Source organism: Sinorhizobium sp. 22678 (assembly GCF_052044265.1).
Lineage (GTDB): Bacteria > Pseudomonadota > Alphaproteobacteria > Rhizobiales > Rhizobiaceae > Sinorhizobium > Sinorhizobium meliloti_A.
Map to the genome: position 1 here is coordinate 1 of NZ_JBQEMS010000018.1, position 54,554 is coordinate 54,554.

Here is a 54,554-nt window from a genome sequence, read left to right on the forward strand (position 1 = left end):
TGGCTGGCGCGGTGGCAGGCAGGTGACCGGGAGCTGGCTGATCGCTCGCGCCGCCCGCATGTGAGCCCGTTGCAGTCGAGCGCGGCGGTGGAGACAGAGGTGCTTGCGGTGCGCGATGCGCATCCGGCGTGGGGCGCACGCAAGATCGCGCGCGTTCTGGAAGACCGGGGGCAGCATGCGCCGGCGCCTTCGACGGTTCATGCTATCCTGAAGCGCCATGAGCGGATCATGCCGCCGGTCGGTGGCGCGCCGGCGACCCAGCGCTTCGAGAAGGAGGCGCCGAACCAGCTCTGGCAGATGGATTTCAAGGGCTGGGTTCGGCTCGGCGATGGCACGCCCTGCCATCCGCTGACGATGGTGGACGACCATTCCCGCTTCGTGCCTTGCCTGGCGGCCTGCGCCAACCAGCAGGGAGTGACCGTGCGCGGCCATCTGGAGCGGACATTCCGGCGCTACGGCCTGCCGGACGCCCTTTTCGTCGATAATGGCGCGCCCTGGGGCGAGGCCTCGGGCAAGCGTTGGACAAGACTTGGCGTGTGGCTGTTGAAGCTCGGCGTCGGCCTCCTGCATAGCCGGCCCTATCATCCGCAGAGCCGCGGCAAGAATGAGCGCTTCCATCGCACGCTCAAGGCCGAAATATTCGATTTCGCCCGATTTTCCGATCTGGCTGCCGTCCAGCGCGCCTTCGATGCCTGGCGCGAACTCTATAATTTCGAGCGGCCCCATGCCGCGCTCGATCTCGACGTGCCGGCCCGTCGCTATCGTCCCAGTTCGCGCCCCATGCCCGAGCACCTTCCAGAGGTGATCTACGATGAAGGCGAGGTCGTCCGCACCGTCCCCAGCACCAAGGCCTATGTCAGCTTCAAAGGCCGCAAGTGGAAAATCCCAAAGGCCTTCTGCGGCGAACGCATCGCCATTCGCCCGCTCGACACGGACGGGCGATACGGCATCTTCTTCGCTGCCCTCCGCATCGCAGCCATCGACTTGACAACCAAGCAATCCGTCAGTGATCTATCCGAACAGGTGTCAGCTATCTCCCCGGGCTAAACACTTGTCACAGGGATGAGAGCAGCGCCGCGTCTGCGGCGCGGGAAGAGTTGTTTCAGCCCAAGGACTTGGTCTGGCTGGATTCCTGTGACAAGCACAGGAATGAGGAAATCAAACAAGTGCGTTGGACCGAAGGGGTGGAGCATTCCAGTGTTTCCATGAAACATCGAAATGCTCTAGGTCAACCCTACGCTCGATGACACAGTTTTCCTGAGGCGTGCTCTAACCCGCATCATCCAGTGCCGGCGGGGCTTCACCCGTCGTCAACATCTGCATCAGCGCGAGTTCGCTCCTCACGCCTTGCCGGTAAAGGTGGAACAGCATCTTTCCCAACTCCGCACCGTGTTCGCTTTCCGGCGCCAGCTCCCTGGAGGAGCAGGCATAAACATGAACACGTCGCAACATCAAGATTTCGTCGTCGTCAATGGCGAGATCCGAGAAGCGCACCGACATTTCCTTTGACCCTCTAATCAAAGTGGCTTTGTTGATGATGACTTAATATCGGTGCGGAGACGGCGCGAATCCAGACCCCCCATCATTCTTCAGTGAAGAGAGTTACGCGAACGCCAAGGCCCTCCACTTGCCTTTTGCTCTGCGTCCCATAGTTGAAATAGAAGACAGCATTTTTCAACGAACGGGGCAGACAACATGTCGGTACTGATCAGCATCCTGATCACCTTTCTCGTCGTCATTCTGGTTCTTTATCTCGTCAACCGCCTCCCCCTCGACGGGCGCACCAAGCAAATCGTCCAGGCCATCGTCATCATCATAGGCATCCTGTCGCTGCTGCGGTATCTTGCCGTGTTCTGAACTCCACAGAGGCCGCGGTCCTCTGTCCTTTCCCGGTGGCGCAAACATGTGAACGCGGCCTGCGTATCCGTGGGGAACCTTGGCCCGGCTTCCCCATTAGGAGCCGAGTGAACAGTCCGGTTCGTGAAACGAACGGAGGCGGCTATGTTGCGAGCAGCTGTTTTCCTGGCATTTGCGGCAATGGCCGGTGCGCGGCACGATCCGGCGATCGCGCAGGATTCGCCGCGTATGCTCGACACCAAAAGCGGGCCTGTCAGCGTCGAAGTCTTCGCCGGCGGCCTCGAGCATCCCTGGGGCGCTGTCCTTCTGCCGGATGGCGACATGCTGGTGACGGAGCGTCCCGGCAGGCTGCGCCTCGTGTCGGCCGAGGGAGCCGTCGGCGAACCCATCGAAGGGGTCCCGGATGTCTTCGCCCAAGGTCAGGGTGGACTCCTCGATGTTGCGCTCGATCCGGATTTCGCCACGAACAGGACTGTCTATCTATCCTTTGCCGAGGAACGCGAAGGCGGCGCGGCTACCTCGGTCGGCCGTGGCCGTCTGAACGACGACGCCACCGCACTTTCGGATTTCAAGGTAATCTTCCGGCAGGAGCCGGCGGCTTCAGGCGAGAATCATTTCGGCTCGAGGTTGGCCTTCGCGCCGGACGGCAAACTTTTCATCACGCTCGGCGAACGCTTCGACATGCAAGAGGCCCAGGATCCGGCCAACCATCTCGGCGCGATCGTCCGCCTCAATCCCGACGGCTCGATACCGGACGACAACCCCTTTGTCGACCGCGAGGGCGCCGACGAGATTTGGTCCTACGGCCACCGCAACGTTCAGAGCGCCGCCATCCATCCGGAAACCGACGTGCTTTGGACGGCAGAGATGGGGCCGATGGGGGGAGACGAGTTGAACATACCCGAGGCGGGCAAAAACTACGGCTGGCCCGTGGTGAGCTGGGGCAGACATTATTCGGGCGAACGAATTCCCGATCCGCCGAGCCGCCCCGAATTCGCTGGCTCCATCCATAGCTGGACGCCCGTGATCTCACCCTCGGGCATGATGTTCTATACAGGCGACCTGTTTGCCGACTGACGGGGCGACCTCCTGATCGGCGGCCTGTCGGCGGGCGGTATCGTCAGAGTGCAGACGAACGGCCGGAAGGTGACCGGGGAGGAAGTTCTTTCGCTCGAGACACGGGTTCGCGATCTCCTCCAGGCCTCCGATGGCTCGGTACTCGCGCTGATCGACGCCGCATCCGGCAGGATTCTGCGGCTGAGGCCCGCCAACTAGAGCATTCCCAGGAAAAGTGTGTACCGGTTTTCCGTCAGGAAGTACGTTGGACCAAAGGGTTAGAGCATTTCGGTGTTTTCATGAAACATTGAAATGCGCTAGGTCCGGGATCGCGTGTGCGGGTGAAGGAAACCGCTCGTAACATCCGGGGCATTGGCCTCGGCGAGCCGGGAGAGGAATTGCTCCATGAGCGCGGATTCGCCGAAGCGGCGCATGGAGCGCTCGCTTGCGAGCGAAAATTCCGGGTCCACTTCGGTCAGGCGCGCCATTGTGCGCTGCGCTCCCTCAACGTCTCCCCGCTGGCTCAAAACCGCCGTCCGTATCAGCAGGCAATCCGCCTGCTGCGGCGCCCGGATGAGGCATTCCCGCAAGACCTCGTCGGCCTCATCGAGACGACCGGCAGCATAGAGGGCCTGCCCATAGACATAGGTATAATATTCCGGCGCCATGGGATGCAGCCGGCGCGCCCGCTCGGCGTTTTGCACCGCCTCGTCATAGCTGCCGAACCGGACCTGCGCCTTTGCCAGCGCCATCAGGCTGTCCGGGTCGTTCGGATTGAGTTCGACGGCCCTTTGTGCCGCCTGCATGGCGCCGGGGTAATCGCCGGTTGCGGAGAGGCCGAAGCTGAGGACCTGATAGCCGGCAGCGAGGTTCGGATCGAGACGGACTGCCTGGCGTGCTTCGCTGAGGCCGGTTTCCACATCGGTCGTGGTCGCCCTGCCGCTGAGGTTCTGCACGAAGTCGACGATATAGGTCATCCCCAGATTCGCGCGCGCCGCGGCGTAACCGGGGTCGAGCTCGAGGGCGCGATGAAGCAGCGCACGGGCGGCGATCAGCGCCTCCGCATCCTTCGAGCCGTGTTTGTAGCGGTCACGCGCCTGGAGGACGAGGTCGTAGGCCTGGAGGTTCTCGGTCGGCCGTTCCGCCGCATTCGAGACCTCCGACTCGCGCACATAGGAAACCAGATGCGAGACGATTTCGGCCGTCAGGTCGGTCTGAACCGCAAATATGTCCTCGACCCGGCGGTCGTAACTGCGCGACCAGAGATGCGCACCGCTGCGCGCATCGATCAACTGCGCCACCACGCGAAGCTGGTCCCCGGCGCGCCGGGCACTGCCTTCGACCACATAGCCGGCACCAAGCCTTTCGCCGATCAGGCGGATGTCTTCTGCCTGACCGCGCAGGGCGAAGGTCGAATTGCGGGCAATCACCTGAAGCTCGGGGTTTCGCGCCAGATTTGCGATTATGTCCTCGGTAAGCCCATCGGCGAAATAGGTCTGCTCGGCGTCGCCGCTCATATTGTCGAAGGGCAGCACCGCGACTGTCGGCCTTGCATCGGCGAGTTCGCCGCCCGCCAGGCGCGCGAGGCTGCCGGCCAGGTCGGCGCCCACGGCTCTTACCTCCGGCGCCTGCGTTGCGGCAGCGGCGAGGACGAGTGCCGCGGCCCCGATGGCGTAGGGCAATGCCGCGCGCCGGCCACGGGCGATCCGCCCGATCCAGCCGCGACCGTTCTTTTCGTGCGCATCGAGACGCACCGCATAGACGGCGAGCGGCTCGGGAATGTTCTTCGCCTGCCTCCGGCCGATGCTGTAGAAGAGCTTGCTGCGGTTCCGGTCGGCACTGCGGACCACTGCCTCGCTCACGAAAATGCCGCCCGGCTCGGCCATGGCTTCGAGCCGCGACGCGACGTTCACGCCGTCGCCGAACATGTCGCCGTCGGCTTCTATGACGTCGCCGAGGTTTATGCCGAGGCGCATGTCGAAGGGCTGCTCGGAAAATCCGTTCTGGATTTCGATCGCGGCATCGAGCGCCTCGTTGACGCTCGGAAACGTCGCGAGAAAACCGTCCCCCGTCGTCTTGAAGGTGCGGCCGCCGTGCTTCTCGACCGAAGGTATGATCAGTCCGCTGAACGTCGCCCGCAGGGCGGCATAGGTCGAGGATTCATCCTCGGACATCAGGCGGGTATAGCCGACGATGTCGCCAGCTACGATTGCTGCGAGTTTACGTTCCATCACGAGCCTCGACAGTCTTCACGCGCATCTTTATGGGACCGACCCCACCCGTCCACTCACAACTCCGTGTCCGCCGCATCGCCTGAGGAGCCTATCCTGCGGACAACGCGTACGCATTCCAGCTCGCCGCTGACAAGAAACCGGGATGATTGGCCGTAAGGAGGAATGGCTACGCAGAAGGACGCGAACGGTCGCTCATACACTGCACAGGATTGCGGCCTTTGGGTGGCGACATTCCATTGCAGTCGGTCGGGCGCAGTCGGACGTTTCAGTGCTTCATAAAAACACTGAAACGCCCCAACCTTGAAACTGCGCAGTTTCTGAAACCGTTACACGCTTTTCCTGGATGCGCTCTCGCGCCACGCGAGGACCGGCCCCACGGCCTCGCGAAGCGCTGCGAGATCCGCCTCTTCGACCTTCCGGAAGGGGCGTCTGGAGGCCCCCCCGGGAAGACCCATAATGCCGAGCAGCGCCTTGGACCCCGGCATGACGCCGACCTTGATCAGCACCTGGATCACCCGGTTCGCCATGGCCTGCAACAGCCGGGCCTCCTCGATCCGCCCAGCCGCTACGCAGGCCCTGAGCGCGACGAACAGATCGCCCATGAAGTTATAGGTGGTTCCTATTGCACCCTGTGCACCCATCGCGAAACCGGCCAGGCACATTTCATCATAGCCGTTGTAGACGATGGCGTCCGGTGCCGCATCCCGGATGCGTTCGAGCTGGAACATGTCGCTCGACGTATGCTTGATGCCGATGATGTTGGGATGGGAGAGAAGCTCGACCAGTTCGGGCAAGGTGAAACCGCTGGTGCGGGCGGGGAAGTTATAGACGATGAGAGGCAGGGCCGAAGTATCGGCCAGCTCCCGGTAATGCGCCATGACTTCGGGCCGGGAGAAGTCGTAGTAAAAGGGGGGAATGGCCGAGATCGCCTGGTAGCCCGATTTGGCCGCGTGCTGCGAAAGCCTGAGCGCATCCCTCGTCGCGATCGTGCCGACATGAGCGATCAGCTTCAGGCGGCCGGACGCGGCGGCGGCAACGTCGGAGAGGTAGACCGCGCGCTCGTCGAGCGACTGCAGCATCGCTTCGCCCGAGCTGCCGCCGACATAGACTCCATCGATGCCGAGCCGGACCTGAAAATCGAGGAGCGCGCCGATGGCCTGCCGGTCGATGCTTTCGTCTTCGCAAAACGGGGTAAGGAGGGCCGAATAGATCCCTTCGAGTTTCATCTTATGATCGCTTTCACTGGCTCGTGGAAAAAAGCTCGGGCAATTGGCGGCGGGCAGCGGTGCCAAGCTCGATCACCGCTTCACCGGGGGCGGAACTATAGGGCCAGAGCAGCTCCGGCCCGATCGGGCACCAGCGGCCGGCGGCAGCCATCGCCTTGTCGAGTGCGGCGTTGGACAGGCCGTATTGCACGGCAAGCGGCAGGACGTGCTCGTTCATGAAGCCGACGACGCGGGCCTCGAAGTCAAGAGCGGCTGCCGGATCCTCCCGAAGCTGATGCCACCACCTGACGGCGCCGGCGGGACTCAGGCAGGCGACATTGGAATAGGAGCCGCGACCGCCTGCGAGGCAGCCGCTCGCCATGAAATGTCCGGGAATGAAGACGGCGAGATCCGGCAGCTTGCGACGAAGCTCCTCGTACCAGACTTCGTCGCCGCCCGGCAGTTTCGCGCCGATAAGCATCGGGAGACCGGCCTTTAGCCTTGCGATCTCGTCGAGGCTCAGCCGGCGCTTGGCATGAGGCGGGTTATAGACGATCAGCGGAGTGTCCGGCGCAGTTGCCGCCATGCCGGCAAAGAAGACCTCCGCCTCTTCATAGCTCGGCGCCCACCAGTCCGGCAGGGTGATCTGAACGGCATCGGGTCGCAGAGAGGCGACGCGGGCCAGGCGTTCGCGCGCGACACGACCATTCGAATGGGAAACGCCGATCTGGAACGGCAGGGCGACGGAATGGCAAAACTCGGCGACCCGCTGGCTCAGCCGGTCGAATTCGTCCTCCGTCTGGCTATGGAATTCGCCCGCGGTGCCGTTGGTGTAGACGCCCTGAATTCCGCTTTCGAGAAGCGCGGAAAGCTGCTCGTCCAAAGCGGACCATTCGATTTCCCCTCGCCGGCCGACCGGCAGGAGCACTGCTCCCCAGATCCCTTCGGGCGGCTTGGCTTCAAGGCTCATCGGGCGGCTCCGAGCATCTGGTCGGGGATGAAGGTGACGAGCGCCGGAAAGACGGTGATCAGCACCAGGACGACGATGAGCGGAACGAGAAGAGGCAGGATGCCGCGTGCGAGCACGCCGAAGGGAATGTCGGCAACCTTGGAGACGACGAAGAGCGCAACGCCCATGGGCGGCGTCAATATGCCGATCATCAGGTTGAACACGACCATGACACCGAAATGGACGGGATCCACCCCGAATTGGAGCGCGGTCGGGACCAGCACCGGTACGATGAGCAGCAGGATTGCCAGGGCCTCGATAAAGGTCCCGAGCGCAAGCAGCATGAGATTGACGAGGATCAGGAATGTCAGCGGGTCGTGCGCATAAGTGAGGAAGAACGTGGCGACGTGCTGGGGTACCTGCTCGCGCGCGATCACATAGCCGAATAGTGACACGCCCATGATGAGAAGGCCGACGGCGGCCGTATGGCTGACTGTCTCGCGCAGTACGGTCACGAGTTTGGCGAAGGTGATTTCACGGTAGACCACGACACCGAGGAAGAGAGCATAGCTGGCCGCGACCACCGCAGCCTCGGTCGGCGAGAACACTCCTGCAAAGATGCCGCCGATGATGATGAACGGCGTGATGAGCGGGAGCAGCGCATGCCAGAACGTGGACCACACACGGCGAAAGCCGGCGCGCTGGGCGGTCGCATAGTTCCGGCGCCAGGCGATCGCATAGACCATGATCATGAGCGAGACCGCGCAAAGAAGCCCCGGTACGATCCCGCCGAGGAAAAGGCCTCCGATCGACGTATTGGCGATCACGCCATAAACGACGAGGGGAATGGAGGGCGGGATGAGCGGCCCTATGATTGCCGATGCGGCCGTGATCGAACCGGAAAACTGCTCGTCATAGCCGGCGTCGCGCATGGCCTTGATCTCAAGCTGACCAAGGCCGGCGGCATCGGCGACGGCGGAGCCGGACATGCCGGAAAACAGCACGCTCGCCATAATGTTCACATGGCCGAGCCCGCCCCTGATATGGCCGACGAGCGCCTTGGCGAAGTCGAAGATGCGCTCGGTCACGCCCGAAAGATTCATCAATTGTGCGGTGAGGATGAAAAAGGGGACCGCCAGCAGCGGGAAGCTGTTGAGGCCGGCGATCATGCGCTGGCCGGCAAAGTTCAGGCCCGTTCCCTGCCAGAGCATGTAGGCAAGCGCAGCCACGATCAGCGTGAATCCGACCGGCATGCCGGCAATCAGAAGGGCAAACCATCCCCCGAAAAGCGTCGCCATCTATAGATACCTTTCGAAGGGGGCTTCGGCCGAAGGGCGGCGGCTGCCGAAGAGCAGCCGGACATCCCGCGCCATGACAAGCATGATCCGGACAGCCGCCAGCAGGCCGAATACGGGCAGGGCGCCGTAAAGCCACGATTCCGGAACGCCGATCGCGATCGACATGACCTTGTGGGCGCGCAAGGCCCCGAAGAAACCGTAGTAAACGAGAACGAGCAGCGCGGTGAGCACCAGGACATCCAAAACGATCCGCAGGAAGAGCTGCGCCCGCTCCGGGAGCATCCGCGGCACGATATCCATGGTGATGTGTGTCCGTGAGGTGACGCCCTCCGCGGCGCCAAGCGCCACCAGCCAGACGAAGGCATAACGCGCAGCCTCCTCCGTCCAGAACATCGGATCCTGGAAGACGAAACGGGTGACGATCTGCAGTGCGATCACGACGAAGGCGAAGACCAGCAGGATCGCGGCCAGCGTCTCTTCGATATGGGCAAAGCTTCGCCAGCGGCTTGGATTGGCCATTTGTTGAACTCCCCGGATTGGAGGGCGCCGGCCAGCTCTGGCCACGCCTGCGGGTGGTTAACGGAGATCGAGCAGCGTCTTCACCGTGCCGGCACCGAATTTAGCGTCGAGATCGGCATAGACTGGCTTCATCGCCTCCTGGAACGCTGCCTTGTCGGGTTCGATCACGGTGATGCCGCGCTCGCGAAAATCGCTGACGAGGTTCGCTTCCTTCTCGCTTACCAGCTTGTCGTTAAGGGCGCCGCCCGCCTCGAATGCCTCCATCACGACCTTCTGGTCGGCGGGCTCGAGCGCATTCCACGTGTCTTCCGACATGAGGATGAGTTGGTCCTGCACCAGATGCCCGGTTAGGGAAACATGGGACTGCACCTCGGTGAACTTCATCGAGTCGATGATGGGTAGCGGGTTTTCCTGGCCGTCCACCTGATTGGTCTGGAGTGCAAGATAGACCTCGGCGAATGCGACCGGCGTGGGGCTCGCGCCCATCGCCTTCGCCCAGGTAAGAAGCGGCGCGGAATTCGGGACGCGCAGCTTCATGCCCGCGAAATCGGCAGGCTTTTCGATGGGCTTCTTTGCCGTCGTGTGCCGCGTTCCAAAGTACCAGGAGTCGACCATGCGCCACTTGTGCTCGGTCCGCATCTCGTCGACGATCCCCTTGCCCCAGTCAGAGGCGATGATCTTCTGAAGGTGATCGAAGTCGCCGACGACGTAGGCGGTGCTCGCCAACACGGCCCGCGGAACCCAGGCGTCCATGCCGCCGAACGGATTCAGCGTGAAGTCGAGTTCGCCGAGCGTCACCTGCTCCATCATCTCGGTGAATGTCCCGAGCTGAGAATTCGGGAAGATTTCCAGCGTCAGCCGGCCGCCCGATTTTTCCTTGATGATGCGCGCGGCCTCCGTGACGCCCTCGAATTGCGGGTCGCCCGCCGTACCCTGCATCCCCAGGCGCAAGGTGCGCGCCTCTTGAGCCATGGCTTGCGACCCCATCAGCAGCCCCGCAAGCACGATCGTAATCAGTCCCGTTTTCATTGTTGCTCCTCCCACTATCGGCCCGATGCTATGGGCTCGTTTGCCTGTATTTGCGCGCCGCACTCTCCAGGTGCTCGCGCATGACCCGTCCGGCACGCTCCGGATCGCGGGCGCGGATGGCCTCCACGATCACCACGTGCTCCTCGAAACTCTCCCGGTTGGAAATCTCCGGCCTGGTCGGCAGAGGCCTTTGGCCGATCAGCCAATCCACGAACGCATCGTGGACCGCGACGAAAATGGGGTTCGAGACCATCTGGGTCAGCGTGCGATGAAAGGCGACATCGGTGGCGGCAAAGGCGCGGGCCTTGCCGATCGCAGCCTCGTTGCGCGCCAGCGCGGCGTCGATCGCCTCGATCTGCTCCGCTGTCGCATGGGCCGCAAGATGGCGCGCGCATCCCTCCTCCAGAAACAGGCGGGCCTGCTCGAAATTGGCCACACCCTCGGGTTGGCCGAGCAGCATGCGCGCAGCGCCCGCAAGCGAAGACAGGAAATGGTCCGGCGTCGGCCGCGTGACTTTGGCACGCTCGCCCGTGCTGACCTTCACGAGCCCCATCCGCTCCAGGGCATAAAGCGCTTCCCGGATCGAGGGCCGCCCGACCCCGAACAATTCCATCAGGTCTCGCTCGGAAGGGAGCGTCGCACCCAAAGGATAGATCTCGTCGCGGATCATCTCCTCCAGTTTCAACCGGACTTCGTCGGAAAGCTTCTTGCGGACGGCGAGTGTGCTCATGGTGTGATTGTTAAGGTGTTATACCACTAGAGTCAAGAGAACCTCGCAAGCTCCGTAGACAGCCGCGCTCACGCTGCTCGCAGCAGCGCGGCGCCACCATCTGCCGCCTCTGCGGACCGCAGCGTTCACCTGGTTCAATGTCTGCGAAGAAGATATCCGATCGCCAGGCCGAGACCGGCAAGGACCAGGATCGTTTGCAGAGGACGGCGAGGCTCGGCGGCGGGGCGTTCGTCCGCGCGCCAGGCACCCGGCGTATCGACGACCCTGGTATGCGGGCGATCGAAGCCGGAGGCGACCTGCTCATGCCAACGTCCGGCGGGATCCTGGAATTCGATGGCTTCGGTAGAGCCGGGAAGCTCATGATGGCGCGCCGCGATCTCGGCCGCGGCCAGTGCATCGTCATGGGTAAGGAAGGTTTCGGAGAAGACGTCGTCTACCTTGTAGGCCCAGCCCCCGTCGTGTTCCACAATCTCATATCGTATCGTCACCATGGCGATGCTCCCGTTTGAAGGAGGAAAACATCCGGGCGCCTTGCTTGGTTCCGCAATTGTCGGCATCCGCGAAGGTCGCCATGGCGATGAGACATTGGCTGCCCCGATCCCCGGTTGTCCCGACCGACCGATTTGCAAGTATTCCCCTTGCTTGACAAAGCGCAACGATCGTAACATGCGCTGACGTGCCCTTCTGCGTGTAATACAAACTGCCGCTGCGACCTTTGCGCGTCCGACTGGACGCGTGGCGCTGCAGGCATAAATCTCGGAACGGCTCAGTGGCACGGGAAGCATTATGGGAGAAATTGATGAAACATGAACGGATTACCGTGCGCGGAGCGCAGATCGCCGCGCTCTCGGCAGCATTGTTTTTCTCGGGCAGCGCCGCGGCGCAGCAGAAATTCGTGACGATCGGCACCGGCGGCGTCACCGGCGTCTATTATGCCGCGGGCGGCGCCATCTGCCGGCTTTTGAACAAGGACCGCAAGACGCACGGCATCCGCTGTTCGGTCGAATCCACCGGCGGATCGGCGTTCAACGTGAACACGATCAAGGAGGGCGAGCTCGATTTCGGCATGGCGCAGTCCGATGTGCAGTACAACGCTTTCAAGGGCGATGAGGCGTTCAAGGAAGGCGGCGCGCATGCCGACCTCAGGGCGGTCTTCTCGATTCATCCGGAGCCGTTCACTGTGCTGGCGCATCCGAATGCCGGCGTGACGAAGTTCGAGGACTTCAAGGGCAAGCGCTTCAATGTCGGCAATCCCGGTTCCGGAACGCGCGCCTCCATGGAGCGCCTGCTCGGCGCCATGGGCTGGACGCTCGCAGACTTCTCGCTCGCATCCGAACTCAAGGCGGACGAGCATGGCCCGGCGCTTTGCGACGGCAAGATCGACGGCTTCTTCTACGGCGTGGGGCATCCCTCTGCCAATATTCAGGATCCGACGACGACCTGCGCGGCGAAGCTGGTGCCGCTGACCGGCGAAGTCGTCGACAAGCTGGTCGCCGACAATCCCTATTACGCCAAGGCGACCATTCCGGGCGGCCTCTACAACAACAATCCGGAAGACACGGAAACCTTCGGCGTTCTGGCGACACTGGTCACCTCCGCCGATGTTCCGGAAGAGAGCGTCTACGCGCTGACGAAAGCGGTTTTCGAGAATTTCGACGAGTTCAAGTCGCTGCACCCGGCTTTCGCCAATCTCGAGCCCGCCAAGATGATCAAGGACGGCCTCTCTGCACCACTGCATCCGGGTGCGGAAAAATATTACAAGGAAAAGGGCTGGCTGAAGTAAGCTTCGCGTTCTGACGTCTACCGGCGGGCCAAAGGCGGCTCGCCGGCAATATCGGCATGGGAGGGTGTCACGAGCGAACTTCAAGAACGGCAGGTCGATGTCGACCTCGAGCAACTGGTCGCCGAAGCGGATACCGGCGGACGCAACGCCAAAGGATTGACCGGGCAGATCTTGCTCTGCACCGCTGTGGCATGGTCGCTGTTCCAGCTCTGGTACGCGTCTCCCCTGCCCTTCGTCTTCGGCTTCGGCATTCTCAACGATACCGAAGCCCGCGCCATCCATCTCGGTTTCGCGCTGTTCCTGACCTTCCTTGCCTATCCCGCACTGAAAAGTTCGCCGCGCGACCGGGTGCCGCTCGCCGATTGGGTGCTTGCGGCGCTCGGCGCCTTCGCGGGCGCCTATCTGTTCCTTTTTTATGGCGAGCTTGCCGGACGGCCCGGCCAGCCCTCGACGCTCGATCTCGTCACCGGTACGGTCGGGATCCTGCTGCTGCTCGAGGCCACGCGCCGCGCGCTCGGCCTGCCGATGGTGTGCGTCGCCGGCGTGTTCATCTTCTACACCTTCGCCGGCCAGTACATGCCCGACGTCATCCAGCATCGCGGCGCTTCGCTGGTGAAGTTCATCAACCATCAATGGCTGACGACGGAGGGCGTTTTCGGCATTGCGCTCGGTGTATCGACGAGTTTCGTTTTCCTCTTCGTCCTGTTCGGAACGCTGCTCGAAAAGGCCGGCGCCGGCAACTGGATGATGCAGATCTCCATCGCCTTGCTCGGGCATCTGCGGGGCGGCCCCGCCAAGGTGGCCGTCGTCTCCTCGGCGCTGAACGGCGTCGTCTCCGGCTCCTCGGTTTCCAACGTCGTGTCGGGTGGCATATTCACCATTCCCCTAATGAAACGTACGGGACTTTCCGGTGTGAAGGCCGGCGCGATCGAGGCAACCGCATCGATCAACGGCCAGATCATGCCGCCGGTCATGGGCGCCGCCGCGTTTCTGATGGTCGAATATGTCGGCATCCCCTATTCGGAGATCGTGAAGCACGCGCTGCTTCCAGCAGTCTTTTCCTACATCGCGCTTCTCTACATCGTGCATCTGGAGGCGGTGAAGCTGAACATGCAGCCGATCCCCCAGCGTCCCACGCCGGCACGCGAAAAGTGGCTGCGCATGGGCCTGGGGCTTGCGGGCAGCGTGCTTGCAATCTGCCTGCTCTATTACGGCATCATCGCCATCCGGGCCGCATTCGGAGCAGGCGCGCCCTTGCTGCTCGCGATTGCGGGCGTGGCGCTCTATCTCGCGACGATCTGGTATTCGTCCCGTTATCCCGACCTGGAACTCGACGATCCGGATGCTCCTATCCTCGAACTGCCGCGCGCATGGGACGTTACACGGACCGGGCTCGATTTCCTCATTCCCATCGTCGTTCTGCTCTGGTGCCTCATGGTCGAGCAGCTTTCGCCGGGGCTCTCCGCCTTCTGGGCCACGCTGACGATCCTCGCAATCGTCGCCACCCGCAAACCGCTGATGGCGATCTTTCGCAAAGAGAATTTCGCAAGCGCGGCCCGTGCCGCCGCCTGGGACCTCGTCGACGGCCTGGCGCTCGGCGCGCGCAACATGATCGGCATCGCGGTCGCAACGGCGACGGCCGGCATCGTCGTCGGAACGATCACGCTTACGGGTCTGGGCCTGATGATGACGGAACTCGTCGAATTCATCTCGGGCGGCAACGTCATCATGATGCTCGTTCTGATCGCGGCGATCAGCCTTGTGCTCGGCATGGGGATCCCGACTACCGCCAATTACATCCTGGTCGCCACACTGATGGCGCCGGTCGTCGTCGAGCTCGGTTCGCAGGCGGGCCTCGCCATCCCCTTGATTGCCGTTCATCTCTTCGTCTTCTATTTCGGCATCATGGCCGACATCACGCCGCCCGTCGGACTGGCCTCCTTCGCCGCGGCGGCGATTTCCAAGGAAGACCCGATCGCCACGGGCTTTCAGGGTGCACTCTATTCGCTGCGCACCGCGATCCTGCCTTTCGTTTTCATATTCAATCCGGCGATACTGCTGATCGGCGTCGACACCTGGGCGCATACACTTTGGGTCGCCTTCGTCTCGCTTGCCGCCATCCTCATCTTCTCGGCCGCGACGATGAACTGGTTCGTGACGAAAAGCCGGCTGTGGGAGAGCGCGGTCCTGCTGCTCGTCTGCTTCACGCTGTTCCGTCCCGATTGGTGGCTCAACCAGATTTCGCCACCCTATGAGGAACTGCGCGCCTCAGAATTCCTGCGGTCCGTCGAGGAGGCTCCGGCAAAAGGCCGGATCAACTTCGTGGTCCAAGGCTTCGACCTGATGGGCGACGAGGTTCGCAAAACCGTCAACGTGCCGCTCGGCGAGCCCGGCGAGCCGCTTCAACGGCTGCAATCGATCGGGCTCACGGTCACACCGGCGGGCGACAGTCTGATGATCAGCAATGTCGACTTCGGCTCCTATGCCAAGCGCATCGGCCTCGATGTCGGCTTTGACATCGTCGCAGTGCTGAGAAAAGCCGAGCAACCGTCAGCCGCCATCCCGGTGGGTATCGCGCTCGCTGTGACCGCGGGAATTGCCGGCTTGCAGTTCGGGCGCAAAAAGGCCGATCGCAGCGGAGCCGGTCTGAGGGGCGCCGCGCGCAAATAAGCGACAGTCATGCCGCCGAGGATTCCCGCACGATCAGCAGTGGCGGGGCGATCGCGTGCCGTTGGGGCTCCTTGCCCTCCATCGCTGCGATCAGCACGTCGATCGCCGCTTCCGCGACCTGATCCAGATGCAGGTTGACAGCCGTCAATTGCGGCGTGGCGAGTTTTGCCCGCATTCCATCGTATCGCGTCGCCAGTCGTAGACCATGCGGAATGGGGCGATCGAGCAACCGGGCGGCATCGAGCACCCCCCTGGCGAAAGCGTCGACAGGCACGCATAGCGCGTCGATATCCGGGTTGCTTCGCAGGAGCCTCTCGGCAGCCGCGGCAGCCTCCGATTCCCCGCCACTTTCGTCGATGCGCAAGGCAACCGGTGAAAATCCCCTCTCCGCGGCGTAAACCGCATAGACGGCCTCGGTCTCGATGTAGGAATTGCGCCGCTGCTCGCCGGTAATCAGGCCGACCCGGCGGCTGTTCGCGCCAAGGTGCTCCAGCATCAGCCGGGCTGTCGCAGTGCTCTGAATATCCACCGACGGAATGTCGTCTCTCCCCGGCGCCCGCCCGATCGAGACAACCGGTACGCCGCGGGCAGAGAAGAAATCCAGTAACCGGTCTTCGACCATGGGTTCGACGATTATCGCGCCGTCGACTTCCAGCGCGTCGAGGTTGGAGTCGGGCTCCAAAGGCGGCACCAGGCAGAGGGCGAGATGCCGCGAAAGAGCCGTAACGGCAGCGGCGGCAGCGATCTCCATCAGGAAGCCCAGCCTCGCAGGGCCTGCAGCCACCGCAAAGGGCATTGACGATGCCAGGGCGATGATCCCCGCCCCGCCCGTTCTGAGCCTGCGGGCCCGGGGATTGGCCCGGTAACCCATCTTGTCCGCCAGCGCCACAATCCTGGCTTTCGTCTCGGGGTCGACATAGCGCCGTCCGCTGAAGGCGTGGGAAACCGTCGTCGGCGATACGCCCGCCGCCTTCGCCAATTCCACGATCGTCGATCTTGCCATCCGAACACCCCGTCCATGAACCGGCCCGGATGATGGCATTGCGGCGCGGCTTTTACAAATCGATTTGCCAGAGAGAAAGAATGTGCTATTACACACCATGCAAAACGATTTGCATAGCCAGCGGGAGAGAGGCTGGCGTGGAGGAGATCAAATGACCGGGAACAAAATCGATTCTATCGACCCGACGGACGAAGTGCTGCCGCCGCGCAGCCTGGCGCTGTTCGGTCTTCAGCATGTGCTGGTGATGGCTGCTTCGCCGATCACCGCGGTGTTTCTTGTAAGCAAGGCGCTCGGCTTTTCCGATGCGCTGACCGTCTCGCTGATCAGCGCGACGTTTCTGATCTGCGGCCTGGGCACAATCCTGCAGAGCTTCGGGCCGGCGGGCTTCGGCGCGCGGCTGCCGTTCATCATGGTGCCGGGTGGCGCGCCGATCGCGATCTTTCTGGCCATCGCCCAGCAGACGGACGTGCAGACGGCCGTCGGCGCGGTGATCCTCACTGCAGTCTTCTATTTCCTTGCGCTGCCGGTATTCCGCCGGCTGCTTCGCTATTTTCCGCCCATAGTGGTCGGGACCATGCTCCTTCTCGTATCGGTGAACCTCGTGCGCATCTACGGCGGCACGATCACTGGCAAGCAGGGGAGCGAAGGCTTCGCCGATCCGATGAATGTCGGGCTTGCCCTTGCGACGATCGTGCTGACGATAATCTTCGCAAGAGTCTTCACGGGCACGCTTCAGCGGATATCGGTAATGCTCGGCCTCATCGCGGGTTCGGCCATCGCCATGGGAGCCGGGTATATGGACCTTTCCGGCATCTTCGACGGACCGATGATTGCAGTGCCCCAGCTTCTTCCGTTCGGAATGCCGAAGTTCGACTTTTTCGCCGCCCTTCCGCTGATCGTGTTTTCGATCATATCGATGGCCGAAGCGACCGGGCAGACCATTGCCACCGCCGAGATCGTCGGGCGTCGGGGCGACACTCACGCGATCGTGCCCGCGACCATCCGCGGCGACGCCGTCGCCTCGCTCGTCGGCGGTCTGTTCGGAACCTCGCTTATCATTACCAGCGGTGAAAACGTGGGTATCGTCCGGGCAACCAACGTCAAATCCCGCTACGTCACCGCAACGGCCGGCGTGATCCTCGTCCTCATCGCCCTGTTTGCGCCGATCGGTCGTCTGGCGAATGCCCTGCCCGGCCCCGTCGTCGGTGGAACGGCGGTGATCGTGTTCTCGATCATCGGCGTGATCGGGATCGATCTTCTGCGTCGCGTCGATCTGCGCGAGCACGGGCCGATGTTCACGCTCGCGGCGGCGCTTTCCATGGGGCTTCTGCCGATCCTGGTCCCCGGCGTCTACAGCCAGTTTCCGCAATGGAGCCAGATGATCCTGGCCAACGGCCTTGCCGCCGGAACAATCACGGCGGTGATTGTGAACGCATTTTTTCAACACCTGCCTCTGGAGCAATTCCAGGCAAAGTGCGCAGCGGTTTTCCGTCCGCAATAGCGGCAAAACAAGGATCAGAGCATTTCCGCGGTTCAAAGCGGGAATGCTCTGGGCGCCGCCGAAAAGGCAGCAGCCAGCGTCGAAGCTGAAAGGAATACAAAAGTGACGGAATTGCGCGACAAGTTACAGGGCAGCAGTGAATTCCTGCTTCACCCCGGCAAGGTTCTCCTGCCGGACGGGCCTCGATCCGGAATGGGGGTAGTGGTCCGCGACGGGCACTTCACGGACATCGGCGCCGCAGGGCTTGTCGGCAGCCGGAACCCGGATCTGACACCGATCGAGCTGCCGCATCATCTGGTGATGCCCGGCTTCATCGATACACACACCCATCTGACCCAGTCGCTCGGCAAATCGCTCGTCTTCGGCGAGCCTTCCGAGATCTTTCGCCGGATATGGGTGCCGCTCGAAGGCAGTCTCGACGAACGGATGGTCTATCTTTCCGCAAAGCTTGCGGCGCTCGAGTGTCTGCGCGGCGGCTTTACCGCCGCCGTCGATGCGGGCACGCGTTCAGCCGGCCATGTCGATGCGCTGATACGGGCGGCGCGGCAAACCGGCCTGCGCAGCGTCATAGGCCTGATCTGCAACGACCTCGGCGGAGCCGCCGTCGTCCCCGAACGCACGACGATCCTCAAGAACGCAGCCAGGCACCTGGCCGCATTCGAGGGCGACCCTCTCGTTCATGCCTCGCTCGCCATTTCCCTTCCGGAGGCGGCCAGCGACCACATGCTGGCCGACGTTTCCCGGATGACACGTGAATCGGGAGCGATTTTCCAGACCCATGTCAACGAACACCTCGTCGCCGTCGAGCGCTCGCTGGTCGCAAACGGCCGCCGTCCGCTTGAGCACCTCGCCCATCTGGGCGCCCTCGGCCCGCATGTGCTGATCGCCCATTCCACGCTGGTGACACCTCACGAGCTGAACCTGTTGCGCGACAGCGGCACGGCCGTCGCCTACAATCCGGTCGCCAGCCTCTGGAAGGGCAATGCGATCGCGCCCGCGCTGCAGATGGCCGCACTCGGCATCCGCTTCGGGCTGGGAACAGACGGAACGCGCGCCGACGGCTTCCGTCTGATGGATGCCGCCGAAGGCCTGCAACGCGCCGGCTTCGGCCTTGCGACAGGCGACTCCTCCTGCGGCGGCGGCTGGCTCTGGGTCGAGCGGGCAACCGCTCGGGCTGCGGACGCCGCAGGTCTCGCCGGAGTGACCGGTGCGATCCGCGAGGGGCTTGCCGCCGATTTCCTTCTGGTCGACCTGGATCGTCCTGAATTCACCCCCTCCCACGATCTCATGTGGGAGCTCGTGCGCTACGGCAATCGCGACCAGATCGACGCAGTCTTCACCGCCGGGCAACTCCGTCTCTGGCAGGGCTGGCCGGTCGGATGGGATGCACGCGCTCTTCTTGCCGAGGTGCGCGAGGTCACGGCCGAGGCCATCGCAAGGGCGCCGATCCAACGCGTCCACAAACCGTCGTCCGAGCATCGGGCGCTGGGGCATTTCGCATGACCCTCGGCCTCTTTGCGGTCCTGAGCGCCGTTACGCTCGTCTCGTCCTTCATCCAGGGTGCGCTCGGCATCGGCTTCGCACTGATCGTGGCGCCCGTCGTCGGCATCCTTAAGCCCGATCTCCTGCCGGTGACGCTGCTTCTTCTGATGCTGCCGCTCAATTTCCACGTCGCCTGGCGGGAACGGTCGGCGGTCGATTGGTCTGGCGCGAAGTGGATCACGCTCGGCAGGTTCGCCGGCACCTTTGCCGGCGTGTGGCTGCTCGCCGCGCTCTCGACGCAGCAGCTGGATCTGGCCGTCGGCTGGTTCACGGTCATCGCCGCCGCCGCCGCGCTCTTCGCGCCGCCCTTCGAACCGGGCCGCCCGAGCGCGCTCGGCGTCGGATTGTTCACCGGTGTGACCGAAACGGCGACCGGTATTGGCGGCCCGCCGCTCGCTCTCCTTTACCAGCACGCCCAGGGGCCGATACTCAGAGCAACCGTGGCGGTGTGCTTCTTCGTCGGCGAAATCATGTCGCTCGTCATACTCGCCTTTGCAGGCCGTCTCGGAGCGGACCAGCTACTGGCTGCGCTCTACCTCGCACCGGCAGTTCTCCTCGGAAGCGCTCTGTCGCGGCTGACGCACGACCATATTCGCGGCCGCGGCCTGCGCTTGGGCGTGCTTACCTTCGCGCTGGCCAGCGGGGCTTTTCTGATCCTGAGATAGGCGCACGCCCTGCTCGGCGTCAGGCCGTGAAACCCTGGTCGCAAAGCTCTCTGAGAGCGGCGGGCGAGAAACTGTCGAGCGCAAGCTCCGGCAACAGGTCGTTATCGGCCGCGAGGTTGCGGTTCATTGCAGCGGAAAACAGGCTCGTTCCCGCTTCGTGCAGAACAGCGGGCCGGCCGGCGATCCTTCCAAGCAGACTGGTGGGGACGAGCCCGAAGGGCACGTCCTCGTAGATGTACCGGCTGTCGGCTGTCGCCGGGCCGAAACCGCCCCGTCCTTCGGTGTGCATCTGCTGGTTCATGTCCGAGACCGTGCCCATCGGCACATGGAAAGACAGGGAGAAATGTTCGCGTACGGTTCTGACCGACAGACCGAAGGTTTCGGCGATCTTCAGCCGCTCCGCGTCGAGCGCTTCGATCAATTGTCCGACAGCCGGCGTCACATGCTCGCCCTGTCCCCATTTCTCGCCCTTCTCCATGCGGGTCAGGTTGAGAAGCGCGATGCCCAGGTGGTTCTGCGGGTTGAGGTTGGAAAGCGAGATGGCCAGAAGCCCGTCGCGCTCGACGAAGCGGTCGCCGAAGAGTTCCGTGCACAGCGCCTTCCCCTCGGCTGCGGCAGCCTTCGGCAAGGTGGCGACGTCGATTTTCTGGCGGACGGTATTGACGGAAACGCTCGCGCCGTCCGGCTGCTGGCGGCCGGTCAGAAGGGTCGTGCCCCAGACGATGATGGGCAGGGAAACGCCCCGTTCGGCCAGCCGCTTCGAAAGATAGAGCGCGCCGAAGGAGCTGTGCGAGCTGACGATCACGGGCTGGCCGGACTTCAGGTGCGGCAGCGCCGCATCGAACGCCACACGATGACCATTGGCGGGCAGCGCAACGATGACCGCATCGACCTCGGCGACCGCCTCGCTTGCGTCACGGGCAACCGCCACCGGGCCGGAAAACTCGACGGCGCCTGTCGCCGTCAGCGGCTCCCCTTCCGACAGTTTGCGCGTGCGCGCCCCCGAAGGAGACCACAAAACGGGGTGATGACCGGCTTTTGCCAGGAAAGCTGCCATGCCGAAGGCGATCGCCCCGGCGCCGAGAATACCAATACGCATCGTGGTTCTGTCTTCCTTTCTCAAATGGCGACGTGCTTTGCCGCCTTGCAATCGAGGTCGCCCAACACCGCTCTTCGCGAAGCATCCAGCGGGAAACCGGAGATTTTTCACTGGATAGCACCGAAAAGAAAAATTGTCCTTTGTCACTGGCGCTTAAGATACGTTTTATGCAGTATGAGACAGCTATAATGCACTGGGCGCATGATCGAGATGGAGATACGGGAACTCGAGGCCTTTCTTGCGGTGATGTCCACCGGCAGCATCACCGCCGCCGCCCGGCTGCTCGATCGCTCCCAGTCCCAGGTCACGCGCCTCATCCAGGACCTCGAAACCTCCGTCGGCTTCGCGCTCTTCGATCGCAACGGTCCGAAGATCGCACCGAGCGAAAAGGGGATCGCCTTCCACGCGGAAGCCGAGCGCTTCCTGAGCGGCATCGGCCATTTGCGGGAGCGGGCAAGGACGATCGCGGAAAAGGAGCCGCAGCCGATCGAGATTGTGGCGATCCCGGCCTTCGCCAGCGGCATCATCCCCTTGGCGCTTGCGGCGTTGCCGGAAAAGCTGCTGCCGCGAAAAATCCATCTGCGCAGCCTGCCGGCGGAGGCGGCGGTGCAATCGGTATTGGCCCGCACGGCAGATTTCTGCGTCACGTCTCTGCCGGCCGACCAGCCGGGACTGGAAGTGCACGGGGTGTTTCAGGGACCTTGCGTTGCCGCCGTGGCGGAAGGTGATCCTCTTGCCGCCTGCGAGGTGATTTCGATCGCAGATCTTGCCGGACGCAACATTATCACGATGGCCAATCCGTTCCGCCTGCGCCACCGCGTGGACATAGCGTTGGAGGCAGCGAATATCCGCCCGGCCAGGATCATCGCGACCAGCGTTTCGGTCAATGCGGTACAGATCGCATCGACGGGGCTCGGCGTGGCGATCATCGAGCCTGCGACAGCCTACGGTTTGAAGCTGGCCAATGTCGCGGTCCGTCCGCTCGACGTCGACATTCCTTTCCCGTGGGCGATCTTTTCGGCCGCCGCGCGTCCGTTATCCGACAGCTCGCGCGAACTGATTCAGGCGATCATACAGATTGCTTCCGCTCACATCCCGGGATTTACCGCTCACGACCCGCGCAACGTCAATCGCGTCGCCGATATGATCTTGGGAGGAGACCAGACCGACGCACGCTAGCCCGCGAAACCGCCCTGCCAAATGCCGGGAAGTATCCAATTCATAACAACGAAACTGAGAACCAAAAGAGGAGAATGACATGAAAGACTTCACCGCAACCCGCCGCTCCACGCTGAAGCTTCTGGCCGCCGGCACGGGCGTCCTGGCAGCGCCGGCAATCATTCGCCCGGCATTTGCCCAGTCCAAGGTCGTGAACATCACCACCTATGACAAGTTCGTTCCGCAATCCTTTATCGACCAGTTTCAGAAGGATACGGGCATTGAAGTGCGCATTCGCCTGACAGACGACCAGGGCAAGCAGTACAACGTGCTGTCGGCCGAAGGCGAGACGCCTTCGACGGATATCGTCACGGTCACCGGCCATCGTCTGTCGCAATTCATCGGGTCCAAGCTGCTCACGCCGCTCGACACCGGCCGGCTGAAGAACTGGGACAAGCTCGCCTCCGCCTACAAGGGCGCACCGCAGCTTACCGTCGACGGTTCGGTCTACGGGGTGCCGCTTTTGGCCGGCTTCGAGGGCCTCGCCCGCAACACGGATTATACCAAGGCCTCCGACAGCTGGGCCATCATGTTCGATCAGGAATACAAGGGCCTGACGTCCTACATCATTTCCGACTTCCTCCAGATTACCATGCGCTATCAGGGCAATGACGGCGACTTCGTCACCTATGAAGGCAAGCCGGAGGAGGCGCAGGCCGCAACCAACAAGGCGCGCGACTACCTGATCCAGAACAAGGACATGGTTCGCAAATACTACGACGCCGGCTCCGAAGTTCAGCAGATGTTCGTCAACGAGGACATCTATGTCGCCCATAGCTGGTCCGGCCCCGCGGCGAAGCTGATCATGGACGGACATCCGATCGAAATATCGGTTCCGAAGGAGGGGACCTATGGTTTCCTCTACTCCTTCAACGTGGTGAAGAACGGCCCGAATACGGATGCGGCCTATACCTTCCTCGACGCCATCCTCTCGTCTCCGGAGATCGGCGCGGCGATGAGCCGGCAGTCGGGCTTCGCCTCCGCATTCGACGGCGTGGACAAGGTGCTGAACGACAAGGAGCGTGCTGCAATGACCCTGCCGCAGGAGCAGACCGAGCGCATCCAGTTCTTCAGCTCCGTCAACCGCGACATGAAAAACGAGATGGTCGACAAGGCGGTCGCCGAGATCAAGGCCGCCTGATCGATCGCCGAGGCCCATCCGACGCGGCCGGTCCCCTTGGGATCGGCCGCGAGAAAGAGCATTTCCTGAGCCTGGAACGACGACAATGGTAGATACGACCACAATGCAAGCCCGATCCGCCGGTTCTTTACGGGTGCCCCGTTATGCCGGATGGATCGGCAAGGCCGTCGGTTCGGGTCTTTATCGCCACACCATCGGACGCCTTGCGGACAGCCGCCGTGCCCGCCTGGCGCTGCTTGCCGGCGTCCCTCTCTTCTGGATCGCGGCGCTGCACATCGGCCCGATCTTCCAGATGGCGCGGATCAGCTTCATGACGGACTACCCGCAGGCACCGGACGGAGGCCCCGCCTATACGCTGGCCAATTACGAGCTGTTCTTCTCCGACCAGCTCTATTTCATGCCCTTCATCCGCAGCCTCATCTTCGCGGCCGTCGTCACGATCTCGACCCTGGTGATCGTTTATCCGGTCGCTTACTACGTCGCGAAAATCGTTCAGCCGAAGAACCGCATGCGCGCGTTGCTGCTCCTGCTCATCCCCTTTTGGGCTGGAGAACTGATCCGCACCTTTTCGGTCATCATGCTTCTCGCCAATCGCGGCGCGGTCAACGTAGCGCTACGCGAACTCGGCTTCATCGACCGGCCGATCCCGATGCTCTACACGTCGTTCTCGCTGAGCTTCGGCGTCATCTATCTGCTGGCGCTCTACATGTTGCTGCCGCTCTATTCGGCCATCGAGAAGATACCGACACCGCTCATTCATGCGGCGGCCGACCTCGGTGCCGGCCCGTTCCAGCGCTTCCGCCGCGTGATCCTGCCCTTGTCGAAGGACGGCATCGTCTCCGGCTGCAGCCTCGTCTATCTCACCTCCGTCGGGGTCTTCGCGGCACCGCTCCTGCTCGGCGGCCCGAATACGGTCATCTTCCCCGAGGTGATCGCGACGCTCTTCCACTCCTCGAACGACAAATGGCCCGAAGGCGCCGCCTTCGCCATGCTGCTGCTCGCGGTTTCGCTGTCGACGGTCGGCCTGTTCATGCGGGTGATCGGCGGCCGGTCCGTCCGGCTGATGTAAGGAGGCCACGATGCGACCATACTTCGCCGATCTCCCGAAAACCGCCCTCGGTGCCGCCTACTGGCTGTTTGCGGTCTATCTCCTGCTGCCGCTGGCGCTGATGACGGCCATGAGCTTCAAGGATGCGAGCTTCGTCGCCTTTCCGATCACGGACTGGACGCTCAACTGGTATGCCCAGGTGTTGCAGGACAAGCAATTCATCGAAGCCTCGCTCTATTCGGTCGGGATTGCGCTGGCGACCACTGCCGCGGCGACCGTCATCGGCGTCTGGATCGCTCTTCTGGTCTCGACCGAAGGTATCTGGGGCAAGGCCATCATCTTCGCACTCGCCTGCCTGCCGGCGGTCGTTCCGGGCCTGATCAACGCAATCTCAATGCGGATATTCATCCGCACCGTCGACATCCCGACCGGCACGGCGGCGATCATCCTGTCACATGCAGTCCATGCCGTGCCCTTCGTGGTGATCATGGTGCTCACGCGGCTGCGTTCCATGCCGGCCAATCTGGTCGACGCAGCCCGCGATCTCGGCGCCGATCGGTTCGTGGCCTTCCTCAGGGTCACGATCCCGTACCTGATGCCGGCACTTCTCGGCGGCATGATCTTCTGCGTGCTCACCAGTATCGACGACTTCGTCCGCACCTTCTTCCTCGGCGGCTACAAGCCCACGCTCCCGATGCTCATCTTCGCGAAGGTACAGGGCGGCATGTCGCCGGAGATCAACGCCATGGCGACGATCGTGCTGGTCGTGACAGCCGCTGTCGGCGTTTACGCCGAGCACCTCACCCGCCGTTCAAGGAACTGACGATGCAGCCTGTGGTCCACTTCAAAAACGTCAACAAATATTACGGCGGATTGCCTGCGGTCGATGGCCTGGACCTCGCCGTAGAGCCGGGACAATTCGTGACGCTGCTCGGCCCCTCCGGTTGCGGCAAGTCGACGACGCTCAGGATGCTCGGCGGTTTCGAGCAACCCTCGTCGGGGGAGATCTATCTCGAAGGCGAGCCGATCTCGCATCTGCCGCCGAACAGACGCAACGTCAACATCGTCTTTCAGGACTATGCGCTCTTTCCGCACCTCAACGTCGGACGCAACATCGCCTTCGGACTGGAATTGAAAGGACTGGCTTCGGACGCGATCCACAAACGGACCATGGAGCTGCTGGCCCTCGTCAAGCTCCAGGATTTCGCCGACCGCATGCCCGACCAGCTTTCGGGCGGCCAGCGCCAGCGCGTCGCGCTGATGCGCGCGCTCGCCCCAGACCCGAACGTGCTCCTGCTCGACGAGCCCCTTTCGGCGCTCGATGCGAAGCTGCGCCAGCAGATGCAGATCGAGCTGAAAACCATCCAGCGGACCACCGGCAAGACCTTCATCTTCGTCACCCACGATCAGGAGGAGGCGCTGACCATGTCCGACGTGATCGTGGTGATGAACAAAGGCAGGATCGAGCAGATGGGCGGCCCGAACGAGCTCTATTCCCGGCCGCGCAGCCGCTTCGTCGCCAACTTCATCGGCCAGAGCAATTTCCTCGAAGGCAAGCTGCTTTCCGACGACGGCACGACCGCGGCCATCGACTGGAACGGAAGCATCATCCACGCCGACCTCAACGGGACGAAGCTGGCGGCCGGCACCGGCGCGACCGTCGCGCTTCGACCCGAGGCCCTCTACTGCGTGGCGGAACAGCCGAAGGACCGGTTCGCCCTGAAGGGGCGCATCGTTCAGCGCGTCTTCAAGGGCGCCCATACGTCCCTAACCGTGCAACTCGAAAATGGCGCGGAGCTGGCCTTGCAGCTCGACCCGGTAGCGCTTTCGCACATCGGGACGGACGAGGTGTGGCTCGGCTGGCGCGAGCGCGACGCGGTCGTTCTTGCCGACTGACGCGCCTGTTTGGCGCAGACTTTTCAGGGGGCCGCCGGCAGCGACGGTCCCGAAAGCGGATTTCAGGAGCAAAGGCTATTATGACGGATGAACAGCATGGGCGGCTCGCGGAACTGAATGCGAGGGTCAAACAGGACCTGGACTATCTCAATTACCCGCCTGCCAATTGGTCGAAGCCGGTCACGACGGCTGACGGACAGCCGGTGAGCGATGTCGTCATCATCGGCGGCGGCATGTGCGGCATGGTCGCCTGGCTTGCCCTGACCCGGGCGGGCATCGCCAATCTGCGCATCCTCGACCGTGCCCCCGAGGGGCAGGAGGGTCCCTGGGTCACCTTTGCCCGCATGGAAACCCTGCGCTCGCCGAAGAACCTGCTGGGCCCGGCGCTCGGCATGGCCTCGCTCACCTTCCGCGCCTGGTACACCGCCTGCTTCGGTGAAGCGGCGTGGGAAACGCTGTTCCGCATTCCCCGCCCGATGTGGATGGACTATCTGAAATGGTACCGCGGGGTTCTGTCCATTCCCGTCGAGAACGACACGCATGTCACCCGCGTCCGCCCTCGCGAGGACGGTCTCCTGGAGCTGGAGATCGCCGGCGGCGGAAAGCCTTCCATCGTCACGCGCAAGCTGGTTCTGGCCACGGGACGCGAAGGCCTTGGCGAGCCGGTCGTTCCGGCTTTCGTCAAAGGCATGAAGCGTCACGCGTCCTGGGCCCATTCCGCCGACGACATCGATTTCGAGGCACTCAAGGGAAAGCGCGTCGTCGTCATCGGTGTCGGCGCATCCGCTGTCGACAATGCGGCCGAGGCGCTGGAGGCCGGCGCGGGCGAGGTCCGCCTGCTCGCGCGCCGCAAGGAGATGCCGACCGTCAACAAGCTGATGGGCATCGGCTCCTACGGGGTAACGGCGGGGTTTGCCAAAATCGATCCGGAGTGGCGCTGGCGGATCATGGACTATTCGGTCAAGCAGCAGACGCCGGCGCCGCACAACTCGACGCTGCGCGTCAGCCGCCATCCCAACGCCTTCTTCCACTTCGATTGCGCCATCGGCTCGATGCGGGAGGAAGGCGGCGAAGTGCTGATCACCACCACGAGGGGCCGCGTCTTCCGGACCGATTTCGTCATCCTCGGAACCGGCTTCACGGTCGATCCGCTCAGCCGCGACGAGCTCGCGCCCTATCAGGACCGGATCGCCTGCTGGGAGGACCGCTACACGCCGCCGGCCGGAGAAGAGAATTCAGACCTTGGCCGTTTCCCCTGGCTCGATGACGATTTCGCCTTCACCGAGAAGGAGCCCGGCACCGCGTCATGGCTCAAGGACATCCACTGCTTCAACTATGGTGCCTCGATCAGCATCGGCAAGGTGAGCGGCGACATTCCGGCAATCAGCGAGGGCGCGCTCTGGCTGGCACGCGGGGTCGCCGCCTCGCTCTTCATCCGCGATATCGACTACCACTGGAAAGCCCTGCTCGCCTATGAGAAGCCCGAACTCGACGGCTCCGAATGGACCGACGCGGACGCGCCGCAGCCGGCACACAAAACTGCTTGAATTTCTCGATGACGATTGCCCAAGCTGAAGGATTACGATGACCGTTTCCCCGAAAACAGATGTGATCGACGCCGTGCTCGGCCTGGATCCCTCCTCGCCCGTTCAGGCGCTGCGCGAGCGGCGCGAAAAGCTCAAGCATTTCACGCAAACCAGTCATGACGCGGCGCTTCTCCCCGCCGAACCAGGTAATTTCTCCTACGCCATGAGGGCGGCTCTTGCGGCGCGCATCGCCGGCCTCTGGAAAGCGGCAGAGCTCCAGGCCCATTACAAGGCGCAGCTCGAGGAGAAGGGATCGACACCCGACCTTCGATCAATCGCCGATCCGTCCTTCAGGCCCGAGGGCGACAAGCGGCTCGCAACGATGCTTGCGCATGTCGACCTGGTGACGCTCAAGCCGAAGGAAGCGACGCGCGCGAATATCGAAGCGCTCTACGCCGTCGGTCTCGACGACCGCGACATCGTAACCCTCGCGGGTCTTATCGCCTTCGTGAACTATCAGGTGCTGGTCGTGGCCGGCCTCAAGATGCTGAGGGACAACTGACATGTCGGAAGCCGTACACGAATTCACCCTGGAGCCGCTCGACTGGCAGCCCTACGTCAAACCCGTGAAGCTCGACGAGGCGACGCCGGAGCAGCTCGACGCTCTGAAAGTGACGCCCTCCAACACCAAGGTTTCGAACTATGTCCTGGTTCTGGCCAACGACGCCGAGATGCTCGCCGAACGTACGCCGCTCTTCAACGACATCATGTATAGCGAAGGCGGGCTCTCGCGCGGCGGGCGCGAAATCGGCGCGCTGGCAGCTTCCTTCGTCAACCGCTGCATCTACTGCGCCTCGGTGCATGCCAACCGCTACATCCAGCTGGAAAAGCGGCCGGAGGTGGTGGACGAAATCTACAGAAGCGGCCTCGACGCCGACCTGCCGGATTTCGAGCAGGCGCTCTTCAATTTCGGCGTGGATCTGACGGCGCACCCGGACAATGTCGGCGTCTACCAGTTCTACCACCTGCGCGAGATCGGGCTCGACGAACTGGAGATCCTCGACCTGATCCATTCGATCGCAATCTTCGGCTGGGCGAACCGCCTGATGCATACGCTCGGCGAACCGCATCTGAAGGAGTGAGACGTTGGGCGGTTGCCACCTGCGTGTGGCGTAGAAGCCTTCAGCGCCGGCGCCTTCGTTCCGAATCAACCGGTTTCGATGCCCATTTCTCCGATCAGCCTCTCCCGCGCGGCAAGGGCAGCGATGGCGCGTTCGCCCAGTTCGCGAGCCACGAGATTGAGTAGCCCTTCGCAAAAGACGATATAGGCTCCCATGCTGTTGCTGAAGAAACTGCTGGCGTGCGGGATGAAGAAGGCGTGCCGGGCGGGGGGAACGAGCGGCGAAGAACGGCTGTCCGTTACTGCGATCACCTCCAGTCCGGCTTTTTCTGCCACCGCGGCCACTTCCGCCACGCTGCGGGTATAGGGCGCGCAGCTCGCGACCAGAACCAGGTCTCCGGGAGAAAGCTGCGACAGCGCCTCCGCCTCGCCGAGACGCGGTGCGTCCAGCAGGGCGACGTCGCTGCGCAGCATTCCGAGGCCGTAGACCATAAAGCTCGCGAAAGCATGGAACTGGCGTACCCCGTGCACGCGCACACGCGGCGCGGTCGCGAGCAACGCCGCCGCCCGCTTCAGCGTTTCGGCATCCGTCTGGCCGAGAAAGCCGTCGATATTCGCCTTCGTCTCCTGGCCGATGCGTTCGAGGACATGGACCTCTTCCCGCTCGCCGCGCGTGACCGACATCAGACGGCCAGCCTGGCGGCTGTAGAAGTAGCGCTCGTCATCGGCGATCGCCTGGCGGAAGACGCTCTGGAAATCGCTGAAGCCGGCATAACCGAGCCGCTTGGCAAGCCTGGTAAGGGTCGAGGCGTTAACGCCCTGGCCGTCGGCGAGCTCGGATATGCTGCGCACCGCCGTCTGTTCGGGCGTATCGACCAGCCGTGCCAGCACGTCGAGCGCCTTGCTGCCGAGAGCGAGGTCGATTTCCTTGCGCCTGATCCTGAGCGTCAGGTCGCGCAGTTCCTCGATCGTGCCTGGCCGGGACGACGCCGGGGGATCGGTGGGCGGTGCCATCGTGAACCTCAATCGAGCAGCGACCGCCTTTCCTCGAAGCGAAAGAGCGGTGCGGCATGCGCCCTGTCGTAGATCTCGCAGGCGATTCTGTCCATGTCGACGCGAAAGACCGCCGTCGCCAGCGTGTTCTCGCCGTCCGGATCGTCCGGCTGTTCGCGATAGATCGGCAGGGCCGTCCGCTGCCGGTCCCAAAGGACCGCAAGAGGTTCGACGCCGGTCACGCCGCCGGCCAGAATTTCCTCTCCACGTTCCTGTCTGGAGCGGGAGGAGGCGGTGACGCGCTGGCGCTCTTCGCGCGTGCCGTCGTGAATCAGATGGTTGGCGTGCACTTCGGGCGCATCGACCTGCCGGACCGAACAGGCCGAATGGGTAAACTCGACGCTGGCTATGCCCCGATTTCCGGGCTGCGCCAGGGAAATATGGAAGGCGGCGGCGCGCTGCGAACTGCGCAGCATGTCGAGTGCCTCGCGGACCGTGCCGCAATCGAGCACGGCGCGGCAGAGGACCATGCGCGGCATTCCTGGTCCTGTCTGGCGCGAGCGGATATTGTTGACGGCCATGGCGAGCCCGGCATCGTTGAGCGCGAATGTATGCCCCGGAAGCGAACCGGGATAGACGAAGCCGAAGAAGGCGCGGCCCCCTGCGGAAGCGATACGGACAATGGCGCAGCCCGGACGAAGGCCCGGATCTCCGTCTTCGTTATGAGCCAGCGTGAGCCTCTGGCCGGGCAGCATGACTGTGGTGCATCCGTCGGGGGCGATCGCCCGGATATCGCCGCGGCAGTTCCAAGCAAAGACCTCGTCAAAGGGCAGTTCGAGGCCTTTTGCGAGACCGTGCAGTTCCTCGAAATAGCGGGGAAAGTGTGCTTCGACCAGTGCCCTCGCCGCGACGATGCGTTCATGGCCGGCGAAGGCGATGACACTTGCCCAGCCGTGTGTCCTGATCAGATGGTGGTGGACGATGTCGCGGCCATGGCGGCCAAGCGCAACGCCGACCTCGAAGGGCGACCCGTCGATCTCGACCAGGGGCAGGCTGCTTGAAACCTCAATGGACATGCTGGAGAAACTCACGAAGACGCGGATTTTCGGGATTATCGAGAAGTTCGGTCGGATCGCCGTCGACGGAAATCTTGCCGCCCTCCATGAAGATCAGCCGGGAGCCTACCTGGCGTGCAAAGGCGATCTCATGCGTGACGACGATCATCGTCATGCCCTCCTCCGCAAGCGATTGCATCACCCGCAGAACCTCATGGCGCAGTTCGGGGTCGAGCGCCGAGGTCGGCTCGTCGAAGAGCATGAGTTTCGGCTTGACGGCCAGCGCTCGGGCGATGGCGACGCGCTGCTGCTGGCCCCCGGAGAGCTCGGAGGGATAGTGATGGCCGCGGTCGGCCAAACCTACTTTGGCAAGCAGCTCGCGGGCTTGCCCGATCGCCTCGGCCTTGCCGACGCCACGCACGCGCCGCGGCCCGAAAGCGACGTTCGCGAGCGCCGTCATCTGTGGGAAAAGGTTGAATTGCTGAAACACCATGCCGGCTTCCTGCCGGATGAGTCTCACCTTGGAGCGCCCTTCGCGCACGCTGATGCCGTCGACCACGAGGTCGCCCCCATCGATCTCCTCGAGTGCATTGATGCAGCGCAGGAGGGTCGACTTGCCTGAGCCCGAAGGGCCGATGAGCACCACGACCTCACCGGCCTCGATGTTGAGGTCGACTTCCTTGAGCACGGTTACGTTGCCGAATGCTTTGGTGACGTTCCTGAATTCCACAATGCTCATAGGATGCGCATCCTCTTTTCCGTCACGCGCAGGATCAGGGTCAGCGTGCTCGTCATGATGAGGTAGAGAACGGCGACGGCGGACCAGATCTCGACTGCGCGGAAATTCGCCGCCATGATTTCCTGGCCCTGGCGGGTCAGCTCGCCGACACCGATGACGATGAATAGCGATGTGTCCTTGAGGCTGACGATGAACTGGTTGCCAAGCGGCGGGATCATTCGCCGGAAGGCGATCGGGCCGACAATGTAGGCGAGCACCTTCCAGACCGGTAAGCCGAGCGCCAGCCCCGCTTCCTTCAGTCCCTTGTTCACCGAGAGCAGCGAGCCGCGAACGATCTCGGCAATATAGGCGCCCGCATTGACAACGATCGCCGTCACCGCCGCGGTCATCGGATTGACGCGAAAATCCGCGAGCAGCGGCAGGGCGAAGTAGATGAACATCACCTGCACGACGATCGGCGTGCCCCTGATCACCTCGACATAGGTAAAGGCGACGGCGTTCAGGATAGCGTTGCCATAGGCACGCATGAAGCCGGCGACGACACCGACGACCAGGCCGCCGACGAGGCCCGCCAGTGCTATCAGAATGGTCAGCCGTGCACCACCCAGGAGAGCGGGCATGGCCTCCACGACCACAGACCAATCGAATTCCATTGAATTGCTCCGCTGCGTCGCGATCTGCCTCTGCGGCGATGGCGACGCTACCGATAGAGGTTATGGACGGCTGCAGTGGCAGCCGCCGCGGCTTCGTGGAAATGCTCTCGCCATTCCTGCGGGCGGGCTGGATCGATCCGGCCCGCCTCGATGCAGGAAACTCAGCTCTTCGGCTCGACGCCGAACCATTTCTTGTAGATTTCGGCGTAACGGCCATCGGCCTTCAACTTGGCGAGCGCCTCATTGACCTTGGCGACGAGTTCGCTGCCTTTTGGGAAGCCGATGCCGTATTGGTGCGCCATCATCTGTTCGCCCACCGCCTTGACCTTGCCGCCGCCGGCAGTCGCCACGTAATAGAGGACGTTCGGCGTGTCGTGCATCGCGGCGTCGACGCGGCCGGTCTGCAGTTCGAGATAGGCGTTGTCGATGTTCGGGAACTGGCGAAGCTCGGTCTCCGTGAAGTTCTCCTTCGCATAGTCGGTGGCCGACGTGCCGGTCTTTACGGCCAGCGTCTTACCCTTGAGGTCCGACGAACCGGCAATGGCGCTGTCGGCGGCCACCATCAGCATGAAGCCGCTGTCATAATAGCCATCAGAGAAGTCGATCACCTTCTTGCGTTCGTCCTTGATGGTGATGCCGGCGAGGGCGGCATCGACCTGCTTCGTCTGCAGCGCCGGGATGATGCCGTTGAAGTCCATCGGCTGCAGCGTGTAGGTAACCCCGATCTCGCTCGCGATAGCGTCCCAGAGATCGATGTCGAAACCGACATATTTGTCGCCCTGCTTGAACTCGAAAGGCACGAAGGCCGTGTCGGTGGCGACGACCAGGTCCTCGGCAGCTGCCGGGCCGGAGAGCGAGAGTGCCGCGGCGAAAAAGCCCGCGAAGAAATGGCGAAGTCTGTTTCTCATGGTGGCGTTCCCCTGTTTTGCATTCGGGCATCAGCGTTTTGCCGCCGGCGCCAGTGTGCAAATATAGAATGCTTTTTATGTTTTGTCGCCATGAAAATTTGCACCTCTCGGATCTGTTTAGCGTCACGGCTGAAAAAATGCAGCGAACAGTGGCCTGTTGCGAGGTCTGCGAAAGCAGTGCCCCTCTGGCCTGCCGACCAGAGGGCGCATTGATCTATAGCTCTGGTCCGCTTGCCCTAACCGGCAGCTTCAGTGAGCGAGGCAATGGCCGCATCCACAGCATCGCCCAGGCGCTCCACGATCTGATCGACGTCTTCCAGTCCAAGGATGAAGGGGGGCGCCAGGAGGACATGATCGCCGCGTTGCCCGTCGATCGTGCCGCCCATCGGATAGACCATCAGGCCCCGTGCCATGGCTTCCTTCTTGATCCGGGCATTGAGCTTCAGGCCGGGATCGAAAGGGGACTTCGTCGTCCTGTCTGCGACAAGCTCGACGGCACGGAAGAGGCCGCGGCCGCGAATGTCGCCGACGTGATGGTGATTGCCGAGCCGCTCGACCAGGCATCTTTCGAGATAGTCGCCCATCGATACGACGTTCTCGAGCAGCCCGTCGCGGCGGATGACGTCCTGCACGGCAAGGCCGGCCGCCGCGGCCATCGGATGGCCCATATAGGTATGGCCGTGCTGGAAGAAGCCCGCCCCCTCGGCAAATGCCCGGAAGATTGCGGAGGACAGCAGAACCGCGCCGACGGGCTGATAGCCGCCGCCGAGCCCCTTGGCGATGGTCATCAGATCCGGGATGACGCCGTCCTGTTCGCAGGCATGCAGAGTCCCGGTCCGGCCCATGCCGCACATCACTTCGTCGAGGATCAGCAGCACTCCGTATTTGTCGCAGATCGCCCGAACGCGCTTCAAATAGTCCGCGACGGGGGGCACCGCACCGGCCGTGGCGCCCACCACCGTCTCGGCGACGAAGGCGATCACCTGATCGGAGCCCAGGTCGAGGATCTTGGCCTCGAGTTGGGCCGCGGCACGCGCGGCATAGTCCGCATCGCTCTCGCCGGCTTGCTGCAGCCGATAGGCGAAGCATGGATCGATGTGGTGGGTTTCGACGAGCAACGGCCGGAATTGAGCGCGCCGCCACTCGTTGCCCCCGGCCGCCAATGCGCCAAGCGTATTGCCGTGATAGCTTTGGCGCCGGGCGATGATGTGGCGGCGTTGCGGCTCGCCCTTCTCCACGAAGTACTGCCGAGCCATCTTCAGCGCCGCCTCGACGGCTTCCGATCCACCGCTCACCAGGTAGACGTGATCGAGCCCGTCAGGTGCATCGGCAACAAGCCGGTCGGCAAGCCGTTCCGCCGCCTCGGTGGTGAAGAAGCCGGTATGGGCATAGGCCATACGGTCGAGCTGCGCATGGAGGGCGGCGAGCACATCCGGATGAGCGTGACCGAGGCAGGAGACGGCGGCTCCCCCGGAGGCGTCGATATAGGCCTTGCCCTCGGCATCGAAGAGCCGGATGCCTTCGCCGCGGACGGCGACCGGCAGTTTCGCATGGATGGCGCGGTGGAGAAGATGGGTCATGGCGTTCTCTTGGAGTTGCGGGATTGGAGATGGGTGTTCAGCGCCGCGAGCTGTCCGTCGAAGCGCTTCAGAGCCGCGAGCGTGGCTTCGCCGCCCCGGCCTGCGATGAGCGCGCCGAGCACTTCGGCGACGGCGAAGGCCGGCGACATGGCGTGCAGGAAGGAAGGACTTTCGGTCGGCACCACGATGATCGTCTCGGCGATCTGCGCAAGCGGCGCCACTTCGCTGTCGGTCACCGCGACGACCGGTACGCCGTTGTCCCGAGCATATTCGGCAAGTTCGATCGTCGCCCGTGTATAGGGAAGAACGCTGGCCACGAGCAGCACGTCTGCACTCGTGGCACGGGCGACGGCATCCGCGCCGGTGCCGCCGATGCCCTCCAGCATCACGGATTTTTCGCCGACCAGCGAAAGGATATAGTGGAACTGCCAGGCGACCGCGTGGCTCGAGCGCAGCCCGAGGCAATAGACCCGCCGGGCATCGGCAATCCGCATTGCCGCTGCAACGATGCGATCGAGCACCGCCGGTTCTGCCAGCCGCGAAATCTGCGTCCCGATGGTGCGCAACATATCGGCTGCGAGCGCATGGTCGCCCCTGAGCTTCTGACTTCGGGCCTGCTCGCCGGCCTTTCCGGCAAATCCTGCATCACCCTCCCGCAGCGCCTCGGCATAGCGTTCGCGAATGGCATCGTAACCATCGAAGCCGAGCTGCTTGGCAAGGCGGGTCATCGTCGCGGGCTGCACCCCCGCCTGGCGCGCCTGCTCGCGCATGGAGAGAAGAGCGACGTCGCGGGGATGGTCGACGATATAGCGGGCCGCCGTCCGCAATTGCGACGAAAGGCCGTCGAATGCAGTGATGATCGCGTCGCTGAGCGGCCCCTTGTCCATGCTTCATTTAACAACGATCCCGTGACCATTGCAACGAATGTTTCAGTGTGCAATTTTATGATTTCTGAAAATCATAGCTCGATGGTGCCCACATGAACGCTGGCGATGCTTTGCAGGGGATTTCGATCGCGGTTGCGCCGAATGGCGGGCGCCGGACGAAGGCCGACCATCCCGCCATACCCCTGACCCCGGAAGAACTCGCGCTTACCGCACGCGACTGCCTCGATGCCGGCGCGGCGATGATCCACGTTCACGTGCGCAAGGAGGACGGAAGCCATCTTCTCGATGCCGATGCCTACCGCGCCGCGATCGCAGCGATCCGGGCTGCCGTGGGCGATCGCATGATGATTCAGATCACCAGCGAGGGGCTGGGCATCTACTCGCCGGCCGAGCAGATCGCAGTCGTCAAGGCGGTCCGGCCCGAGGCCGTGTCTCTGGCGCTCAGAGAACTGGTCCCGGACGAAACGCACGAGGCTGCCTTCGCGGATCTCCTGTCGTGGGCTGCCCGGGAGAAGGTTTCGCCGCAGATCATCCTCTACGATCCGAAGGAGGCGGTGCAATTGGACGGCATGCGGCGACGAGGTCTGCTTTCCCGCGACGATATTCCCGTGCTTTACGTACTCGGTCGTTATACGCCCGGGCAAAGATCCCTCCCCCGTGATCTGCTGCCCTTTCTGGCGCCGGACATGCCCGCCTACACCCATTGGAGCGTCTGCGCCTTCGGACGCCACGAGGCGGCTTGCGTCACAGCCGCAGCGCTCCTCGGCGGCCATGTCCGCGTCGGCTTCGAAAACAATCTCTGGCTTCCGGAAGGAACGGCCGCCGGCTCCAACGCCGACCTCGTCCGCACGGTTGCGGCTGCGCTTCTGCCGCTGTCGGTCCCGTTGCTCCAGGGGCCGGCGCTCGCAGAGATGCTTACCCGTATTGGTTCTGCGGGCCTGCCGAAAGGTTGACGCGCGCCCATTTTCCGTCGCCCGCCTTTTGGAACCGGTGAACGCCGGTTTCGTTCTCCCATGATGACTGCGCCTCGCGCCTTATCCGGCGCGCAAGGGCGCCTGTAACACTTGGAGTGCTGCTTGCTTTGATCCTGATCGCGGATTTACCGAAGCAGGCAGCCGTATGGGAGTCCACCATGTTGACCCATGAAGATCGCAACATGCCCGAAAGGCGCGCCACAGCGGCATTTCCGATAGGCCTCATACTGCTCGCGATATGCGCCATCTTCGCCTATCTGGCGATCGGCGGCGCCATGCTGGAAAGTGAAACCGAAACGGTCGTCTACACACCGCCGATCGCCGACACGCCGGCACCTCGATGAGTGGAGACCTTCAATGACGCCCGATCCTGTCGGTCCCGGCCCCGGGCCGGGAATAATTCCGCCGAACCCGGTTCCGCCACTCGGCATCCCCGATCCGCCGCCGAACGAGCCCCAGCCCGATAAGGGGCCCGAGGACGACACGCAGAATCCGCCCGACGAAAAGCCGCCTCGGACCGACGTGCTTCCCCGGTGAGGCTTGACTTTCAGGAATGGCGATGAGAACATAACGTGAACATTCTGGAGAGTCTCTCATGACCCATGCAGAGGAAGTGATCGAGCGCGCTATGGCCGCCGTCGCCCAGGCAAGACGCCGGCGGGAGCGCGAACAGGAGTGGCGCAGAAAAACCTTCGGACGGATTCAGGTCGGTATACCGCTCCCGCCCCTCAAGCGCGGCGTGCAGCTTTCGCTGCAGCTTGACCGTCCCGGTACGCAGTGAAGCCTGAAGCCGATCGGCTCATTCCAACAGAGCGACGAGGAAAACCGTGGCACGATTTTCCTCGCGATTGCCTCAGGCGGCAGCCAGTTCCGGCCGTTCCCTGGGGAAGGGCTTGAAGGTCAGTGCGATCAGGAAAGCACCGATGCCGAGACCCCAGGCGCCGATATAGAGCCAGCCGTAGCTGGCAAAAACGTCGTAGATCACCCCCCCGGCAACCGGGCCGATCGCCATGCCGAGACTGCCGGCCATTGCCGTGCCGCCGATGACGGTGCCCATCATGCGCAGCGGGAAATTCTCGCGGGCGATCACGGCGTAAAGCGGCATGACGCCCGCATAGATGAAGCCGAACACGGCAGCCACCGCGTAGAAGGCGCCGAGGTCGCGCACGAAGAAATAGGCGAGCGCACCGAAGGCCTGCAGCAGCAGCCCCGATACCAGAATGCGCTTGGCGCCGTAGCGGTCTCCGAGGATGCCGAAGGCGACACGGCCGCCCATTCCCGCCAGACCCTCGAGGCTGTAGATGGAAACAGCGGCCATCATCGGGATTCCGCAGCTCACGGCGTAGCTCACGGTGTGAAATATCGGCCCCGAATGAGTGGCGCAGCAAAAGAAGTTCGTCAGCAGCAAAATGACGAATTGCGGCGACCTCAGCGCCTGTCCAAGGGACATGTCCGGCTGCCCCTCACTTGCAGAGACGGCATTGCGACCTTCGAGGACAGGCGGGCGGCGCAGGAGCAACGCAGCCGGAATCATCGTGACGGCGGCAAGGGCGGCTATGATCTGCAGCGATGTCCGCCAGTCGTAGATCGTAACCAGCCACCCGGCCAACGGCGACATGGTCATGGGCGCCATTCCCATGCCGGCCGATACAAGAGATACGGCAAGGCTGCGATGCGTATCGAACCAGCCTGTCACGCAAGCCATCATCGGCGCGAATATCGCCGCGCAGGCACCTCCGACGATCACCCCGAAGAGGAGTTGGAATGCGATCAGCGATGGCGCAAGGCTGGAAAGCGCAAGGCTCGCCGCAAGGAGCGCGGAACCGACCAGCACGACCGGGCGCGGGCCCCAGCGGTCCGAAGCGCTCCCCCAGACCATACTTGCCAGGGCCATTGCGATGAAACCCACCGTCATGGCACTCGATATGCCGGTCACGGACCATCCGGTATCCCGCGAGATGGGCACAAGGAAAACCGGCAATGAAAACATGGCACCGATTGCAATGCAGCCGAGCAGGCCGCCGGCAGCAACGATCACCCAGCGATAATGCGCATCGATCATTTCTCGTGTCTCCGCTCAGGGCAATCCGGCGCGGCATTCTTTTTCAGTCCACGCCCGGATTGCCGATCAAATCAAGGGCATTCTCCCGTTCGCGGCTGTGCCGCGCATACGATAGGACGAACGGCGCCCAAAGGCGCCGACATGGGAGTGGAAAATTTTCAGGCTGCTTTGCGCTGGATGCGGTTGAACCATGTGGCGCTCAGCGGAATTCCCGAAGCCCCCCTCTCCCCGCAAGCGGGACGAAGGGACTCGCGGCAAGGTTCAAGACCGATGAGATGCGAGGAGCGGCCCGCTTGTTCCGTCTCCCGGCGGATGAGGGGCGGAGGCGCCCGATCAGGCCACCGTGTTCGACGTGTCGACGACCTCGAAATCATGCGTGATGGTCGCCGTCTTTGCGAGCATCGCGGATGCGGAGCAGTATTTCTCGATGGAGAGGGCCACCGCGCGCTCGACCTTCTTGGCGGCCAGACCACGGCCCTTGACGATGAAATGCATGTGGATGCGGGTGAATACGCGCGGGTCCTGATCCGCCCGATCGGCATCCATCTCGACCACGCAATCTTCGACGGCCTCGCGGCCCTTCTCGAGGATGTGGACGACATCGAAAGCCGAGCAGCCGCCGGTGCCGATAAGCACCATTTCCATGGGGCTCGGCCCCGGTGTCGGGCTATCCGGGCCGGCGGCCGTGCCGAGCACGACCTTGTGGCCGCTTCCGGATTCTCCGACGAAAGTCCTGCCTTCGACCCATTTGATGCGTGCCTTCATCCGATTCTCCTTCCTGTCGCGATGCGTTCATCTTCGTTCCAATGACGCAAAACGCTCCCGATTTCCACCCACGCGCCAATCCGCTCAGCGCGCACCCCAAGTGTCGGTCAGCCGGTAGCCCTCGGGCCACGGGTCCGACGGGTCGAGCATGTGCTGATGGGTGCCGGTAATCCAGGCGCGGCCCGAGATTTCCGGCAGCACGGCCGGCCGGCCGCCGACTTCGGTGGTGCCAAGGATGCGGCCGGAGAAGGTGGAGCCGATCAGCGAAACGGCCGTCAGCCGGTCCGAGAGTCCCATCTGGCCTCGGGCATACAGCACGGCCATGCGTGCCGAGAGCGCCGTGCCGGTCGGAGAGCGGTCGACCTTGCCCGGCTGGATCGCGACCGCAGCACCCGCCCGCAGGCCTTCCGCGGTGCGTTCCACGGGGCCGGCAAAGAGGCAGAAGGAGAAATGCCGCCAGTCGGGGTTTTCCGGATGATGGAAACCGAACTGGGCATTTGCCGCGTTGGTGATCCTGACGCCAAGCCGGGCGATGTCGTGCGCCTCGTCCGGCTTCAGGGCGAAGCCCATTGCGGCAGCATCCACGATTACGAAGCTATCGCCGCCATAGGCGGTGTCGACTGTGAGGGTCCCGAGCCCCTCGACCTCCAGCTTCGCGTCCAGCCGCTCGGCAAAGCTCGGCAGGTTCTCGACGAAGATGCGTTCGGCCTTGCCGTCACGGCACTCCGCGCGCACGCGAACGAGACCGCCGGGCGCCTCGAGCGTGATCTCCGTCACCGGCTCCTTCATCGGCAGGATGCCGCTGTCGAGCAGCACGGTGGAGACGCAGATCGAGTTGGAGCCGGACATGGGCGGCGTATCTTCCGGCTCCATGATGACGAAGGCGGCATCCGCGTCCGGATGCTTCGGCGGCACCAGGAGATTGACATGGCGGAAGACGCCGCCGCGCGGCTCGTTCAGGACGAAGTTGCGCAGGGTCTGATCGCGGGCGATCCAGCGGCTCTGTTCCCAGATCGTGTCGCCCGGCGGAGGCGCGACACCGCCGACGATCACGTCGCCCACTTCGCCCTCGGCATGGGCGGAAATGACATGAATGGTCTTGGTGCTGCGCATCGCGAACTCCTCGTTTCAAAAGCCAGCGCGGTTACGAACGTCCGCCGCGCTTCAGGGAAGCCAGTCCGGCATCCGGGCCGGGACGCGCCCCGTCAAGGCCGCGGCGACGCAATCGGCAAGGCTGCCGAAGCGCACTGCGCGCCCGGAAAGACCGGGACCGTAATGGGCGTATTTGCCGGAGTTGGTCATGACCGCCCGGGTACGCGTCGGGAACACGGGCTCGGAGATCGAGCACCAACAGAGGTCCGGCAGCACCTGGACGCCGCTCTCCTGAAGCCGCGGGAGAATTCCCTCGAGCCGCGCCGCCGCAATGACCTCATGGCCGGCCGTGACGATCACCGCCACGTCCGGATGCCGCTTGCGGCCGTCGAGCGCCTCGGCCAGCGCCCGGCACTCGGCAAGGGACGCGTGCGGGCTGCCGATCGCCACGAGTTCGATTTCATCCGGACCCTCGTTCAGGGCGGACCACGCAGCCGTCAATTCGTCGCGGGTGATGGTCGCATGATCCGCGTCCTCAGCCGCAGCACCGCCGGCCTCCGGCGTCACGCCCTCCACATGCAGCATCGGCGCGGCCGAGGTGGTGCCGAAGGCGGCGCAAAGCGCCTTCAAATCGTCGCGCGAAGGCTCCGCCGGAGCAAGCCCGCGGATGAGCGGGATGCGATCTGGCGCCGCCCGACCGGCGAGATAGCCGATCAGCGGCCAGAAAGCGTCGTCGGCGCCCGCGGGCAGTTCGACGTCTATGATCCGCCGTGCCTTGCGGTGTTCGTCGAGATAGACGCCGGAGAACGGCGCGCGTCCGGTGAGCGCGATGCAAAGGTCGAGGAAATCCGGGTGCTTCGCCGTCCGCGCACCGAGGACGCTGTTGGCGAAGATCACGGCATTGGACTCCGCCCAGGCGACGGCTTCGCCCGTTCCAGGCGCGCTGTCGAGCAGATAGGGCGAACAGGTGAAGGTCGGCCGGCAGCCCATGCGGACATAGGCGTCGGCGAGCCTAGCCGCAGGGTCGCCGAAGGATGACGGCACGCCTTGCCTCTGCCAGTTGGCACGGTCCACGGAAATGGCGTTCATCGTCGCCGGGATCCGCACCTTCGCGCCCATCTCCGCCATCTTCTCGGCAAAGGTCAGGTTCGCGGGACTGGCATAGATGCAGCCGTCGATATGCGCCTGCGTCACATCCACCAGGCCCTGTGCCCCCTGCTGCGCCGCCATGGCCGAAATGATGCGCATGGCCTGCGCAACCGCGACGCCTTCCTCCCCGTCGAGCATGGCGCGGTCGCCATCGGTCAGGTCGAGCGTGGCCGTAGCGGGCGGAACGACGGGGATCGTCAGCCCCTCGGCTTCAATCGTCCTGTCACCGATCCGCGCCGTCTTCGCGCGAGCGAGCGCCGCAAAGGCTTCGGGCGCGAGACGCAGCACCGGCAGCGGGCTGGCGAACATCTCGGAAGCGATCAGCGCGCCGAGGGTCAGCACATCTTCCGGTTCGGAGAATATGAGTGCAGCCGGGCCGCGACCGGTCAGCACGAGGTCGAGCAGCACACCCGAGCCCGTGCAGGACCCGCGGCTCGACGGCATCATCAGGATGGAGCCAGTGAGCGGGACGCCATGCAGCGGGTGGTGCACGTCGATCACGCAGCCCGTCGCGGGATCGACCCCGCCCCAGAAACTCAGCGCCTCCCCGGTCGCGATGACCGGGCCCTCGGCCGCCCCCTGAAGGATGCTGCGGGCGGGATCGAGGCCGCTCATTTCACGACGAAGCCGTGGGCGAAGGGATCGCGGTCATCGATGAAGATGGTGTTGATGCCGGTCATCCGCGCCCAGCCGGCGATCGACGGGATGATCGCATCGCGGTCGGCGACCTTCGCGGCCGCTTCGACGCGACCCTTGAAAAGCGAGCCGATGATCGACTCGTGGACGAACTCGTCGCCGACATTCAGCTTGCCCTTGGCGGCAAGCTGCGCGATCCGGGCCGAGGTGCCGGTGCCGCAGGGCGAGCGGTCGATGGCCTTCTCGCCATAGAACACCGCGTTGCGGGCATGGGCCTCCGGCTGCGTCGGCTTGCCCGTCCACTGGATGTGGCTCAAATCCCGGATCTCCGGGTGTTCGGGATGGACGAACTCATATTTGGCATTCAGTGCGGCCCTGAGCTTGGGGCTCCAGCCGACCAGTTCTCCCGCCGTATGGTCGGCCATGTCGCGGAAGTTCTTCTGCGGCTCGACGATGGCGTAGAAATTGCCGCCATAGGCGACGTCGACCACGATCTCGCCCAGCCCTTCGACCTCCGCCGTCAGGCCTTCGGCATAAAGGAAGCTCGGCACGTTGGTAAGGCGCACCTCCTCGACGAAGCGGCCCTCCTGGCGGTAGGTGATGTCCACCTTGCCCGCGGGGGCATCAATCGACAGCTTTCCCGGCTCGCGCGGGGTGATCAGGCCGTTCTCGATGCCCATGGTGATGGTGCCGATGGTGCCGTGACCGCACATCGGCAGACAGCCGGAGGTCTCGATGAAGAGCACCGCCACGTCGCAGTCGGGCCGGGTCGGCGGGTAGAGGATCGAACCCGACATCATGTCGTGGCCGCGCGGCTCGAACATGAGGCCCGTTCGGATCCAGTCGAACTCCTTCAGGAAATGCGCGCGCTTTTCCAGCATGTTCGCGCCTTCGAGACGCGGCCCCCCGCCCGAAACCAGGCGTACGGGATTTCCGCAGGTGTGGCCGTCGATGCAGGAGAAGGTGTGGGTGGCCATGGTCGAACCTCTGTCAGAATCTTTGCGGCGAAAAGGGTGCAATGTCGATGGCCGGAGTCCGGCCCGTCAAGAGATCGGCGACGATCCTGGCGGTCCCCGCCGATTGGGTGAGCCCGAGATGGCCGTGACCGAAGGCGAAGATCACCCGCGGCGTCGCGCCGGCGCGGCCGATGGCCGGCAGGCTGTCGGGCAGCGACGGCCGGAAGCCCATCCACTGCACCCCGCCTTCCGGTTTCAAGCCGGGCAGGAAGGCCTGCGCCTTCTTCAGCATCGCTTCCGAGCGGCGGAAGTTCGGCGGCAGGTCGAGCCCGCCGAGTTCGACCGCGCCGCCGACCCGGATACCGGTCGACAGCCGTGTCACGACGAAGCCATGGCCGCCGAAGGTGATCTGCGTGCGCAGGTCGAACGCGTCTGCGGGAAGCGTCGTATTGTAGCCGCGCTCGGTTTCGAGCGGAATGTTTTCGCCGAGCGTGCGCGCAACCCGGTGCGAGAAAGCGCCTGCCGAGAGAACCACCTGTGCCGCCCGCCGGGCCCTCCCATCGGCGCTCAGGACTTCAACCGCCCCATCGACGGGCTTCAGTGCAATGACCTCCGCGCGCTCGATCACCCCGCCGATCGTGCGGAAATGGTCGGCAAGGGCAAGCGTATAGAGCTTCGGATCGGCGATCGAGTACCAGCCGGGCGTGAAGGTGGCGTGGGTGAAGCGCGCCGCCAGGCCCGGCTGGATCTCGGCAATGCCTGCGGCATCGAGATGGCGGAACTCGATCCCGTGATCCGCGCGCGCCTTCCAGCCGGCAAGCGACGCCTTGAATTCCGCCTCTCCCTCATAGACCTGGATGTTGCCTTCCTTGCGCAGCATGGGCGCCGTGCCGGTTGCTTCGAGGAACGGCTCGAGTTCCGCTTTCGACAGGTCCATCAGCGCGGTCTGGGCCGCGGTCGAATGCGCCACGCGACCCGGCTGACAAGCGCGCCAGAAGCGGAACATCCATGGCGCGATCTTCAGCGCATAGGCGGGCGGCACGGTAAGCGGTCCGAGCGGATCCAGGAGCCATTTCGGCGCCTTTTTCAGGATGCCGGGCGAGGCAAGCGGAAGGATATCGGTGAAGGCGAATGCCCCGGCATTGCCGGCGGAAGCGCCGGCCGCCGGCCCCTCGCGGTCCAGAACGGTGATCGACAGGCCGCTGGCCACGGCGGCAATCGCAGCCGATAGGCCGACGACCCCCGCGCCGATCACGATGACGTCCGATTCGGCCATTTATCGTACGCTCGCCAGGAACTTCTGCGTCTCGGGGTTCTGCGGCGAGGCGAAAATCTGATCGGGCGAGCCGATCTCGGCCATGATCCCCTGATGGAAGAAGGCCACGCGATCCGACACGTCGCGGGCAAAGGTCATTTCGTGGGTAACGCAGATCATCGTCATTCCCTCTTCCGCCAGCATCTTCAGCGTGTCGAGCACCTCGCCGACCAGCATCGGATCGAGCGCCGAAGTCACCTCGTCGAACAGCATATATTCCGGCGACATGGCAAGCGCCCGGGCGATCGCCATGCGCTGCTGCTGGCCGCCCGACATGCGGTTCGGATAGACCTTGAGCTTCTCGCCGAGACCGACGTGGGTCAACTGCTTCACCGCGATCTCCTCGGCCTTCTCCTTCGAGAGGCCGAGCACCTTGCGCGGGGCGAGCATGACGTTTTCCAGCACGGTCAGATGCGGGAAGGCGTTCCATTGCTGGAAAACGATCCCGACCTTGCGGCGTAGCCTGTTGAGATCGGTGCCCTTGGCATGGACATCGGTCCCGTCGATCACGATCCGGCCGGAGTCGATCGGCTCGAGCCCGTTGATGCAGGTGAGCAACGTCGACTTGCCGGAGCCGGAGCCGCCGATGATGGTGACCACCTCGCCCTTTTCGACGGTCAGGTCGATGCCCTTGAGAACCTCCAGCGAGCTGAAGGATTTGCGGACGTTTTCGATCTCAATCATTGGGGGACCACCGTTTTTCGAGATACCCGCCAAGCCGGGCGACGGGGAAGCTGAGGAGGAAGTAGATGGCGCCGCAGATCAGCAGAATGAAGAGCGGCTCCTGCAGACGCGTGACCAGTATCTGCGAGGCACGCAAGAGCTCGACCAGGCCGAGCCAGAGCACCAGTGCGGAGTCCTTCATCACGCCGAGCGTCAGGCCTATCCACGACGGAAGTGAGACCCGGGTGGCCAGCGGCGCCACGATGTAGCGCATGTCCTGCCACCAGGTCATGCCGAGGGAGCGCGCCGCACGGCGGGTCGTCACCGGCACCGACGAGATTCCGCCGCGCACGATCTCCGCGCAGAACGCCGCCGTGTAGAGCGAAAGCACCACGCCGGAGGTGGTGAATGGGCCCCAGCCGAGCTTGGCGATCGACTGGAAGGCATTGCCGAGCACGAGCTGGATCAGGAGCGGTACCGAGCGGAACACGTCGAGCAGCAAGGTCAGCGGTGCCGACCAATAGGGTCCGATCTGGAACCGGATCACTCCGAAGAGGATGCCGAGAACGGTGCCGGCGGTGACGGCGACGGCGGTGACCGCCAGCGTCATTCCGGCGCCTTGCGCAAGAAAGGCGAGATCGTTCCAGGTGAGGGCAGTATCAAACATCTCTCACCCCTCTCAGTAGCGGAACATGCGCCAGGCGAAGGCCCGGGCTGCAAGCGTGACCGCCTTGGCGATCAGGTAGTAGATCACCGCAGCGAGCGCGAAGAATTCGAATGTGCGGAAGGAGCGGGCATTCAGCTCCTGCGTGATGCCGGCCAGGTCGGTGTTCATGCCGACGGTGACGCCAAGCGACGTCATCAGGATCGCCCAGACCATCTGGTTGGTCGCGGGCAGGAAGGCCACGCGCAGCATCTGCGGCAGAACGATCAGCCGGAACGCCTGCAGCGAGGTCATGCCGAGCGACCGGCCCGCCCGCGCCTGCGTATCCGGAATGGCCTTGAGCGCGCCGCGAAAATTCTCGGCAAGATAGCCCGCATTGTTGAAGGCAATCCCGACCAGAAGCGCCGTATAGGGGCTCAGGTGGATCCCGAAATTGCCGAGGCCGAAATGGGCCATGTAGATCTGGAACAGCGCCGGCGTGTTTCGCGCGACCTCGACCCAGGTCGTGGCGATGCCGCCAAGGATACGGCTGCCGGACAGGCGGAACACGGTGAGCGCGATCGCGCAGGCGACGCCGATGACCATCGAAAGCACCGCGACCTGCAGCGTGACCACCGCGCCATCCAGCATCTGCGGCAGCGCCCTCAGCGCCTGATTCCAGTGGAAGGTGTAGTTGAACATTCCCGTCTCACCCCTCGGAATGCAGCGACGGCGCGGGTTGCCCCGCACCGTCAGATCCTCGGATCAGCGGTAAACGCCGTTCACCGACAGGGACGGAGCCTCGCCACCGACCCACTTCTCGTAGAGTTCGGCATAGCGGCCGGTGCGGACCTGCTGATTGACGAACAGGTTGAGGTAGTTGAGGAAGCCGTATTCCTCGCGGTTGGTGAAGAGGGCCACGTAGTCGATGTCGAAGGGCGCCTTGTCGACCACGGAGATGCCGGGGAACTTGCCGCCCTTGACGTTGGACTGCGCGACCGTCGAGGTAGAGACGGTGGCGTCGAGCTGGCCCTGGCTCAGCGCCAGGAAGACGTCGGCCTGCGTCTGGTAGGGGCGGAACTCGCCCTCGCCCCAGGCCTTGACCTGGTTTTCGAGTGCGATTGCCTCATAGGTGCCGGCGGTGGCGCCCACCACCTTGCCCTTCATGTCTTCGAAGGAGTTGATGCCGGACTTCTCGTTGGCGGTTACCGCCATTTCGAAGGCAAAGTAGGGCACCGTCATCCCGACGGTCTTGGCGCGCTCGAGCGTATCGGAGGTGGAGGCGACACCCACATCGACACGGCCGGACATCAGCGCCGGGATGCGCTCGGGAAACGGCGTCTCGACGATCTCGGCGGTGACGCCGAGCGCCTTGGCCAGATCGTTGCAGTAATCCACGTCGAAGCCGATCGGTTCGTTGTTCTCGTCGCGCGAGCCCATCGGCGGGAAGTCGAGCACCACGGCGCAGCGCAGCGTTCCCGAAGCGATGATGTCGTCCAGCTTGTCGGCATGGGCGGGGCTCGTCAGAGCGGTGGCGGCAACGAGGCCGAAGGCGAGGACCGAGGTCTTCATTCTTGTTCTCTCCCTTGAGTTGGCCGATCGGTGTGACGGCGCGCGCACTATTCCGCGTCGGAGAGCACAAATCAATTTAAAAATACAATTAGTATACAAAACGTATATAACAGGACGCCTTTTCGCAATGAAAAGGGGCTTTCCCTTGTGGAAAAGCCCCTTTCATTGCGCGGTCGACGGACTGGATCAGCCGAGGAAGTCCTCGGGCAGCAGCTCTTCCGGCATGTTCTGGTAAGCCACGGGACGCAGGAAACGTCGAATCGACATGGTGCCGACGCTGGTTGCGCCGAAATTGGTCGAGGCCGGATAGGGGCCGCCATGCACCATCGAATCGACGACTTCAACCCCGGTCGGGAAGCCGTTGACCAGCACCCGGCCCGCCTTGCGCTCGAGCACCGGACGCAGACGGCGCGCCGTCTCCAGGTCGCCCGCATCCATATGGATGGTTGCGGTCAGCTGGCCCTGGAAGCCGCGCGCGAGCTCTTCCATTTCGGCCGCCGATCCCACCCGAACCACGAGACCAAGCGGGCCGAATACCTCTTCGCCGAGCGCATGGTCGGCCAGGAATTGCGCGCCCGTCGTTTCGAAGAGATTGGGCGATGCGTCACGGCCGGACGACTCGGTCGCAAGCAGCGGTTTCACGGCGTTGCGCGTCGCAAAGCGCGCCTGACCGTCGCGATAGGCCTTGGCGATACCGTCCGTCAGCATGGTTTGCGGTGCCACCTTGGCAAGCGCCTCGACGGCGGCGGTGGTGAAGCGGTCGGCATCCGCACCTTCGGTGACGACGGCGATGCCGGGATTGGTGCAGAACTGCCCGGCGCCCATGGTGAGCGAACCGGCCCATCCCTGCCCAAGCGTTTCCGCCCGTGCCTTCAACGCTTCCGGCAGCAGGAACATCGGGTTGACCGAGCCGAGTTCGCCGAAGAACGGGATCGGTTCGGGGCGTGCTGCGCAAAGATCGAACAGGGCACGTCCGCCGGCAAGCGACCCGGTGAAGCCGACGGCCTTGATGTTGGGATGCTGCACCAGCGCATGACCGACGTCGCGGCTGCCGCCCTGGATCAGCGAGAATACGCCGGGGTGAACACCCGTCTTGCGGATCGCTGCGTCGATGGCCTCGGCGACGATCTCGCCGGTGCCGGGATGCGCCGAATGGCCCTTTACCACTACGGGGCAGCCCGCCGCGAGCGCCGCGGCCGTATCGCCGCCGGCGGTCGAAAAGGCGAGCGGGAAATTCGAGGCGCCGAAGACGGCGACCGGACCGACGGGGCGCTGAACCAGCCGTATCTCCTGACGGGGCGCCGGCTGACGCTCGGGCAGCGCCGCATCGACGCGCCGGTCGAGATAATCACCCTTTTCGATATGATCGGCAAAGAGCCTGAGCTGGCCGGTCGTGCGGCCGCGTTCGCCGTTGAGCCGCGCCTCGGGCAGGCCGGTTTCCTGGCTGCCGATCTCGGTAATCGCCTCCGCCCGGGCCTCGATCTCGTCGGCGATGGCGCGCAGGAAGGCGGCGCGCTCCTTGCGCGAGGAATAGCCATAGGTCCAGAAGGCTTCCTCGGCCGCCTCGCAGGCCCGGTTCACCAGCTCTACGGTGCCGACGGCAAAATCATGCGCCGGGCCATGCGCCGGAGCCGAGGCGAAGGTGCCTGCCCCATCGAGCCATTCGCCCGCGACGAGGTGTTTTCCTTTGGGGGTGAAAATCATCTGACTTTCCTTTCTCTGGATCACAATGACCCTGGTCGATTCGGCACAAGATCATAAAACGCGTCGATTCCCGCAACGAAACGGGATTGCCGGCGGAAATTCGCATACACTCTCCTCGCCCGTTGCGGAACCGTTACCTTCCGGCGAACAGACGAATTGCACTTGCCGGGGGTTTGTATACTCTATGTATGCAGAACATCAACCGCCTGCCCCTGAATCAGGCCTAGCATGAGAGAGACGACATGAGCGAGACAACCACCCTGACGACCACCGCGCTTCAGGAGCGCGTCGAGGCGATCTTCCGCAAGGGCGGCCTTAACGTGGTCCAGGCGGGCGCTCTCGCCCGGGTGATCGTCGCCGGCGAACGCGATGCCTGCAAGTCGCACGGCATCTACCGGATCGAGGGCGCGCTGCGCACGGTCAAGGCCGGCAAGGTCAAGCCGGACGCCGAGCCGGAAATCGTCGCGCAGGAAGCCTCGGCGATCGTCAAGGTGAATGCCAGGGGCGGTTTTGCCAATCCCGCCTTCGAACTCGGTCTGCCGGTGCTTGCCGAGCGTGCCCGCAAGCACGGCATCGCCGCACTCGCCATCAACGACTGCACGCATTTTTCGGCGCTCTGGCCGGAAGCGGAGGCGCTCACGGGAGAAGGGCTTGCCGGGCTGGTCATGTGCCCGAGCTATGCCACGGTCGCGCCGACCGGCGGCAACAAGCCGTTGCTCGGCACCAACCCCTTCGCCTTCGGCTGGCCGCGCGCGGGCAAGCCGCCCTACGTCTTCGACTTCGCGACTTCGGTCGCGGCCCGGGGCGAGATCGAGTTGCACCGCAGGGCGGGTAAACCGCTGCCCGAAGGCTGGGCCATCGATGCGCAAGGCAATCCGACGACCGACCCGGAGGCTGCGCTCGCGGGCGCCATGCTGCCCTTCGGCGGACACAAGGGCTCGGCCATCGGCACGATGATCGAACTGCTGGCGGGCATCATGATCGGCGACCTGACCAGCCCCGAAGTGCTCGACTATCTCGGCACCACGACGCTCGCACCCTTCCATGGCGAACTCATCGTCGCCTTCTCCCCGGAGGCTTTCGCCGCCGGCCGTCCAGGCGACCCCTTCGCCCGGGCCGAGCTGCTGTTCGAAGCGATCGTCGGCCAGGGCGCCCGCCTGCCTTCGCAGCGCCGCTTTGCCGCCCGAGCGAAGTCGGAGGCCGAGGGCATCACGCTGAGCGCGGCCGAGATCGAGCAGCTCGACCGGCTGCTTGCGCTCGGACTCGACGCCGTGGCGTGATCCCGGCGGGCACTCTTCCACCCTCCTGTGGCAAGCATAGGAGGGATTCGGGCACAGGAGGAATGCGGGCACCGGAGGGATCTCGGGGAATTCAGACATGACGTGGCTGGAACGAGTACGCCGATGGGCAAGGGGCATCAAGCGAGACGTCGTCGTCCTGTGGCTCGCGGCGCGCGACCGTCGTGTGCCCTGGTATGCGAAGCTGGCGGCAGGCGCGGTCGCGGCCTATGCATTGTCGCCGATCGACCTGATACCCGACTTCATCCCGGTCCTCGGCTATCTCGACGACCTCATCATCGTTCCCGTCGGCATCATCGTCGTGCTGAAGCTCATCCCGGTCGATGTCCTTGCGGATCTGCGCGCCACCGCAATGAAACACACCGCGCAGCCGGTGAGCCGGGCCGGGCTGGTGGCAGTCGTTTCAATATGGGTTCTGCTGGCAGTTCTTCTCTTTTGGGTGGCGCTCGGCCCCCCTGCCGCCGTGCGGTAAAAGAAAGAGGCCCTCCCGATGGAGAGCCTCCTCCGTCTCCGGCCCGATCAGGCCTTGTACTTTTCGACGGCGCCCGGGAGCTTGCTCCACTCGGCATACCAGGTGTTGAAGAGCTTGAACTGCGCCTCGACATAGCCGCGCTGGCTTTCGGTCAGCGCGTCGGTCTCGTTGAAGTGGAGCGTGTATTCCTTGTCTCCCTTCAGCACCATCATGTGCTTGAAATAGAGGACGAGGTCCGGCCCTTCATCGAAGGAGGAAAGCACGGCAAGCGCCTGCTCCAGTTCCTGTGCACGCTGGCGTGCATCGACATCGCCGGCAGCAGCGGCCTGGGACAGGTTGCAGAGGTGGATCACTTCCTTCGGCAGCACGTTGCCGATACCGGTGATGGCGCCGGTCGCGCCGCAGTTCACGAAGCCGTGGAAGACGGCCGTATCGACGCCGATCATCAGCGAGACGCCGTCGTCACGGCTGGTGATGTGCTCGGCCGCGTAGCGCATATCGGCATTGCCGCCGAATTCCTTGAAGCCGACGAGGTTCGGATGCTCCGCGCGCAGCGCGAAGAAGAGGTCGGCGCGAGTGGCGAACCCGTAATAGGGGCTGTTGTAGATCACGGACGGCAGGTCCGGGGCGGCAGCCAGGATCGCCTTGAAATGCGCCTTCTGCGCCACGATCGAGGGACCGCGCGACAGCACCCGCGGGATTACCATCAGGCCCTGCGCTCCGACCTTCTGGGCATGCGCCGCATGCGCGACGGCCGAGGCGGTGTTGACGGCACCGGTGCCGACGATCACGGGGACGCCCGCCTTGACCAGGCGCTCCACGCCTTCCATGCGCTGCGCATCGGTCAGAAGCGGCCAGTCGCCCATCGAACCGCAATAGACGACCGCCGACATGCCGTCGGCAATCAACGCCTTGCCCTTGCGGACGAGGGCATCGAAGTCGGGCGAGCGGTCTTCCCTGCAAGGGGTCATCAGGGCGGGGATCACGCCCGAAAAAATCTTGGCCTTCATTTCAAACTCCTATTGGCCTGACGGATGGCAGAGACAGGACGCCATCGCGGCGATTGCCTGTGCTTCGATATGAAAATACCATTTGTATTTTATTTGTCGACAGAAATCGTGCTCGGCTCACAGGGCAATTTCAAGTCGGTCATTGCGGGCGAAAAGCTTTTGAATTTGCTGGACGATCTGCTCGGCATGTGTGCGGGCCAGCCGATCGGCCGCCTCGACATCACGTGCGGCGATAACGGCGATCATGTCCTCGTGCTCGTCGACGAAGCGCTGCGGCAGCCGGTCGTCATAGGACTGATAATAGAGCCGGAGGATCCGCCGGCCTTCGTCGAGAAGCCGGTTGAACAGGCCGATGAAATAGGGATTGCGGCCTGCCTCGGCGATGGCCGAATGGAAGGCGGCATTGGTGGCGATCATCGCCAGCGCATCCTGCGCCTGGACCGCTGCGGCGAATTCCGCCTGACGGGCGCGGATCACCTCGAGATCCTCCGGGCGGTGATGTTCGGCCGCCAGGCGCGTCGTGACGCGATACATCAGCACCAGCGCGTCGAAGAAAGTGTGCAGGTTCAGGAAATCGATATTCGACACCATCGTCGATCTGTTGGGCAGCGTAGCGATCAGCCCCTCTCCCGCCAGCCGCACCAGCGCTTCGCGGATCGGCGTGCGCGACATCTTGAACCGTTCGGCAAGCTGCACCTCGTCGATCGGACAGCCCGGCGGCAGAACCAGATCGAGGATTTCGTCCCGCAAGAGGTCATAGACCATCTTCACGCCGGAACCGCGCTTGCGTTCGGGAGCTGAATTGGTGTCCGTATCCTTGTTGGTCATGCGGTCTCCTTCTTGTCGACAAAAGAAATACTTCTCCGCGACGATGGGATCAACGGGCTTGCCCGCATGTTTCGCGGATTTCAGGCCGTTTTACCGATAATCTTTCAGGTCTCCGGCAGGGTAAAGACGGCGCAGGGCGCCGCGATGCCGCGCAGCGCGTGTTCGCCCAGCGGCACCAGCGGGGTTCGCGTCTCGGCGGCAAGTGCGCCGGAAATCAGCACGGATCGCCCGAGCGGCCGGCACAGGCCCTCCAGCCGGCTCACCAGATTGACGGCCGGACCGATGGCGGTGAAGTCCAGCCGATCGATCGATCCGACATTGCCCCACAGTATCTCGCCAAGATGCAGCGCCGCCCCAAAGCGCAACGGCGGCAGTTCCTGTTCGTGGCGCAGAGCCTCGAGATGCGCCATGCCCGCGCGGGCGGCAACGACCGCGCGCAGGGCCCGGTCGCAGGCCTCCGCCGGCAAAGCGTTGACCGGGAAGATCGCCAGCACCCCGTCGCCGATGAACTTGAGCACCTCGCCGCCGAAGGCGTGTATCGCTCCGGCAAGCCGGTCGAACCAGTCGTTGAGCGCCGCGATCACGCGGGCCGGCTCATGTTCCTCGGAAAGGCCGGTGAAGTTGCGCAGGTCGGCATAGAGCAGCGCCGCACGGATGCTCTCTCCGGTGCCGCGGCTCAGCGCCCCGGCCTGCACACGGGCAGCACTGCGGCGGCCCAGATAGGCCTCGAGCAGCGCCGCGCGCGTCGCCCGCTCCGCCAGGACGGCCAAGGGCGCCGCCGCGAAGCGGGCGGCCTGGCGCAACCGCGCGACCTCGGCCGGATCGAACTGCCTCGTCCCGGCCCAGCCCAGCACCACCTTCTCTTCCGTCTGGCCGACCACGTCCTCCTGCACCGGACCGAACCCCGCCAGCCAGTCGCGACCGGCGTGGTCGACCGGCCCTTCGGCAAAGCCGAGCGCCTCGATGACCGCGCCGTCCTCCGCCCGCCAAAGCCAGGTGCGCCGCGCGATGATCGGATGCGGCACCGCCAGCGTCAGGGCACCGCCGGCCAGCGGAAGGCCGTCTGCGCGGAGCCGGGTTCCGAGCTCTGCCAGGAAGGGATCGGGGCCGGACGAGGTACCGGCCTCATCCAGAAGCCATGCGAGGGGTGCGGGCAGGTCCATGCGTTGATCATAGAGCAGTTGCAGGAAATGTGTGAACCGATCTGGCCTCGCGGCACTGATCCGAAAATCGCCCCGGCTCCGCAGGCAGTGGCGCGGGCGCTCCCCTCGGGATATGATCGTTCCCGTCCGGATCCGGCGCGCGGCCTTCTTTCTCGCCGGCGCTCGACGGCAACCGAAGGGGAGTGCGATGCAAGAAGCTCTCGTCGTCCGCCGCGAAACGCATGTCTCGGCACCGCCAGCGGCAGTGTTCGCCCTACTCACCGACCCGGAGAAGATCCTGCGCTGGATGGGAACGGAGGCTGATGTCGAGCCGAAGCCCGAGGGGCTTTATCTCGTCAATGTTACCGG

General features: G+C 63.8%; 54 protein-coding genes and 1 pseudogene (1 of these 55 running past the window's edge). 23 read left to right on the top strand and 32 right to left on the bottom strand.

Annotated elements, in window-relative coordinates; translation table 11 throughout:
• Window positions 1–1,047: IS481 family transposase (locus ACTJKL_RS23010; RefSeq protein WP_440853881.1), on the top strand; the 1,047-nt coding region annotated here is incomplete at its 5' end.
• Between the two features lie 222 nt (window positions 1,048–1,269).
• On the opposite strand, the gene ACTJKL_RS23015 is transcribed toward ACTJKL_RS23010, so the two are convergent.
• On the bottom strand, window positions 1,270–1,500 hold the full coding sequence (locus ACTJKL_RS23015; RefSeq protein WP_102764100.1) for a hypothetical protein: 231 nt from the start codon (window positions 1,498–1,500) through the stop codon (window positions 1,270–1,272).
• 195 nt (window positions 1,501–1,695) lie between these two features.
• Between ACTJKL_RS23015 and ACTJKL_RS23020 the strand changes: the two genes are divergently transcribed.
• Together ACTJKL_RS23020 and ACTJKL_RS23025 are read left to right on the top strand one after the other, a co-directional pair.
• Window positions 1,696–1,857, top strand: a complete 162-nt coding sequence (locus ACTJKL_RS23020) for a Thivi_2564 family membrane protein (protein WP_017266304.1) — start codon at window positions 1,696–1,698, stop codon at window positions 1,855–1,857.
• Window positions 1,858–2,001: 144 nt separating this feature from the next.
• A pseudogene (locus ACTJKL_RS23025) lies at window positions 2,002–3,132 on the top strand (PQQ-dependent sugar dehydrogenase).
• Between the two features lie 98 nt (window positions 3,133–3,230).
• Here the strand turns inward: ACTJKL_RS23025 and ACTJKL_RS23030 are convergent.
• From ACTJKL_RS23030 to ACTJKL_RS23065, 8 genes are all read right to left on the bottom strand, one after another.
• Window positions 3,231–5,144: an adenylate/guanylate cyclase domain-containing protein gene (locus ACTJKL_RS23030; RefSeq protein WP_324764249.1), complete on the bottom strand. Its 1,914-nt coding sequence runs from the start codon at window positions 5,142–5,144 to the stop codon at window positions 3,231–3,233.
• A gap of 329 nt (window positions 5,145–5,473) precedes the next feature.
• A complete protein-coding gene (locus tag ACTJKL_RS23035; protein ID WP_440853882.1) occupies window positions 5,474–6,373 on the bottom strand; it encodes an N-acetylneuraminate lyase in 900 nt (299 codons plus the stop codon).
• A gap of 13 nt (window positions 6,374–6,386) precedes the next feature.
• Entirely contained in the window at window positions 6,387–7,322 is a 936-nt protein-coding gene (locus ACTJKL_RS23040) for a dihydrodipicolinate synthase family protein (RefSeq protein ID WP_440853883.1), read from the bottom strand.
• Entirely contained in the window at window positions 7,319–8,599 is a 1,281-nt protein-coding gene (locus ACTJKL_RS23045) for a TRAP transporter large permease (protein ID WP_440853884.1), read from the bottom strand. Before ACTJKL_RS23045 ends, ACTJKL_RS23040 begins: the two co-directional genes overlap by 4 nt.
• On the bottom strand, window positions 8,600–9,118 hold the full coding sequence (locus ACTJKL_RS23050; protein ID WP_440853885.1) for a TRAP transporter small permease: 519 nt from the start codon (window positions 9,116–9,118) through the stop codon (window positions 8,600–8,602).
• Window positions 9,119–9,175: 57 nt separating this feature from the next.
• Window positions 9,176–10,147, bottom strand: coding sequence for a sialic acid TRAP transporter substrate-binding protein SiaP (locus tag ACTJKL_RS23055; RefSeq protein WP_100672474.1), 972 nt, complete (start codon window positions 10,145–10,147; stop codon window positions 9,176–9,178).
• Between the two features lie 28 nt (window positions 10,148–10,175).
• The gene (locus tag ACTJKL_RS23060) at window positions 10,176–10,877 is read right to left on the bottom strand and encodes a transcriptional regulator NanR (RefSeq protein WP_018097963.1); all 702 of its coding nucleotides are present in this window, start codon (window positions 10,875–10,877) and stop codon (window positions 10,176–10,178) included.
• 134 nt (window positions 10,878–11,011) lie between these two features.
• The gene (locus tag ACTJKL_RS23065; RefSeq protein WP_379940543.1) at window positions 11,012–11,368 is read right to left on the bottom strand and encodes a DUF2188 domain-containing protein; all 357 of its coding nucleotides are present in this window, start codon (window positions 11,366–11,368) and stop codon (window positions 11,012–11,014) included.
• Window positions 11,369–11,676: 308 nt separating this feature from the next.
• Between ACTJKL_RS23065 and ACTJKL_RS23070 the strand changes: the two genes are divergently transcribed.
• Window positions 11,677–12,660 carry a TAXI family TRAP transporter solute-binding subunit gene (locus tag ACTJKL_RS23070; protein ID WP_440853886.1) on the top strand — a complete coding sequence of 328 codons (984 nt, stop codon included), beginning with the start codon at window positions 11,677–11,679 and terminating at the stop codon, window positions 12,658–12,660.
• 156 nt (window positions 12,661–12,816) lie between these two features.
• Entirely contained in the window at window positions 12,817–15,330 is a 2,514-nt protein-coding gene (locus tag ACTJKL_RS23075; protein ID WP_440853887.1) for a TRAP transporter permease, read from the top strand.
• A 7-nt stretch (window positions 15,331–15,337) separates the two neighbouring features.
• Here ACTJKL_RS23075 and ACTJKL_RS23080 read toward each other — a convergent pair whose 3' ends face one another.
• Window positions 15,338–16,333 (bottom strand): LacI family DNA-binding transcriptional regulator, encoded by a 996-nt coding sequence (locus ACTJKL_RS23080; RefSeq protein ID WP_440853888.1) that lies wholly within the window; start codon window positions 16,331–16,333, stop codon window positions 15,338–15,340.
• Between the two features lie 151 nt (window positions 16,334–16,484).
• Here ACTJKL_RS23080 and ACTJKL_RS23085 point away from each other — a divergent pair, with 151 nt between their 5' ends.
• From ACTJKL_RS23085 to ACTJKL_RS23095, 3 genes are all read left to right on the top strand, one after another.
• On the top strand, window positions 16,485–17,834 hold the full coding sequence (locus tag ACTJKL_RS23085) for a uracil-xanthine permease family protein (protein ID WP_440853889.1): 1,350 nt from the start codon (window positions 16,485–16,487) through the stop codon (window positions 17,832–17,834).
• A gap of 102 nt (window positions 17,835–17,936) precedes the next feature.
• Entirely contained in the window at window positions 17,937–19,337 is a 1,401-nt protein-coding gene (locus tag ACTJKL_RS23090; RefSeq protein WP_440853890.1) for an amidohydrolase family protein, read from the top strand.
• Window positions 19,334–20,041: a TSUP family transporter gene (locus tag ACTJKL_RS23095; RefSeq protein WP_440853891.1), complete on the top strand. Its 708-nt coding sequence runs from the start codon at window positions 19,334–19,336 to the stop codon at window positions 20,039–20,041. Before ACTJKL_RS23090 ends, ACTJKL_RS23095 begins: the two co-directional genes overlap by 4 nt.
• Before the next feature lie 19 nt (window positions 20,042–20,060).
• Here the strand turns inward: ACTJKL_RS23095 and ACTJKL_RS23100 are convergent, their stop codons facing one another.
• Window positions 20,061–21,140 (bottom strand): NAD/NADP octopine/nopaline dehydrogenase family protein, encoded by a 1,080-nt coding sequence (locus ACTJKL_RS23100; protein ID WP_440853892.1) that lies wholly within the window; start codon window positions 21,138–21,140, stop codon window positions 20,061–20,063.
• 201 nt (window positions 21,141–21,341) lie between these two features.
• On the opposite strand from ACTJKL_RS23100, the gene ACTJKL_RS23105 reads away from it, so the two are divergent.
• From ACTJKL_RS23105 to ACTJKL_RS23140, 8 genes are all read left to right on the top strand, one after another.
• Window positions 21,342–22,319 carry a LysR family transcriptional regulator gene (locus tag ACTJKL_RS23105; protein WP_440853893.1) on the top strand — a complete coding sequence of 326 codons (978 nt, stop codon included), beginning with the start codon at window positions 21,342–21,344 and terminating at the stop codon, window positions 22,317–22,319.
• Between the two features lie 79 nt (window positions 22,320–22,398).
• Entirely contained in the window at window positions 22,399–23,499 is a 1,101-nt protein-coding gene (locus tag ACTJKL_RS23110; protein WP_100672484.1) for an extracellular solute-binding protein, read from the top strand.
• 85 nt (window positions 23,500–23,584) lie between these two features.
• Window positions 23,585–24,568: an ABC transporter permease gene (locus tag ACTJKL_RS23115; protein WP_440853894.1), complete on the top strand. Its 984-nt coding sequence runs from the start codon at window positions 23,585–23,587 to the stop codon at window positions 24,566–24,568.
• A 10-nt stretch (window positions 24,569–24,578) separates the two neighbouring features.
• Window positions 24,579–25,370: an ABC transporter permease gene (locus tag ACTJKL_RS23120; protein ID WP_100672486.1), complete on the top strand. Its 792-nt coding sequence runs from the start codon at window positions 24,579–24,581 to the stop codon at window positions 25,368–25,370.
• Window positions 25,371–25,372: 2 nt separating this feature from the next.
• The gene (locus ACTJKL_RS23125; RefSeq protein WP_440853895.1) at window positions 25,373–26,443 is read left to right on the top strand and encodes an ABC transporter ATP-binding protein; all 1,071 of its coding nucleotides are present in this window, start codon (window positions 25,373–25,375) and stop codon (window positions 26,441–26,443) included.
• A gap of 80 nt (window positions 26,444–26,523) precedes the next feature.
• Window positions 26,524–27,990 carry an NAD(P)-binding domain-containing protein gene (locus ACTJKL_RS23130; protein WP_440853896.1) on the top strand — a complete coding sequence of 489 codons (1,467 nt, stop codon included), beginning with the start codon at window positions 26,524–26,526 and terminating at the stop codon, window positions 27,988–27,990.
• 37 nt (window positions 27,991–28,027) lie between these two features.
• Window positions 28,028–28,531, top strand: coding sequence for a CMD domain protein (locus tag ACTJKL_RS23135; protein WP_018097976.1), 504 nt, complete (start codon window positions 28,028–28,030; stop codon window positions 28,529–28,531).
• A 1-nt stretch (window position 28,532) separates the two neighbouring features.
• Window positions 28,533–29,111 carry a peroxidase-related enzyme gene (locus ACTJKL_RS23140; RefSeq protein ID WP_440853897.1) on the top strand — a complete coding sequence of 193 codons (579 nt, stop codon included), beginning with the start codon at window positions 28,533–28,535 and terminating at the stop codon, window positions 29,109–29,111.
• A gap of 65 nt (window positions 29,112–29,176) precedes the next feature.
• Here ACTJKL_RS23140 and ACTJKL_RS23145 read toward each other — a convergent pair whose 3' ends face one another.
• The 7 genes from ACTJKL_RS23145 to ACTJKL_RS23175 form a co-directional block, all read right to left on the bottom strand.
• Window positions 29,177–30,103: a MurR/RpiR family transcriptional regulator gene (locus tag ACTJKL_RS23145; protein ID WP_100672491.1), complete on the bottom strand. Its 927-nt coding sequence runs from the start codon at window positions 30,101–30,103 to the stop codon at window positions 29,177–29,179.
• Window positions 30,104–30,111: 8 nt separating this feature from the next.
• Window positions 30,112–31,158 carry a C45 family autoproteolytic acyltransferase/hydrolase gene (locus ACTJKL_RS23150; protein ID WP_440853898.1) on the bottom strand — a complete coding sequence of 349 codons (1,047 nt, stop codon included), beginning with the start codon at window positions 31,156–31,158 and terminating at the stop codon, window positions 30,112–30,114.
• Window positions 31,148–31,876: a glutamine ABC transporter ATP-binding protein GlnQ gene (glnQ, locus tag ACTJKL_RS23155; RefSeq protein WP_018097980.1), complete on the bottom strand. Its 729-nt coding sequence runs from the start codon at window positions 31,874–31,876 to the stop codon at window positions 31,148–31,150. Before glnQ ends, ACTJKL_RS23150 begins: the two co-directional genes overlap by 11 nt.
• On the bottom strand, window positions 31,873–32,529 hold the full coding sequence (gene glnP / locus ACTJKL_RS23160; protein ID WP_018097981.1) for a glutamine ABC transporter permease GlnP: 657 nt from the start codon (window positions 32,527–32,529) through the stop codon (window positions 31,873–31,875). Before glnP ends, glnQ begins: the two co-directional genes overlap by 4 nt.
• A 161-nt stretch (window positions 32,530–32,690) precedes the next feature.
• Window positions 32,691–33,437: a glutamine ABC transporter substrate-binding protein GlnH gene (gene glnH / locus ACTJKL_RS23165; protein ID WP_440853899.1), complete on the bottom strand. Its 747-nt coding sequence runs from the start codon at window positions 33,435–33,437 to the stop codon at window positions 32,691–32,693.
• A gap of 236 nt (window positions 33,438–33,673) precedes the next feature.
• On the bottom strand, window positions 33,674–35,017 hold the full coding sequence (locus ACTJKL_RS23170; RefSeq protein ID WP_440853900.1) for an aspartate aminotransferase family protein: 1,344 nt from the start codon (window positions 35,015–35,017) through the stop codon (window positions 33,674–33,676).
• Complete coding sequence (locus tag ACTJKL_RS23175) at window positions 35,014–35,904, bottom strand: MurR/RpiR family transcriptional regulator (RefSeq protein ID WP_440853901.1); 891 nt, start codon at window positions 35,902–35,904, stop codon at window positions 35,014–35,016. Before ACTJKL_RS23175 ends, ACTJKL_RS23170 begins: the two co-directional genes overlap by 4 nt.
• A gap of 92 nt (window positions 35,905–35,996) precedes the next feature.
• On the opposite strand from ACTJKL_RS23175, the gene ACTJKL_RS23180 reads away from it, so the two are divergent.
• The 4 genes from ACTJKL_RS23180 (at window position 35,997) to ACTJKL_RS23195 (ending at window position 37,659) form a co-directional block, all read left to right on the top strand.
• Entirely contained in the window at window positions 35,997–36,857 is an 861-nt protein-coding gene (locus tag ACTJKL_RS23180; protein WP_440853902.1) for a beta-keto acid cleavage family enzyme, read from the top strand.
• A gap of 179 nt (window positions 36,858–37,036) precedes the next feature.
• Complete coding sequence (locus ACTJKL_RS23185; protein ID WP_440853903.1) at window positions 37,037–37,222, top strand: hypothetical protein; 186 nt, start codon at window positions 37,037–37,039, stop codon at window positions 37,220–37,222.
• A gap of 13 nt (window positions 37,223–37,235) precedes the next feature.
• On the top strand, window positions 37,236–37,415 hold the full coding sequence (locus tag ACTJKL_RS23190) for a hypothetical protein (protein ID WP_440853904.1): 180 nt from the start codon (window positions 37,236–37,238) through the stop codon (window positions 37,413–37,415).
• Window positions 37,416–37,473: 58 nt separating this feature from the next.
• Complete coding sequence (locus ACTJKL_RS23195; protein ID WP_015243438.1) at window positions 37,474–37,659, top strand: hypothetical protein; 186 nt, start codon at window positions 37,474–37,476, stop codon at window positions 37,657–37,659.
• A gap of 72 nt (window positions 37,660–37,731) precedes the next feature.
• Here the strand turns inward: ACTJKL_RS23195 and ACTJKL_RS23200 are convergent, their stop codons facing one another.
• The 11 genes from ACTJKL_RS23200 to ACTJKL_RS23250 all read right to left on the bottom strand — a co-directional run bounded on the left by ACTJKL_RS23200 (window position 37,732) and on the right by ACTJKL_RS23250 (window position 49,435).
• Complete coding sequence (locus ACTJKL_RS23200; RefSeq protein ID WP_440853905.1) at window positions 37,732–38,940, bottom strand: MFS transporter; 1,209 nt, start codon at window positions 38,938–38,940, stop codon at window positions 37,732–37,734.
• A 333-nt stretch (window positions 38,941–39,273) separates the two neighbouring features.
• Entirely contained in the window at window positions 39,274–39,705 is a 432-nt protein-coding gene (locus ACTJKL_RS23205; protein WP_018097989.1) for an OsmC family protein, read from the bottom strand.
• Window positions 39,706–39,789: 84 nt separating this feature from the next.
• The gene (locus tag ACTJKL_RS23210) at window positions 39,790–40,818 is read right to left on the bottom strand and encodes a trans-3-hydroxy-L-proline dehydratase (RefSeq protein WP_411933074.1); all 1,029 of its coding nucleotides are present in this window, start codon (window positions 40,816–40,818) and stop codon (window positions 39,790–39,792) included.
• Window positions 40,819–40,869: 51 nt separating this feature from the next.
• Window positions 40,870–42,561 (bottom strand): cis-3-hydroxy-L-proline dehydratase, encoded by a 1,692-nt coding sequence (gene lhpI / locus ACTJKL_RS23215; RefSeq protein ID WP_440853906.1) that lies wholly within the window; start codon window positions 42,559–42,561, stop codon window positions 40,870–40,872.
• On the bottom strand, window positions 42,558–43,559 hold the full coding sequence (locus ACTJKL_RS23220; RefSeq protein ID WP_440853907.1) for a 4-hydroxyproline epimerase: 1,002 nt from the start codon (window positions 43,557–43,559) through the stop codon (window positions 42,558–42,560). Before ACTJKL_RS23220 ends, lhpI begins: the two co-directional genes overlap by 4 nt.
• 13 nt (window positions 43,560–43,572) lie before the next feature.
• Window positions 43,573–44,814: an NAD(P)/FAD-dependent oxidoreductase gene (locus tag ACTJKL_RS23225; protein WP_440853908.1), complete on the bottom strand. Its 1,242-nt coding sequence runs from the start codon at window positions 44,812–44,814 to the stop codon at window positions 43,573–43,575.
• Window positions 44,815–45,537, bottom strand: a complete 723-nt coding sequence (locus tag ACTJKL_RS23230; protein WP_440853909.1) for an amino acid ABC transporter ATP-binding protein — start codon at window positions 45,535–45,537, stop codon at window positions 44,815–44,817.
• Window positions 45,530–46,183, bottom strand: coding sequence for an amino acid ABC transporter permease (locus ACTJKL_RS23235; protein WP_102764124.1), 654 nt, complete (start codon window positions 46,181–46,183; stop codon window positions 45,530–45,532). Before ACTJKL_RS23235 ends, ACTJKL_RS23230 begins: the two co-directional genes overlap by 8 nt.
• Before the next feature lie 12 nt (window positions 46,184–46,195).
• Window positions 46,196–46,861 carry an amino acid ABC transporter permease gene (locus ACTJKL_RS23240; protein ID WP_010975155.1) on the bottom strand — a complete coding sequence of 222 codons (666 nt, stop codon included), beginning with the start codon at window positions 46,859–46,861 and terminating at the stop codon, window positions 46,196–46,198.
• Window positions 46,862–46,924: 63 nt separating this feature from the next.
• Window positions 46,925–47,731 carry an ABC transporter substrate-binding protein gene (locus tag ACTJKL_RS23245; protein ID WP_440853910.1) on the bottom strand — a complete coding sequence of 269 codons (807 nt, stop codon included), beginning with the start codon at window positions 47,729–47,731 and terminating at the stop codon, window positions 46,925–46,927.
• Window positions 47,732–47,917: 186 nt separating this feature from the next.
• A complete protein-coding gene (locus ACTJKL_RS23250; protein ID WP_440853911.1) occupies window positions 47,918–49,435 on the bottom strand; it encodes an aldehyde dehydrogenase (NADP(+)) in 1,518 nt (505 codons plus the stop codon).
• Window positions 49,436–49,677: 242 nt separating this feature from the next.
• Between ACTJKL_RS23250 and ACTJKL_RS23255 the strand changes: the two genes are divergently transcribed.
• Window positions 49,678–50,715 (top strand): Ldh family oxidoreductase, encoded by a 1,038-nt coding sequence (locus ACTJKL_RS23255; RefSeq protein ID WP_338284075.1) that lies wholly within the window; start codon window positions 49,678–49,680, stop codon window positions 50,713–50,715.
• A 97-nt stretch (window positions 50,716–50,812) separates the two neighbouring features.
• Window positions 50,813–51,205 (top strand): YkvA family protein, encoded by a 393-nt coding sequence (locus ACTJKL_RS23260; RefSeq protein ID WP_338284076.1) that lies wholly within the window; start codon window positions 50,813–50,815, stop codon window positions 51,203–51,205.
• 47 nt (window positions 51,206–51,252) lie between these two features.
• Here the strand turns inward: ACTJKL_RS23260 and ACTJKL_RS23265 are convergent, their stop codons facing one another.
• The 3 genes from ACTJKL_RS23265 to ACTJKL_RS23275 all read right to left on the bottom strand — a co-directional run bounded on the left by ACTJKL_RS23265 (window position 51,253) and on the right by ACTJKL_RS23275 (window position 54,206).
• Window positions 51,253–52,215, bottom strand: a complete 963-nt coding sequence (locus ACTJKL_RS23265) for a dihydrodipicolinate synthase family protein (protein ID WP_100672508.1) — start codon at window positions 52,213–52,215, stop codon at window positions 51,253–51,255.
• A 117-nt stretch (window positions 52,216–52,332) separates the two neighbouring features.
• Window positions 52,333–53,043, bottom strand: coding sequence for a GntR family transcriptional regulator (locus tag ACTJKL_RS23270; RefSeq protein WP_018098001.1), 711 nt, complete (start codon window positions 53,041–53,043; stop codon window positions 52,333–52,335).
• Window positions 53,044–53,147: 104 nt separating this feature from the next.
• Window positions 53,148–54,206, bottom strand: a complete 1,059-nt coding sequence (locus tag ACTJKL_RS23275; protein ID WP_275599691.1) for an adenylate/guanylate cyclase domain-containing protein — start codon at window positions 54,204–54,206, stop codon at window positions 53,148–53,150.
• Between the two features lie 187 nt (window positions 54,207–54,393).
• On the opposite strand from ACTJKL_RS23275, the gene ACTJKL_RS23280 reads away from it, so the two are divergent.
• Window positions 54,394–54,554, top strand: partial view of an SRPBCC family protein gene (locus ACTJKL_RS23280; RefSeq protein ID WP_003528608.1) — the start only. Its footprint extends 289 nt past the window's final position; 161 of the gene's 450 nt are visible here — the first part of the coding sequence; the start codon lies at window positions 54,394–54,396; its stop codon lies beyond the right edge, outside the window.

What these genes read in the sequence shown, in the direction of transcription:
- ACTJKL_RS23015 (WP_102764100.1), bottom strand. Translation starts at nt 1,500, where the DNA reads ATGTCGGTGCGCTTCTCGGATCTCGCCATTGACGACGACGAAATCTTG.
- ACTJKL_RS23020 (WP_017266304.1), top strand. Translation starts at nt 1,696, where the DNA reads ATGTCGGTACTGATCAGCATCCTGATCACCTTTCTCGTCGTCATTCTG.
- ACTJKL_RS23030 (WP_324764249.1), bottom strand. Translation starts at nt 5,144, where the DNA reads ATGGAACGTAAACTCGCAGCAATCGTAGCTGGCGACATCGTCGGCTAT.
- ACTJKL_RS23035 (WP_440853882.1), bottom strand. Translation starts at nt 6,373, where the DNA reads ATGAAACTCGAAGGGATCTATTCGGCCCTCCTTACCCCGTTTTGCGAA.
- ACTJKL_RS23040 (WP_440853883.1), bottom strand. Translation starts at nt 7,322, where the DNA reads ATGAGCCTTGAAGCCAAGCCGCCCGAAGGGATCTGGGGAGCAGTGCTC.
- ACTJKL_RS23045 (WP_440853884.1), bottom strand. Translation starts at nt 8,599, where the DNA reads ATGGCGACGCTTTTCGGGGGATGGTTTGCCCTTCTGATTGCCGGCATG.
- ACTJKL_RS23050 (WP_440853885.1), bottom strand. Translation starts at nt 9,118, where the DNA reads ATGGCCAATCCAAGCCGCTGGCGAAGCTTTGCCCATATCGAAGAGACG.
- ACTJKL_RS23055 (WP_100672474.1), bottom strand. Translation starts at nt 10,147, where the DNA reads ATGAAAACGGGACTGATTACGATCGTGCTTGCGGGGCTGCTGATGGGG.
- ACTJKL_RS23060 (WP_018097963.1), bottom strand. Translation starts at nt 10,877, where the DNA reads ATGAGCACACTCGCCGTCCGCAAGAAGCTTTCCGACGAAGTCCGGTTG.
- ACTJKL_RS23065 (WP_379940543.1), bottom strand. Translation starts at nt 11,368, where the DNA reads ATGGTGACGATACGATATGAGATTGTGGAACACGACGGGGGCTGGGCC.
- ACTJKL_RS23070 (WP_440853886.1), top strand. Translation starts at nt 11,677, where the DNA reads ATGAAACATGAACGGATTACCGTGCGCGGAGCGCAGATCGCCGCGCTC.
- ACTJKL_RS23080 (WP_440853888.1), bottom strand. Translation starts at nt 16,333, where the DNA reads ATGGCAAGATCGACGATCGTGGAATTGGCGAAGGCGGCGGGCGTATCG.
- ACTJKL_RS23085 (WP_440853889.1), top strand. Translation starts at nt 16,485, where the DNA reads ATGACCGGGAACAAAATCGATTCTATCGACCCGACGGACGAAGTGCTG.
- ACTJKL_RS23095 (WP_440853891.1), top strand. Translation starts at nt 19,334, where the DNA reads ATGACCCTCGGCCTCTTTGCGGTCCTGAGCGCCGTTACGCTCGTCTCG.
- ACTJKL_RS23100 (WP_440853892.1), bottom strand. Translation starts at nt 21,140, where the DNA reads ATGCGTATTGGTATTCTCGGCGCCGGGGCGATCGCCTTCGGCATGGCA.
- ACTJKL_RS23105 (WP_440853893.1), top strand. Translation starts at nt 21,342, where the DNA reads ATGATCGAGATGGAGATACGGGAACTCGAGGCCTTTCTTGCGGTGATG.
- ACTJKL_RS23110 (WP_100672484.1), top strand. Translation starts at nt 22,399, where the DNA reads ATGAAAGACTTCACCGCAACCCGCCGCTCCACGCTGAAGCTTCTGGCC.
- ACTJKL_RS23115 (WP_440853894.1), top strand. Translation starts at nt 23,585, where the DNA reads ATGGTAGATACGACCACAATGCAAGCCCGATCCGCCGGTTCTTTACGG.
- ACTJKL_RS23120 (WP_100672486.1), top strand. Translation starts at nt 24,579, where the DNA reads ATGCGACCATACTTCGCCGATCTCCCGAAAACCGCCCTCGGTGCCGCC.
- ACTJKL_RS23125 (WP_440853895.1), top strand. Translation starts at nt 25,373, where the DNA reads ATGCAGCCTGTGGTCCACTTCAAAAACGTCAACAAATATTACGGCGGA.
- ACTJKL_RS23130 (WP_440853896.1), top strand. Translation starts at nt 26,524, where the DNA reads ATGACGGATGAACAGCATGGGCGGCTCGCGGAACTGAATGCGAGGGTC.
- ACTJKL_RS23135 (WP_018097976.1), top strand. Translation starts at nt 28,028, where the DNA reads ATGACCGTTTCCCCGAAAACAGATGTGATCGACGCCGTGCTCGGCCTG.
- ACTJKL_RS23140 (WP_440853897.1), top strand. Translation starts at nt 28,533, where the DNA reads ATGTCGGAAGCCGTACACGAATTCACCCTGGAGCCGCTCGACTGGCAG.
- ACTJKL_RS23145 (WP_100672491.1), bottom strand. Translation starts at nt 30,103, where the DNA reads ATGGCACCGCCCACCGATCCCCCGGCGTCGTCCCGGCCAGGCACGATC.
- ACTJKL_RS23150 (WP_440853898.1), bottom strand. Translation starts at nt 31,158, where the DNA reads ATGTCCATTGAGGTTTCAAGCAGCCTGCCCCTGGTCGAGATCGACGGG.
- glnQ (WP_018097980.1), bottom strand. Translation starts at nt 31,876, where the DNA reads ATGAGCATTGTGGAATTCAGGAACGTCACCAAAGCATTCGGCAACGTA.
- glnP (WP_018097981.1), bottom strand. Translation starts at nt 32,529, where the DNA reads ATGGAATTCGATTGGTCTGTGGTCGTGGAGGCCATGCCCGCTCTCCTG.
- glnH (WP_440853899.1), bottom strand. Translation starts at nt 33,437, where the DNA reads ATGAGAAACAGACTTCGCCATTTCTTCGCGGGCTTTTTCGCCGCGGCA.
- ACTJKL_RS23170 (WP_440853900.1), bottom strand. Translation starts at nt 35,017, where the DNA reads ATGACCCATCTTCTCCACCGCGCCATCCATGCGAAACTGCCGGTCGCC.
- ACTJKL_RS23175 (WP_440853901.1), bottom strand. Translation starts at nt 35,904, where the DNA reads ATGGACAAGGGGCCGCTCAGCGACGCGATCATCACTGCATTCGACGGC.
- ACTJKL_RS23180 (WP_440853902.1), top strand. Translation starts at nt 35,997, where the DNA reads ATGAACGCTGGCGATGCTTTGCAGGGGATTTCGATCGCGGTTGCGCCG.
- ACTJKL_RS23185 (WP_440853903.1), top strand. Translation starts at nt 37,037, where the DNA reads ATGTTGACCCATGAAGATCGCAACATGCCCGAAAGGCGCGCCACAGCG.
- ACTJKL_RS23190 (WP_440853904.1), top strand. Translation starts at nt 37,236, where the DNA reads ATGACGCCCGATCCTGTCGGTCCCGGCCCCGGGCCGGGAATAATTCCG.
- ACTJKL_RS23195 (WP_015243438.1), top strand. Translation starts at nt 37,474, where the DNA reads ATGACCCATGCAGAGGAAGTGATCGAGCGCGCTATGGCCGCCGTCGCC.
- ACTJKL_RS23200 (WP_440853905.1), bottom strand. Translation starts at nt 38,940, where the DNA reads ATGATCGATGCGCATTATCGCTGGGTGATCGTTGCTGCCGGCGGCCTG.
- ACTJKL_RS23205 (WP_018097989.1), bottom strand. Translation starts at nt 39,705, where the DNA reads ATGAAGGCACGCATCAAATGGGTCGAAGGCAGGACTTTCGTCGGAGAA.
- ACTJKL_RS23210 (WP_411933074.1), bottom strand. Translation starts at nt 40,818, where the DNA reads ATGCGCAGCACCAAGACCATTCATGTCATTTCCGCCCATGCCGAGGGC.
- lhpI (WP_440853906.1), bottom strand. Translation starts at nt 42,561, where the DNA reads ATGAGCGGCCTCGATCCCGCCCGCAGCATCCTTCAGGGGGCGGCCGAG.
- ACTJKL_RS23220 (WP_440853907.1), bottom strand. Translation starts at nt 43,559, where the DNA reads ATGGCCACCCACACCTTCTCCTGCATCGACGGCCACACCTGCGGAAAT.
- ACTJKL_RS23225 (WP_440853908.1), bottom strand. Translation starts at nt 44,814, where the DNA reads ATGGCCGAATCGGACGTCATCGTGATCGGCGCGGGGGTCGTCGGCCTA.
- ACTJKL_RS23230 (WP_440853909.1), bottom strand. Translation starts at nt 45,537, where the DNA reads ATGATTGAGATCGAAAACGTCCGCAAATCCTTCAGCTCGCTGGAGGTT.
- ACTJKL_RS23235 (WP_102764124.1), bottom strand. Translation starts at nt 46,183, where the DNA reads ATGTTTGATACTGCCCTCACCTGGAACGATCTCGCCTTTCTTGCGCAA.
- ACTJKL_RS23240 (WP_010975155.1), bottom strand. Translation starts at nt 46,861, where the DNA reads ATGTTCAACTACACCTTCCACTGGAATCAGGCGCTGAGGGCGCTGCCG.
- ACTJKL_RS23245 (WP_440853910.1), bottom strand. Translation starts at nt 47,731, where the DNA reads ATGAAGACCTCGGTCCTCGCCTTCGGCCTCGTTGCCGCCACCGCTCTG.
- ACTJKL_RS23250 (WP_440853911.1), bottom strand. Translation starts at nt 49,435, where the DNA reads ATGATTTTCACCCCCAAAGGAAAACACCTCGTCGCGGGCGAATGGCTC.
- ACTJKL_RS23255 (WP_338284075.1), top strand. Translation starts at nt 49,678, where the DNA reads ATGAGCGAGACAACCACCCTGACGACCACCGCGCTTCAGGAGCGCGTC.
- ACTJKL_RS23260 (WP_338284076.1), top strand. Translation starts at nt 50,813, where the DNA reads ATGACGTGGCTGGAACGAGTACGCCGATGGGCAAGGGGCATCAAGCGA.
- ACTJKL_RS23265 (WP_100672508.1), bottom strand. Translation starts at nt 52,215, where the DNA reads ATGAAGGCCAAGATTTTTTCGGGCGTGATCCCCGCCCTGATGACCCCT.
- ACTJKL_RS23270 (WP_018098001.1), bottom strand. Translation starts at nt 53,043, where the DNA reads ATGACCAACAAGGATACGGACACCAATTCAGCTCCCGAACGCAAGCGC.
- ACTJKL_RS23275 (WP_275599691.1), bottom strand. Translation starts at nt 54,206, where the DNA reads ATGGACCTGCCCGCACCCCTCGCATGGCTTCTGGATGAGGCCGGTACC.